Annotated in this window: 49 protein-coding genes and 1 riboswitch (2 of these 50 only partly in view); of the genes, 29 read left to right on the top strand and 20 right to left on the bottom strand. The window is 60.5% G+C overall.

From position 1 onward, the window contains the following. On the bottom strand, positions 1-312 hold the 5' end (the start) of the coding sequence (locus E8L22_RS00785; protein WP_136523400.1) for a B12-binding domain-containing radical SAM protein. 1,362 nt of this gene lie to the left of the window's left edge; 312 of the gene's 1,674 nt are visible here — the first part of the coding sequence; it begins with the start codon at positions 310-312; its stop codon lies beyond the left edge, outside the window. A 162-nt stretch (positions 313-474) separates the two neighbouring features. On the opposite strand from E8L22_RS00785, the gene E8L22_RS00780 reads away from it, so the two are divergent. After that, complete coding sequence (locus tag E8L22_RS00780) at positions 475-1,806, top strand: radical SAM protein (protein WP_136523399.1); 1,332 nt, start codon at positions 475-477, stop codon at positions 1,804-1,806. 82 nt (positions 1,807-1,888) lie between these two features. On the opposite strand, the gene E8L22_RS00775 is transcribed toward E8L22_RS00780, so the two are convergent. Genes E8L22_RS00775 through proC form a run of 3 tightly spaced genes read right to left on the bottom strand, consistent with a single transcriptional unit; the run spans position 1,889 to position 3,469 of the window. Then, the gene (locus E8L22_RS00775; protein ID WP_246044487.1) at positions 1,889-2,371 is read right to left on the bottom strand and encodes a DsbC family protein; all 483 of its coding nucleotides are present in this window, start codon (positions 2,369-2,371) and stop codon (positions 1,889-1,891) included. 16 nt (positions 2,372-2,387) lie between these two features. After that, a complete protein-coding gene (locus tag E8L22_RS00770; RefSeq protein ID WP_136523397.1) occupies positions 2,388-2,672 on the bottom strand; it encodes an acylphosphatase in 285 nt (94 codons plus the stop codon). Next, positions 2,669-3,469, bottom strand: coding sequence for a pyrroline-5-carboxylate reductase (gene proC / locus E8L22_RS00765; protein WP_136523396.1), 801 nt, complete (start codon positions 3,467-3,469; stop codon positions 2,669-2,671). Before proC ends, E8L22_RS00770 begins: the two co-directional genes overlap by 4 nt. A gap of 161 nt (positions 3,470-3,630) precedes the next feature. Here proC and E8L22_RS00760 point away from each other — a divergent pair, with 161 nt between their 5' ends. From E8L22_RS00760 to E8L22_RS00715, 10 genes are all read left to right on the top strand, one after another. Further along, positions 3,631-4,800 (top strand): MFS transporter, encoded by a 1,170-nt coding sequence (locus E8L22_RS00760; RefSeq protein WP_136523395.1) that lies wholly within the window; start codon positions 3,631-3,633, stop codon positions 4,798-4,800. Positions 4,801-5,690: 890 nt separating this feature from the next. Further along, positions 5,691-7,022 (top strand): hypothetical protein, encoded by a 1,332-nt coding sequence (locus E8L22_RS00755; protein WP_136523394.1) that lies wholly within the window; start codon positions 5,691-5,693, stop codon positions 7,020-7,022. Further along, entirely contained in the window at positions 7,012-7,449 is a 438-nt protein-coding gene (locus E8L22_RS00750; RefSeq protein ID WP_198419434.1) for a cytochrome C, read from the top strand. The genes E8L22_RS00755 and E8L22_RS00750 overlap by 11 nt, the downstream gene beginning before the upstream one ends. Beyond that, entirely contained in the window at positions 7,437-8,087 is a 651-nt protein-coding gene (locus E8L22_RS00745) for a hypothetical protein (RefSeq protein ID WP_136523393.1), read from the top strand. Before E8L22_RS00750 ends, E8L22_RS00745 begins: the two co-directional genes overlap by 13 nt. A 43-nt stretch (positions 8,088-8,130) precedes the next feature. Then, on the top strand, positions 8,131-9,624 hold the full coding sequence (locus E8L22_RS00740; protein WP_136523392.1) for a fibronectin type III domain-containing protein: 1,494 nt from the start codon (positions 8,131-8,133) through the stop codon (positions 9,622-9,624). A 94-nt stretch (positions 9,625-9,718) separates the two neighbouring features. After that, positions 9,719-12,826, top strand: coding sequence for an OmcA/MtrC family decaheme c-type cytochrome (locus E8L22_RS00735; RefSeq protein ID WP_136523391.1), 3,108 nt, complete (start codon positions 9,719-9,721; stop codon positions 12,824-12,826). A gap of 120 nt (positions 12,827-12,946) precedes the next feature. Further along, positions 12,947-13,564, top strand: a complete 618-nt coding sequence (locus E8L22_RS00730) for a hypothetical protein (protein ID WP_136523390.1) — start codon at positions 12,947-12,949, stop codon at positions 13,562-13,564. Positions 13,565-13,865: 301 nt separating this feature from the next. Then, on the top strand, positions 13,866-14,297 hold the full coding sequence (locus E8L22_RS00725) for a hypothetical protein (protein WP_136523389.1): 432 nt from the start codon (positions 13,866-13,868) through the stop codon (positions 14,295-14,297). Positions 14,298-14,312: 15 nt separating this feature from the next. Then, complete coding sequence (gene glpK / locus E8L22_RS00720; protein ID WP_136523388.1) at positions 14,313-15,794, top strand: glycerol kinase GlpK; 1,482 nt, start codon at positions 14,313-14,315, stop codon at positions 15,792-15,794. A gap of 198 nt (positions 15,795-15,992) precedes the next feature. After that, positions 15,993-17,606 carry a glycerol-3-phosphate dehydrogenase/oxidase gene (locus E8L22_RS00715; protein ID WP_136523387.1) on the top strand — a complete coding sequence of 538 codons (1,614 nt, stop codon included), beginning with the start codon at positions 15,993-15,995 and terminating at the stop codon, positions 17,604-17,606. Between the two features lie 84 nt (positions 17,607-17,690). Here E8L22_RS00715 and E8L22_RS00710 read toward each other — a convergent pair whose 3' ends face one another. The 4 genes from E8L22_RS00710 to E8L22_RS00695 form a co-directional block, all read right to left on the bottom strand. Next, on the bottom strand, positions 17,691-18,533 hold the full coding sequence (locus E8L22_RS00710) for a cytochrome C (RefSeq protein ID WP_136523386.1): 843 nt from the start codon (positions 18,531-18,533) through the stop codon (positions 17,691-17,693). Beyond that, positions 18,521-18,955 (bottom strand): cytochrome C, encoded by a 435-nt coding sequence (locus E8L22_RS00705; RefSeq protein WP_136523385.1) that lies wholly within the window; start codon positions 18,953-18,955, stop codon positions 18,521-18,523. The genes E8L22_RS00710 and E8L22_RS00705 overlap by 13 nt, the downstream gene beginning before the upstream one ends. Continuing rightward, positions 18,955-20,259: a porin gene (locus E8L22_RS00700; protein ID WP_246044485.1), complete on the bottom strand. Its 1,305-nt coding sequence runs from the start codon at positions 20,257-20,259 to the stop codon at positions 18,955-18,957. The genes E8L22_RS00705 and E8L22_RS00700 overlap by 1 nt, the downstream gene beginning before the upstream one ends. A gap of 94 nt (positions 20,260-20,353) precedes the next feature. After that, entirely contained in the window at positions 20,354-23,113 is a 2,760-nt protein-coding gene (locus E8L22_RS00695) for an OmcA/MtrC family decaheme c-type cytochrome (RefSeq protein WP_136523384.1), read from the bottom strand. 388 nt (positions 23,114-23,501) lie between these two features. Here E8L22_RS00695 and E8L22_RS00690 point away from each other — a divergent pair, with 388 nt between their 5' ends. Then, positions 23,502-23,717 (top strand): GSU3473 family protein, encoded by a 216-nt coding sequence (locus E8L22_RS00690; protein WP_136523383.1) that lies wholly within the window; start codon positions 23,502-23,504, stop codon positions 23,715-23,717. A gap of 2 nt (positions 23,718-23,719) precedes the next feature. On the opposite strand, the gene E8L22_RS00685 is transcribed toward E8L22_RS00690, so the two are convergent. Continuing rightward, a complete protein-coding gene (locus tag E8L22_RS00685; protein WP_136523382.1) occupies positions 23,720-25,834 on the bottom strand; it encodes a coiled-coil domain-containing protein in 2,115 nt (704 codons plus the stop codon). 66 nt (positions 25,835-25,900) lie between these two features. Beyond that, positions 25,901-25,977, bottom strand: a riboswitch (cyclic di-GMP riboswitch). A 348-nt stretch (positions 25,978-26,325) separates the two neighbouring features. Here E8L22_RS00685 and E8L22_RS00680 point away from each other — a divergent pair. After that, positions 26,326-26,532, top strand: a complete 207-nt coding sequence (locus E8L22_RS00680) for a hypothetical protein (RefSeq protein WP_136523381.1) — start codon at positions 26,326-26,328, stop codon at positions 26,530-26,532. 213 nt (positions 26,533-26,745) lie between these two features. After that, complete coding sequence (locus E8L22_RS00675) at positions 26,746-27,483, top strand: C40 family peptidase (protein ID WP_136523380.1); 738 nt, start codon at positions 26,746-26,748, stop codon at positions 27,481-27,483. A gap of 72 nt (positions 27,484-27,555) precedes the next feature. On the opposite strand, the gene E8L22_RS00670 is transcribed toward E8L22_RS00675, so the two are convergent. From E8L22_RS00670 to E8L22_RS00660, 3 genes are all read right to left on the bottom strand, one after another. Continuing rightward, positions 27,556-28,131, bottom strand: coding sequence for a hypothetical protein (locus E8L22_RS00670; RefSeq protein ID WP_246044483.1), 576 nt, complete (start codon positions 28,129-28,131; stop codon positions 27,556-27,558). A gap of 244 nt (positions 28,132-28,375) precedes the next feature. Beyond that, a complete protein-coding gene (locus E8L22_RS00665) occupies positions 28,376-28,708 on the bottom strand; it encodes a hypothetical protein (protein WP_136523379.1) in 333 nt (110 codons plus the stop codon). Positions 28,709-28,973: 265 nt separating this feature from the next. Then, on the bottom strand, positions 28,974-29,501 hold the full coding sequence (locus E8L22_RS00660) for an NADPH-dependent FMN reductase (RefSeq protein ID WP_246044481.1): 528 nt from the start codon (positions 29,499-29,501) through the stop codon (positions 28,974-28,976). Between the two features lie 239 nt (positions 29,502-29,740). Between E8L22_RS00660 and E8L22_RS00655 the strand changes: the two genes are divergently transcribed. The 3 genes from E8L22_RS00655 (at position 29,741) to E8L22_RS00645 (ending at position 32,122) form a co-directional block, all read left to right on the top strand. Further along, complete coding sequence (locus E8L22_RS00655) at positions 29,741-30,928, top strand: hypothetical protein (protein WP_136523377.1); 1,188 nt, start codon at positions 29,741-29,743, stop codon at positions 30,926-30,928. Positions 30,929-31,108: 180 nt separating this feature from the next. Further along, positions 31,109-31,609 (top strand): hypothetical protein, encoded by a 501-nt coding sequence (locus tag E8L22_RS00650; RefSeq protein WP_136523376.1) that lies wholly within the window; start codon positions 31,109-31,111, stop codon positions 31,607-31,609. A 108-nt stretch (positions 31,610-31,717) separates the two neighbouring features. Continuing rightward, the gene (locus tag E8L22_RS00645; RefSeq protein ID WP_136523375.1) at positions 31,718-32,122 is read left to right on the top strand and encodes a putative signal transducing protein; all 405 of its coding nucleotides are present in this window, start codon (positions 31,718-31,720) and stop codon (positions 32,120-32,122) included. A 121-nt stretch (positions 32,123-32,243) separates the two neighbouring features. On the opposite strand, the gene E8L22_RS00640 is transcribed toward E8L22_RS00645, so the two are convergent. Then, complete coding sequence (locus tag E8L22_RS00640) at positions 32,244-32,618, bottom strand: low affinity iron permease family protein (RefSeq protein WP_136523374.1); 375 nt, start codon at positions 32,616-32,618, stop codon at positions 32,244-32,246. Between the two features lie 375 nt (positions 32,619-32,993). Between E8L22_RS00640 and E8L22_RS00635 the strand changes: the two genes are divergently transcribed. The 6 genes from E8L22_RS00635 (at position 32,994) to E8L22_RS00610 (ending at position 40,857) form a co-directional block, all read left to right on the top strand. Next, a complete protein-coding gene (locus E8L22_RS00635) occupies positions 32,994-35,825 on the top strand; it encodes a DUF3160 domain-containing protein (protein ID WP_162604751.1) in 2,832 nt (943 codons plus the stop codon). Further along, positions 35,809-37,326, top strand: a complete 1,518-nt coding sequence (locus E8L22_RS00630) for a CapA family protein (protein ID WP_136523372.1) — start codon at positions 35,809-35,811, stop codon at positions 37,324-37,326. Before E8L22_RS00635 ends, E8L22_RS00630 begins: the two co-directional genes overlap by 17 nt. A 141-nt stretch (positions 37,327-37,467) precedes the next feature. After that, positions 37,468-38,049, top strand: coding sequence for an antibiotic biosynthesis monooxygenase (locus E8L22_RS00625; protein ID WP_136523371.1), 582 nt, complete (start codon positions 37,468-37,470; stop codon positions 38,047-38,049). Between the two features lie 63 nt (positions 38,050-38,112). Next, positions 38,113-39,057, top strand: coding sequence for a DUF2157 domain-containing protein (locus E8L22_RS00620; protein ID WP_136523370.1), 945 nt, complete (start codon positions 38,113-38,115; stop codon positions 39,055-39,057). Continuing rightward, on the top strand, positions 39,054-40,259 hold the full coding sequence (locus E8L22_RS00615; protein WP_136523369.1) for a hypothetical protein: 1,206 nt from the start codon (positions 39,054-39,056) through the stop codon (positions 40,257-40,259). The genes E8L22_RS00620 and E8L22_RS00615 overlap by 4 nt, the downstream gene beginning before the upstream one ends. A gap of 337 nt (positions 40,260-40,596) precedes the next feature. After that, on the top strand, positions 40,597-40,857 hold the full coding sequence (locus tag E8L22_RS00610; RefSeq protein ID WP_136523368.1) for a hypothetical protein: 261 nt from the start codon (positions 40,597-40,599) through the stop codon (positions 40,855-40,857). 138 nt (positions 40,858-40,995) lie between these two features. Here E8L22_RS00610 and hpnH read toward each other — a convergent pair whose 3' ends face one another. From hpnH to shc, 4 genes are all read right to left on the bottom strand, one after another. Next, positions 40,996-41,994, bottom strand: coding sequence for an adenosyl-hopene transferase HpnH (gene hpnH, locus E8L22_RS00605; RefSeq protein WP_136523367.1), 999 nt, complete (start codon positions 41,992-41,994; stop codon positions 40,996-40,998). 120 nt (positions 41,995-42,114) lie between these two features. Then, entirely contained in the window at positions 42,115-44,022 is a 1,908-nt protein-coding gene (gene dxs, locus E8L22_RS00600; protein ID WP_136523366.1) for a 1-deoxy-D-xylulose-5-phosphate synthase, read from the bottom strand. A gap of 127 nt (positions 44,023-44,149) precedes the next feature. Continuing rightward, complete coding sequence (gene hpnA / locus E8L22_RS00595) at positions 44,150-45,142, bottom strand: hopanoid-associated sugar epimerase (RefSeq protein ID WP_136523365.1); 993 nt, start codon at positions 45,140-45,142, stop codon at positions 44,150-44,152. Continuing rightward, positions 45,143-47,191, bottom strand: a complete 2,049-nt coding sequence (shc, locus tag E8L22_RS00590; RefSeq protein WP_136523364.1) for a squalene--hopene cyclase — start codon at positions 47,189-47,191, stop codon at positions 45,143-45,145. It abuts the gene before it with no gap. A 229-nt stretch (positions 47,192-47,420) separates the two neighbouring features. On the opposite strand from shc, the gene E8L22_RS00585 reads away from it, so the two are divergent. The 3 genes from E8L22_RS00585 to hpnI all read left to right on the top strand — a co-directional run bounded on the left by E8L22_RS00585 (position 47,421) and on the right by hpnI (position 52,144). Beyond that, positions 47,421-50,069 (top strand): MMPL family transporter, encoded by a 2,649-nt coding sequence (locus E8L22_RS00585; RefSeq protein WP_136523363.1) that lies wholly within the window; start codon positions 47,421-47,423, stop codon positions 50,067-50,069. A 327-nt stretch (positions 50,070-50,396) separates the two neighbouring features. Further along, on the top strand, positions 50,397-50,969 hold the full coding sequence (locus E8L22_RS00580) for a class I SAM-dependent methyltransferase (RefSeq protein WP_136523362.1): 573 nt from the start codon (positions 50,397-50,399) through the stop codon (positions 50,967-50,969). Beyond that, positions 50,969-52,144, top strand: a complete 1,176-nt coding sequence (hpnI, locus tag E8L22_RS00575; RefSeq protein ID WP_136523361.1) for a bacteriohopanetetrol glucosamine biosynthesis glycosyltransferase HpnI — start codon at positions 50,969-50,971, stop codon at positions 52,142-52,144. The genes E8L22_RS00580 and hpnI overlap by 1 nt, the downstream gene beginning before the upstream one ends. Here the strand turns inward: hpnI and E8L22_RS00570 are convergent. Genes E8L22_RS00570 through E8L22_RS00560 form a run of 3 tightly spaced genes read right to left on the bottom strand, consistent with a single transcriptional unit; the run spans position 52,112 to position 54,610 of the window. Continuing rightward, positions 52,112-52,324, bottom strand: coding sequence for a DUF2905 domain-containing protein (locus E8L22_RS00570; protein WP_136523360.1), 213 nt, complete (start codon positions 52,322-52,324; stop codon positions 52,112-52,114). The two genes, hpnI and E8L22_RS00570, sit on opposite strands and share 33 nt — an antisense overlap. A gap of 31 nt (positions 52,325-52,355) precedes the next feature. Then, positions 52,356-52,886, bottom strand: coding sequence for an epoxyqueuosine reductase QueH (locus E8L22_RS00565; protein WP_136523359.1), 531 nt, complete (start codon positions 52,884-52,886; stop codon positions 52,356-52,358). 8 nt (positions 52,887-52,894) lie between these two features. After that, complete coding sequence (locus E8L22_RS00560; protein WP_246044479.1) at positions 52,895-54,610, bottom strand: cytochrome C; 1,716 nt, start codon at positions 54,608-54,610, stop codon at positions 52,895-52,897. Positions 54,611-54,981: 371 nt separating this feature from the next. On the opposite strand from E8L22_RS00560, the gene E8L22_RS00555 reads away from it, so the two are divergent. From E8L22_RS00555 to E8L22_RS00545, 3 genes are all read left to right on the top strand, one after another. Further along, positions 54,982-56,280: a cytochrome C gene (locus E8L22_RS00555; protein WP_136523357.1), complete on the top strand. Its 1,299-nt coding sequence runs from the start codon at positions 54,982-54,984 to the stop codon at positions 56,278-56,280. 74 nt (positions 56,281-56,354) lie between these two features. After that, a complete protein-coding gene (locus tag E8L22_RS00550) occupies positions 56,355-56,714 on the top strand; it encodes a cytochrome C (protein ID WP_136523356.1) in 360 nt (119 codons plus the stop codon). 5 nt (positions 56,715-56,719) lie between these two features. Continuing rightward, on the top strand, positions 56,720-57,671 hold the 5' end (the start) of the coding sequence (locus tag E8L22_RS00545) for a methyl-accepting chemotaxis protein (protein WP_136523355.1). Its footprint extends 1,253 nt past the window's final position; the window shows 952 of its 2,205 coding nt (coding positions 1-952); it begins with the start codon at positions 56,720-56,722; the stop codon falls past the right edge of the window.

Genomic DNA, 57,671 nt, shown 5'->3' with positions numbered 1-57,671 from the left:
CACCATGAGGTCGAAGGCTCCGAAGGAGACCTCGGGTCCCCCAAGGGCGATGAAGGCGTGAGGCTGCAACTGTTTCAGGTCCGAGGCGAGCTTAAGCGTAAGTTCGGTATTCCAGATGTAGCAGGAGAAAAGAACGACGTCCGCCTGCTCCGCGTGGAGTTTCGCCAAAAGCACGTCCGGGTGCTCGTTTATGGTGAGCTCGAGGATGCGGTACTCGGCCCCGGAAAGCTGAGGGGCCGATACGGCGAGATACGGGAGGGCCAGGGAGGCGTGGACGTACTTGGCGTGCAGTGTGGTGAACAGTATCTTCATGGGCGGGGATTGTAGCCCATTTATGTGCGGTGGCGCCAGAAAAATGGTGGTGCCTTTTCTTGCCCGCCGCACGCTTTTTTGCTACTGTAAGCGGCTGTTGGCGGCGCCTGGTAACGGCCGCCCACGCGAGATCGAAACCGGGGAGCTACCCACAGGGAAGACATGAAAAGAAAGAGACTGCCGAAACTGCTCTACGCCGATAGCCAGGGCAACATCTACGACCACCCGTACCTCACCATGGCCGGCATGAGCGCCAACGAAGCCGTGCTCCCCGAGTCGGTGGAGCTGATTCCGCTCCCCGAGGACAGCCGCCTCTTCACCATACCCGACACCCCGCCCGTCGCCTGGGACGAGCGCGAGGGGCGCTTTCGCACCGTGAGCCACGTCAAGGAGGGGCGGCGCAGCATGAAGGTCCAGGCCGTTTCCGCCTTCATGGCCCCCGGGTACATGCGTACCCTGCTCCCCGCCTGCGAATACGCGAAGAAGAGGGTGCACCTGCCGCTTTGGTCCTACACCGCCGTGGGATGGGACGAGGAGACGGAGCGCTTCGTGGTGGCGGCGACCCGCGTGGACGCCAACGAGAACTGGCTGCCGAAAAACTACGATGACAGAAAGCTCGATCCCCTAGTGCGCAAGATGCTCGCCGAGTTCCCGAAGAACAGACTCATCGAGCAGCTCTCCCGCTGCGCCGTCGACTACCACTGCTTCGCGGCGAAGAACCTATTCTTCCGCAGGTGGGAAGCGCCCATCCCGACCTCGCCGGTCTGCAACTCGCGCTGCCTCGGGTGCATCAGCCTGCAGCCGTCCGATTGCTGCCCCTCGAACCACGAGCGCATCCCGTTCGTGCCGACACCGGAGGAGATCGTCGAGCTCATGCTGCCGCACCTTTTGCAGGCGCCGGAGCCGATCGTCTCTTACGGCCAGGGGTGCGAAGGGGATCCTATCATGCAGGCGGACACCGTTGCCGAGGCGACCAGAAGGCTCAAAGCCGGCAGCTCACGCGGCACGGTGAACTTCAACTCGAACGGCTCAATGCCGGACAGGATCCGCATGCTCTGCGACGCGGGCATGGACTCCATGCGCTTCTCCATGAACTCGGTGCAGGAGGGGTTCTACAACAACTACTACCGTCCCAAGGGGTACCGCTTCGCCGACGTGGTGGAGTCTGTGAAGACGGCCAAGGATCGCGGGCTCTTCACCATGATCAACTACCTCGTCTCGCCGGGCGTGACGGACAGCCCTTCCGAAGTCGAGGCGCTTCTCAAGTTCATCGACACGACCGGTGTGGACATGCTGCAGATGCGCAACCTCTCCATCGATCCCGCTTTCTACAACGAGAGGATGGGGATGGAAAAGAGGGGGATCGGGATGTACCGGATGTTGCAGGAGGTGAAGCGGGCGTTCCCGAAGATCCAGTATGGCTACTTCAACCGGACACGCGAGAACTTCTTCCCGGAGGGATATGAGAAAGGGTGGCCGATCAAAGGCAATTGACAGTCGACGATTGACAATTGACAATTGACAGTGAACGGCCTTTCCTACGTTGAATAACGACCGCTGATAGATTTAGTCGCGGCTATTTCAGCAACTGCTCCAGCTTCTTAAGGTCGAAGCCCTCGACGATCCTGCCGTAGATCAAGAAGGTGGGGGTGGCGTTCATCTTGTTCGCCTTCGCGATCTCTTCGTGCTCCTTCTGAAGCTTGATCCCGGCAGGGGTGATCTCGGAGAGCTTTCTCTTGTCGAAGGTGTCGGAAGCCGCCTCGTGGAACGCCTTCGCCTTGTCCTTCGCGGACAGGATGTACTGGACCTTATCCTTGGATTTCGGATGCGTTTTCAGCGGGATGAAGAAGACGTAGCGTGTAACGTCGGTCCGGTTCTGGAAATAGGCCTCCGCCTTGCGGCAGTAGGGGCAGTCCGGGTCGGTGAATTCGATCACAGTGGTCTTGCCATTACCGATCTTGACCGCCTTGTCCAGATCGAGGTTCTCCTTCGCCGCAAATGCCGATGCCGCGATGAGTAACGTGAGCAGGACCACAAGCAGCGTCATCCATCTATTCATTGCGTCTCTCCTGTGACTATTCATCGCCGTACCTGATGCTGAAACCGGCGCACTCACCGGCGTACTCACCCGCCTTCTCGATCAACTCGTCCACGCGTGCGGCTTCCGGACCCCGCCGGCACCACTGCACCATGGCCCGAACATCGTCTTCCTCCCCTTCGAAACACGCCTCGACGGAGCCGTCGGCCAGGTTGCGCACCCAGCCGGAGACGTTGTGCCGGGCCGCAGTCCGGGCGGTGTGGTGCCTGAAGGCGACCCCCTGCACCCGGCCGCGCACGAGTACCATCGTCCTTATTTTCACTTTTCCCCCAGCTCCTTGGAGCGCGCCACGCAGACGTCCACCGCGTTGATGGTGGCGGCGCGGAAGCCGTCGCGGTCAAGGGAGTGCATCGCGGCGATGGTGGTCCCCCCGGGGGAGGCGACGTTGCTTTTCAGGACGGCGGGGTGTTCGTGGCTCTCGAGGAGGAGCTTAGCGGTTCCGTAGACGGTCTGGGCGGCGAGGGCGGTCGCAACGTCCCGGGTGAGACCGTGCTTCACGCCGGCGTCGCTCAATGCCTCGATGAAGGTGAGCACGTAGGCCGGGCCGCTGCCGGAGACGCCGGTTACCGCGTCGAGTAGCTTCTCTTCCACGACGCAGGTGGTCCCGACCAGGTCGAAGATCCTGCGGGCGAGCACCAGGTCGTCCTCGGTCGCGTTGTAGCCGCGGGCGATCGCCGATGCCCCTTCGAGCACGAGCGCCGGCGTGTTGGGCATGACGCGCACCACGCGGACGCCGGCACCCAGCATCCCCTCGATGGCGGCGCTTTTCACCCCCGCCATTATAGATATGAAGAGCTTGTCCGGCGTCGCTTCAAGGTGGGAGAGCACCTGGGAGGCGACCTGCGGTTTCACGGCGAGGATCACGGTGTCGCTCATCCGGCAAAGGGCGACGTTGTCCGAAAGCACCTGCACGCCGTAACGCTCGGCGAGCTGCTTGCGGCGCGGCTCGGAGGGCTCGGAGACCGCCAGCTCGGCGGCAGGAACGCCACCCGCCAAAAGCCCCTTGATGATCGCCTCGGCCATGTTGCCGCCGCCGATGAAACCTGTTCTCTTCTCCATGCCTTGCCTCCCGCCTCAGTAAGGATTTAGTTCCAGTGATACGTAATAAATCCGACCCCAAATGTCAACAGAATTGATTAGATTTAATTATTGTTGATGAGGCGGCTGAGGCGGTTGTCACAGTGACCCGATAGGCTAGACTGAAACGAAGGAGGTGCGCCGTGTTCAAGGGCATTACCGGCAACGTTCTCATTCTGGGGCTTGTCAGTTTCTTTACCGACGTCTCAAGCGAGATGATCTACCCGCTTTTGCCGTTATTTCTTACCGGTGTGCTCGGAGCAGGTCCTGTATTCCTAGGGGCCATTGAGGGAGTGGCGGAATCCACCGCTTCGTTTCTGAAGCTTATCTCCGGCATCGTGTCTGACCGTGTGCGCAGCAGGAAAGGACTGGTACTTTCCGGGTACGCGATCTCCTCGCTGATGCGGCCTCTGATCGGGAGCGCCGGCACACCGCTCACCGTGCTGCTCATCCGGACCGGCGACCGGGTAGGGAAGGGGCTCCGCACCTCGCCGCGCGACGCCTTGATCGCCGATTCCGTAGAGCCTGCCATGCGCGGGAAGGCGTACGGGTTCCACAGGTCGATGGACCACGCCGGGGCTTTGGTCGGGCCTCTCATCGCGACCTTTCTGCTTGCCTATTTCATAAGCGACCTGCGGCAGCTCTTCTGGCTTGCCGGCATCCCGGGGATCGCGGCGGTCCTTCTCATCATCTGGAAGGTGCAGGAAACCCGACAGGTCCTCCAACCACGGCGGCGGTTGCACCTGACCGCGCTCCCCGCAGGTCCGCTCAGAAGATACCTGCTGATCCTCTTTCTTTTCACCCTCGGCAATTCCTCAGACGCCTTTCTCCTTTTGAAGGCAGGAGCGGTCGGGACTCCGGCATACCGCCTGCCGCTTCTGTGGGCCTTCTTTCACCTGGTGAAGATGCTCTCCACCATGCCCTTTGGCGCCCTCTCCGACCGTATCGGCAGACGGTCGGTGATCGTTGCCGGCTGGTGCGTCTATGCCCTGTCCTACCTGGGCTTCGGCCTCGCCGGAAGCGAGGTCGAGATCTGGCTCCTCTTCGCGCTCTACGGAATCTTCTTCGGCCTAACCGAAGGGGTGGAAAAGGCATTCGTGGCCGACCTGGCCAGGGAAGCGGAAGTCGGCGCCGCGTTCGGCTGGTTCCACTTCGCCGTAGGTGCGGGCGCGCTGCCGGCGAGCCTGCTGTTCGGAAGCATCTGGCAGCTTGAAGGGGGCGCCGCTCCCTTTCTCTTCGGCGCGTCCCTGTCCGCTGTGGCTGCCATTCTACTTGTCACCGTGGTCAAAGCACCGTCTCCGTCCCCGCACTGACTTTGTTCCACCCTTCTAAAGTAATTTTCCCTACAGCCAAAGTCATTGATTCCCCGTTGGAAACAACCAGCCCATGTGACTTTTCCTCTCGTGAGAGCAATTTTTCCCTAAAGCCAGTATAAGCATTGCCGATAATGTCTTTTGTGTCTGGAAGCCTACTCTTTATGTCAAAAAACAGACGATATAAGACGACTCTATGACTGTTTGCACCTGTTATTAGAGTGATTTCTTGGTGAGTTGACTTGTATTTCAGATGTTTATGCAATTGGTAAAGATCGTGCAAATTACTCAGTGTGCACGCTCCGATGCAAAGCGAAACTGGTTCAGTGGCGAAGACCAAAAAGCGGCAATTGCCGTGCAACTAAGGCTAGAAGCCGCTTGAATCAAGGCATAAGCATGACTGATGTTGGGCTGCCCCCCACAAAATGACAGACGCTTGTTGTGACAAAAAACTGACTTCTCTCATTGACCCTTTGTAGTTGCAGGATGATAGAGTTATGAAATTTAACTAATATTAGTTCTGCTGATGCCGGTGGCGAGCTGCCATTGTATGTCATATTTTTTAAATACATTTCATATAGGCGGTCAAAAATGTTTCCAATCCGGCTTGCACTACAAAAAAGCTGCAGTAACTTTAGCAGTGGTCTCAATTAGTCAAGCACATCCGCTACCATGATTCTAAGATTTTATTAATATAGAATAATGACTGGTGTGCCAGCACGCCTAAGAGTATTCCCGATTATTTCGTTTTTCTTATAAGCAGAAACTTTACAATTTGTGACAGTAATGGAGGGCGGCATCTCCGCTTGGAGAACCGGCTCCCTGTCGTTCGTTCACGCAGCAGCGGATTACTGGATAACGATTCACACTACGAAAAAGGAGGGGATGTCTTGATAAGCCACCAAGAAGAGAGTTCAGGACGCGGAAAAAGTGGTCTCCTGAGGACTGCATGGGTGGTGCTGGCGGCGTCTTCGGTGATGCTGGCCCAACCGGTCCTGGCAGCTGACTACACCATTACCGGCAGCTCCAACACCTACCTGCGCATGACCAGGACGATCAGCAAGGACGACCTCTACCCGCTCTACGAGTACCTGCGTTTCTCGGTATCCACGGCGGAGAAGGACGGCAGCTCGGTCTCGCTGCACCTCGGTGCGTGGGGGCGGCTCGACCTCGTCGACAAGTCCAGCGATCACTACACCGACGGCGATCTACAGTACGGCTTCCTGAGCTACCAGGGCGCGAAAAACAACCTGGTGGTTAACGTGGGACGCCAGTTCGTCACCGAAGGGGTGGCGAGCGAGAGGATCGACGGCCTCTACGCGAGAAGCGATTTCGCCGCCGGCTTCACGGGCGCAGCCTTCGTGGGGCAGCCCGTGGTCACCGACCCGAGCTACAAGGGAGGCGACTACATCTACGGCGGCCGCGTGGCCCAGGGCAAGACGGGGCTCTACACCATCGGGGTGAGCGCGCTCAGAAACGAGTCCGACGTCGCCCGCGACCGCGAGGAAGAGGGGATCGACGTCTGGCTTCATCCCGTGAAGCAGGTCGACCTGACCGGCCGTTCCAGCTACAACTCGATCACCTCGGGGTGGATGGAGCATGCCTACACCCTGTCCGTGGCCCCCATCGACGCAGTTACCTTGAGCGCCGACTTCTCGCGGATCAACTACAGCGACTACTTCTACAACGTGACCACCACCGCGTTTGCCCTCAAGAATAACGGCGGGGTGCTCGATCCCAACGAGCAGCTGACCACGTACGGCGCGAGCGCCGCCTGGACGCCTAAAAAGGACCTGACCGTCGCGGCTGAGTACAAAAAGTACGACTACGACATCCAGGGCTCCGGTGACTACGTGGGCGGGAAGGTGGCTTGGACCGCACCGGGAGCGCTCTCCCTCGGGGGCTCGGCGCACCGGATGATTGGGGATTCCGAGCGGCTGCGCTACTACGACTACCGGCTTTACGCGCTGAAAAAGGTCGGCCACGCCGAACTGGGACTCGACTTCTACAACGTAATCTTCGATCGCCCCATCGACGGCGTGAAGAGCAGCTTCGCCTTGACCGGCATCGCAGGTTACGAGGTCACCGAGAAACTGAAGGTCGGCGGGGACGTCGAGTACTCGCAGAGCCCGGATTTCGACAGGGAGTGGAGAGCGCTCGTCAAGGTCGCTTACGCTTTCGACATGAAAACCGGCGAAAAGGGGGGCAAGAGTGAAAAGTAAACTTCTGATTCTGCTGATGATGCCGCTTATGGCATGTGTTCTCTTTGCCTGTGCCAACACTAACAGCGGCGCGAGGATCCATCCGGAAGCGGTTACGGGAACCCCGAACTGTACCGAGTGCCACACCGACGCCTATGCCGCGATGAACCACCAGGCCGTCGACTTCTTCAAAAAACACAGCATCTTCGCCACCAACGCCAGACGCTCCTGCAATTCCTGCCATGCCGAGTCCTTCTGCAGCGACTGCCATGCGCACAAGGAAGAGCTCAAACCAAGCGTCAAGTACTCCGAGGCGGTGGAGCGCACCATGCCGCACCGCGGTGACTACATGAGCCAGCACAGGATCGACGGCAAGATGAATCCTGCCTCGTGCGCCAAGTGCCACGGACGTCAGAACAACGAGAGGTGCGTGACATGCCACAAATAACGACAAAAGTTCTGTCTTTTGCGGTTCTTGGTGCGCTGGCGCTGGCCCTGTCGGGCTGCGGGGATGCAAACCCCAAGGCCTCTTTTGATCCCGCGGTCGGGAAGCACCCGGCGAACTGGCTTCCGGCGGGGCACTCCGCTGCCGCCGAGGAGGACGTGAACGGCTGTGTCGAGTGCCACGGCGACGACCTCAATGGCGGTATCTCAAAGGTCACCTGTTTCGGTACGGCGGGGTGCCACCTCGGCGGGACCACTGCTATCCATCCTCTGGGGTGGGGGCAAGTGGCGTACCTGCGTCACCCGGCCTACATCGCCGCGAACGGTACCAGCAACTGTGCCACGGCGCTTTGCCACGGCACCGATCTGCTCGGCGTGACCGACAGCGGCCCTTCATGTCTCAGCTGCCACCAGGGCGGCACGGCGCAGGCCCCCACGATCCATCCGTGGGGTGCCAGCGGTGACACGGACCTCAGTAAGCACGCGACATGGCTTAAAGCCAACCTGTCCAACGGTAATTATGATTTCTCGACCTGCAAAAACGCAGTCTGCCATGGGACTGATCTGAGAGGTGCGTGGTTGAGTGGGCCGAGCTGCTACAACTGTCACAACAACGGTCCGCCGGCTAGCCCGCTGAACTAGGAACCTGGTGTTCATTTCCCTGATAGCAGAAGGAGAACATAATATGTGCATCCCCTGGAAAAAATACATTGCTGCCTTGCTGCTCCTCTGTCTGCCGTTGCTGTTCATCGGCTGCGGTGGTGGTGGCGGCGGTGGTGGCGCCACGAAGACGGTCACAGGCCTTGCCACGTTGTCGGGGCCTGTCGCCAAAGCGCACGTGGCGGTCTACCGGCTTTCCCTTGATGGGACTCCCGGCGAACTGCTCGGGTCGGGAACTACGGCCGACGACGGCAGTTATGCGGTGAAGATTCCCGCCTCAGTCACTGGCCCGGTGATCATCACCGTTACCGGCCAAACCGGTGCAACCTACTTGAGCGAGAGCACAGGGCAGGCGGTTCCCTTCACGACGGCAGATTCCTTCAGTGCCGTGGTGGCCAGCTTAAACACGGACGTTCCCGTCACGGTCAGTCCGCTGACCGAAATGGCGTACCAGAAACTGCCGGTAATTCTCGATCAAAAAACTGGTACCGTTACCACCCAGGTGCTGCAGGAGTCGGTGGTGGCCGCTAACGCTCAGGTAGGCGATCTCTTTAACGTTACCGACATCCTGGCTCCGCCGGCTGACAGCCCAACCTACCAAGCTGCTCTTTTGGTCATCGATCAGATGATCGTCGACTCACAGCTGTCCGACACGACCGCAGTGATGTCCATTTTGAGCGACGCCATCGCCGATGTCAGCACGAGCTCCGCTGCGTACCAGACCTTCGTCGACCTCTTCACCACCGCGGCCACCCAGGTGGCGACGGACAACCCGACCCTGGCTACCACGGTGAACAGCATCACACAGCAGATTACCACTCCGCCGCCCGAGCCGGACTTCAACGACGTTACGCCGCCTACCGTGGTCACCGGGCTTGCTGCGACCACCTACGCCCTCACCTCGTCGACCAGCTCCGTGGTTCTCGTGTGGGAGAACTCCACCGACGCGAACGGCGTGGCCGGCTATGACATCTATCGCAACGGCGTGAAGGTCGGGACCTCGACCTCGAACACCTTCACCGATCAGCCGGTGACCTCCAACGTCACCTACTCTTACACCGTGGTTGCCTTCGACGGTGCCGGGAACATGTCGGCTGCCAGCGCTCCGCTCTCCGTGAAACCGAACCAGGCTTCGCTGAACGTTATCGTGAGCGGTCAGCTGTCGAACGACCTGCTTTCGCAGCTCGACATCATCGCACCCACCGCGCCGACCGGTCTCGCCGCGGTGACCTCGGCGATCTCCGGCACCAACAGTTCGGTCGCACTCACCTGGAGTGCCGCGACCGATAACGTCGGCGTCACCGGGTACGAGATCTACAGGGACGGCGTGAAGGTCGGCACCTCGACCTCGACCAGCTACACCGACCAGTCGGTCACCTCCGCCGTTACCTATTCCTACACGGTGAAGGCATTCGACAAGGCCGGTAACCGCTCCGCAGCCAGCACCGCACTCGCTGTAACCCCGAACAAGGCGTCTCTCGGGGTAATAGTAAACGGCCAGGTTACAACCGGCCCGTGAAGAATATAGCTTTGTAACAAAGGGGGAAAATTCTGGAATCGTTAGCAGTTGACAACGCACTATCCGAGCAGGACACAACAAACAGGAGGAAACTATGATTGGCAGAAACTTAAGGTACCTCGTAGCACTCGTAGTATGTGTGCTGCTGCCTCTCGCAGGCTGCAGCGGAGGGGGGGCCACCACCAAGATCACCAGCAAGGGGACCGAGGTGACCGTCGGCGGCAAGGTCGACGTCTCCAAGGCCACCGCGAAGACCGCGTTCCTGTCAGCTACTTCGGCTACCGCGACGAACCATGTCTTCGTCTATGATGCCCAGGACGGCGCCCAACTCGGCACCGCCGTCATCGACAGCAACGGGAGCTTCAGCGGGCTTACTTTCACCCTCCCTGCAACCAAGACCGTCCTCGTCTTCAAGGCCGTCGTGGCTCAGGGTACCTTCCGCGCGCTGGTGCCGATCGATCTCAGCAATCCTCCTGCTCCGGGCGTAATCACCGGCGCTAGCCCGATCTCCATCCTGATCAGCCAGCAGTCCACCGACATCGCCAAAACCGTGTCGGCCATGCTCGGCCTTTCCGGTGTACTGGGTGACGCTAACCAGACCCTCAATTCCGTAGGCAAGACCTACACCGACTGTGCGACCCAGGTTACCAACGCAGGCGGCCAGATCCTCGCCTACACCACCAGCGGCCTCGCCCTGGCGGGTACCGTATCGAACACCGACATGCTGCCGGCGGCGGATGCCTCTACCCTTACCGTTGACGACCTGAACAACATCCAGCTCTCCGGCGCCGTAACCAGCGCCTTCATCCCGGGCAAGAAGCCGATCGTCAACTTCACTGTCACCAACAAGGCAACCGGCAAGGGTATCAAGGGCCTCAGGACCTTCGCCCTCCACGTAGCCAAACTGATTCCGGAGACCAACGGCTCCAACTCCTACTGGCAGAACTACATCAGCGCAGGCCTGCCGCTCTCCGCCATCCCGGCCAACGTTCCCAGGGGTAGCAGCACCCCGACCGCTCCGACCGTTCCGGGCGCAGACGCTTCCGACCTGTACGTGAACGGCGTGAAAACCCAAAGCGGCTACACCGTCATCGACCACGGCGACGGCAGCTACACCGTCACCTTCGGTGCCGACATCACCGCAAACACCAACGTTGCCTATGACGCCAATGCTACCCACCGTATCGGCATCTCGGTACGCTCCGTAGCAGTTCCGGGCGGCTACGCCGGCCCGATCAACCCGGCAACCAACGCAGTACAGGCCGTGTTCACCACCCCGAACACCACCAACATGTTCTACGACTTCACCCCGGCAACCGGTGCGGTTCTGGTCGACACCAACAACGCGCGTACCTACGCACGTGACATCGTCGCCACCAGCGCATGCGACAGCTGCCACTACAAGCTTGGCCTTGCTGCCGGCAACATGCTTTCCGGCCACACCGGCTCCAGGGTTGACACCAAGCTCTGCGTAATGTGCCACACCAACCAGTTCGACAGCGGCGAAGGCGAGTTCGTCACCTTCATCCACCGCATCCACATGGGCGAAACCTTCAACGAAGCCAACGATACCTGGACCGTTCCGACCGGCGTTCTCGTGACCTACGGCGAGCAGACCTATCCGCAGGATATGAGAAACTGCGTGTTCTGCCACAAAGGCAAAGATGTCAACAACTGGAAGTCCAAACCGACCCGTAAGGCCTGCGGCTCCTGCCACAACGCCTTCAACTTCGCAACCCACCAGGGCGGCCAGACCGACGACTCTTCCTGCGCAGGCTGCCACGCCGGCACCACCTCGACCGTAGAAGTCGCCACCGCTCACCTCGCGGTACAGGATCCGGACCCGGCTGCTCCTGAGCTTGGCGGCACCAACACCCACACCTATGCCGGCTACCTCCCGGCAGCAGGAATCACCGTTCCGGGCGCTGCAGTCGTCACCTGGGATGTGAAATCCGTAGGCCTTGATTCCAACCGTCACCCGTCCATCACCTTCCGTTTCATGAAGAACGGTACTGCGGTTGCATTCAACACCTACCAGGCAGGCGTAGTCACCGACATGATGACCGGCTTCACCGGCGCACCGAGCGTATACTTCGCATACTCGGTACCGCAGGACAACATTCCGTCCGCGACAGTGGCTCCGGCTGACTTCAACGCCTCGGCTAATGCATGGATCAAAGCGGTCTGGAACGGTACCAACACCAATGCGACCATGACCGGACCGGACAGCAACGGCTACTACACCATCGTGATCAACAACCAGACCATCCCGACCTCGGCGAAGATGCTGACCGGCGGCGTCGGCTACAGCTATGGCAGTGGCAGCACCCCGCTGACCCAGACCGACCTCAGCTCGCTTACCGTGCCGTCGTCGCTGAAGACCAAGTGGGCCTACAACGCCACCACCAACGTGGGCGGCCTAATCGTGGTGACTCCTAACGTCTGGAAAACCGCAACCGGCTTCACCGCGCGTCGTACCATCGTCAGCAACGCGAAGTGCAACGCCTGCCATGCCGCACTCGGCATCGCACCGACCTTCCACTCCGGCCAGAGAAACGATGCACCTACTTGCTCGTTCTGCCACACCGTGAACAAGACCAACACCGGTTGGGCCATTAACGCGAAGGATGCGATCCACGCGATCCACGGCGCCGCCAAACGCGTCAACAAGTTCTCCTGGGAAGCAGCGGCAGGAGACAAGTACTGGAACACCACCTATCCTGGCTACCTGCAGGATTGCGAGCAGTGCCACGTAGCCGGCACCTATGACTTCAGCGCAACTGCATCCGCCGCTGCCGTCACCAGCCTGCTGCCGAGCACCGCGGCAAACGGCACCATCAACGCCGCGGCCTACTCGATCCTCACCGGTTCAGAGAACGTTCTCTCCACCGACTACGTCAAGTCGCCGTTCGTCACTGCAGGTGCCTCCTACGGCGCCGCCTTCAGCTACAACGGCAATACCGGTGTCACCACCGCTGCAGCCGACACCACGCTGATCATCTCGCCGATCACCGCGGCCTGCTTCTCTTGCCACGACACCACCCAGGCGCAGGCACATATGAAGCAGTTCGGCGGCGCGATCTACGAGGCGCGCAGCACGGCACTTCTGAAGTCCGAGACCTGCCTCGTCTGCCACGGCACCGCTTCCAACGTGCTGAACGAAAGGGTCCCGACCATCAAGGCAGTACACCGCTGGTGGTAACAAGATGCATTCCTGAAGGGGGAAGGGCAACCTTCCCCCCGACGGGGCATCAAAGTAATCCGCAACACGATAACCCGAGGGTGGCGACGCCCTCGGGCTATTTTCTATCCAGGAGATGCCATGAGAGATGTAGTTCGGCTGATTGTTCTTTGTGTTTTGGTAGCGGCGTTGGCAGCATGCAATGGGAAACCGGTTGATCAGCCATCGAAAAAGGGGGATGCGAAGGTTACCGCTGAGGATAGCGCGGCCAACCAGCAACTTGCCGCCGCCTTTCTGGACGGCGTGAAAGCCGGCGACAAGGCCAAGATGCAGCAGGCGGCAAACCTGACCCCGGAAGAGATCAAGTCAAGTCTGGACAAGCTGGTTCACATCAAGCAGAACAAGATGACGGACGCACAGCGTGCGGAATGCGAGAGCGTGCTGAAGATCTCCGGAGACATCGAGTTCTTCGCCGACAAACTGCGCAAGGTGCTCCCCGCGTCCGCCACGATTAAAATCAGCGGAACCAGCCAGGAGCTGACGCCGGTCAAACACCTGGTGCATACCGTTAGCGTGATCTATCCCAAGGCGCAGGATGCCATCAAGGACAAGACCGGCAAGACGGTCAAGGAACTGAGGCTTCCCCTGCTGCAGGTGGATCACCAGTTCCAGGCAAAGCAGGTTCACGAATTCGCCTTTTCCAGCGAGGTGTTCGAGAAGATATCGAACAGGGACTTCGAAGTTATTTCCTACTTCTGACACGCCCAATTATCAAGCTGACAAAGGAACAAATTGCAAGCAAAAGCCCCGACCGGTTCGGGGCTTTTTTGTTGTTGCCGCAGGAGCAAATAGAGAGCATCTCCTCATCTTTTTTGCTACACTGTCGCACATGAGAGTCTTGAGGCTTTTCAGCATACTGCTATGCCTGATGGTTACATCTGCTGGTGCCGAGGATCTCGGTACACCCAGCCTCTCTCCTCCCATTACCGCTCTGCCCCTCCCTAAAACTGATGATACTGCGCGTTTCTTCAAGACCGACCGTTTCCTCACCAGCGCCGGTATGAGTTTCACCGCTGCGCCGGACCTGACGCTTGAACCTGAGCTGGGGATAAGCTATCGCGGCGCCGGACAGGAGCTGCACGGCGGCATCGAACAGTCGATGCACCGGCTGCACGCCCAGGCCGGCTGGCGCCTGTCGCTCTCGCAGGCCCTTTATTTATCGGCTGGGGCAAAGTTCTCCATGCTCTCCGTGGAAACCCGGGGACTCACCGCAGGCGAGGAGTTCGGCATCCGTCCCGAGTCGGGCTACCGAAACGTCTACGAGTTCACCCCGAACCGCACACCGAGGTGGACCGGCGAGCTCGGCCTGCACCTCACCCCGCGCACCGACCTCATGCTTTACTACGACCAGGAGCCGGTCACCGGGTGGTCCTACAGCGGCCAGCACCTGGAGGATAGGCTCGGCACCAGGTTCATCTTCAGGTTCAAATAGGGAAAAGGAGGACGTGTGGCATACCTGATTTCCATCGACCAGGGGACCACCAGCAGCCGGGCGACGCTGTACGGTCCGCAAGGTGAGGCGCTGGCTACCGCCTCGGCCCCGCTCACCCAGCACTACCCGGAGCCCGGCTGGGTCGAGCACGACCCGGAGGAGATCCTTGAGGGACAGCTCTCCTGTCTGCGCGAGGTCATGGGGTGCGCCGCGGAGCGAGGCGCTTCCGTCGCCGGAATCGGCATAACGAACCAGCGCGAGACGACGCTCATATGGGAGCGCGGGACCGGGCGTCCCCTGCACCGGGCCATCGTCTGGCAGGACCGCAGGACGGCGGACGTCACGCAGCGCATGAAGGGGGAGGGGCTGGAAGCCGAGGTCCGGGCGCGGACCGGCCTTCTGCTCGACCCCTACTTCTCCGCGACGAAGATCGCCTGGATCCTTGACGAGGCGGGCCTCAGGGAGCGCGCCGCGCGCGGCGAAATCTGCTTCGGCACCGTCGACTCATGGCTCATCTACCGCTTGACCGGCGGTAAATGCCACGTGACCGACATCACCAACGCAAGCCGCACCATGCTCTTCAACATCAAGACGCTCGAGTGGGACGACGAGCTCTTAAGGGTCTTCGGCGTGCCGCGCGCCATCCTCCCCGAGGTGCGCATGAGCGCGGGGAGCTTCGGGGAGACCTCCGCCGAACTCCTCGGGTCCCGTATCCCGATCACCGGGGTCGCCGGAGATCAGCAGGCGGCGCTCTTCGGCCAGGCCTGCTTCGCACCCGGTATGGCCAAGGCGACCTTCGGCACCGGCGCCTTCGTGGTGATGAATTGCGGCGAGCGACCGGGAAGCGGCGAGGGGGTGCTCTCCACCATCGCCTGGCAGTTACCGGGGGAGGCGGTGCAGTACGCCCTTGAAGGGTCGATCTTCATCGCCGGCGCCGCGGTGCAATGGCTCGAGGAGGGGCTTGGTTTGATCAGGGGAGCCGCCGAGGTCGAGGCTCTTGCCGGCAGCGTCGCCGACAGCGGCGGGGTCTACTTCGTCCCGGCCCTCTCGGGCCTCGGCACACCCTACTGGGACCCGTACGCCAGGGGCGTCATCGCCGGGCTCACCCGGGGAAGCGGCAAGGCGCATCTCGCCCGCGCCGCCCTCGACGCGATCGCCTTCCAGACCGTCGACGCGATCCGCGCCATGGAGCACGCGGGGGGAATTGCGCTTAGCGAGCTGCGGGTGGACGGCGGCGCGACCCGCAACAACCTCCTGCTGGAGATCCAGGCGGGCCTTCTTGGCGTCCCGGTGCTGAGGCCGCGCTGCACCGAGAGTACCTCGCTCGGGGCAGCGTTTCTCGCGGGGATCGGTGCCGGAGTCCTCGACAAGGAGCGGATCGGGAAGAGCTGGAGCCTCGACCGGCGCTTCGAGCCCTCCCTTTTGCCGGAGCGGCGCACGGAAATGTACCGGGGATGGCAAAAATGCGTGCAACTCTCGCTCGGTTGGGCTAAGTAAGAAAGGCAGACAAGCAAAGGAGCTAAAGACAAAGGCCTTAACGCAAAGACGCCAAGGCGCAAAGACGCGGAGCGATGTTCAGGCAGGGGAACAGCGAAACTGCCCTGGGTGACCTCGCCGGCAAGGCCCGACGATAAAGAGGTCGCACCTTGCGTCTTTGCGGCTTTGCGTTGAAGATTTTGGTTTTGGAGGCAATTAGTGACGGACAGGAACGCTAACCTTGATCTACTGAAAAGCGGCCGGACCTTCGACATACTGGTAATGGGAGGGGGCGCGACCGGCTGCGGCATCGCCGTCGATGCGGCCAACCGCGGACTTTCGGTAGCCCTCGTCGACCGGGGCGACTTCGGCGGCGGTACGAGCAGCAAGAGCACCAAGCTTCTCCATGGCGGCGTCCGCTACCTGGAGTCGGCGGTCATGCACATGGACCGGGTGCAGTTCAACCTGGTGCGCGACGGGCTGCACGAGCGCACCGTCCTTTTGAGGATCGCCCCGCACCTTTGCCACCGCCTCACCCTGGTGACGCCGCTGTACGGCCTGGGACAGGTTCCCTACGTCTGGTCCGGTCTGAAGCTCTACGATCTTCTGGCCGGCGACGCGGGGCTTGGACACAGCCGTTTCGTGTCCCGCGGGGAAATGCTGCGGCGCTTCCCGATGATCCGGGAGGAAGGGCTCAAGGGTGGGGTGCAGTACTACGACGGACAGTTCAACGACGTGCGCATGAACATCGCCCTCGCACGGACCGCGGCCAGGGAGGGGGCGGTGATCTGCAACTACGTGGAGGCGGTCGGCCTGGTCCGGGAGAAGGGGAGGGTGGCAGGTGCGGTCGTGCGCGATCCCATCAACGGGACTTCCTGGCAGATACGTGCCCGCTGCGTGGTCAACGCCTGCGGCTCCTCTGCGGACATGGTGCGCCGCATGGACGACCCGACCGCCGCTTCGCTGCTCAGGGTGAGCCGCGGCATCCACATCGTGCTTCCCGGTCGCTTTGCGCCCATGGAGGCGGGGGTGATGATACCGAAGACGGACGACGGCCGCGTACTCTTCATCCTCCCCTGGGAGGGGGCGTGCCTTGTCGGCACCACCGAGGAACCGGCCGAGGCGGACGAACTGCCGCTCGCACGGGAAAAGGACGTGGAATATCTGCTGCGCCACGTGAGACGCTACTTCAAGCTCGGGGCGAAGAGCCAGGACATCACGGCCTCCTGGGCCGGGCTCAGGCCTTTGGTGCATGATCCCTTCACCGCCGATACCGCCGAGCTTGCCCGTGACCATGTCATAAGTTGCTCTCCCACCGGGCTCATCACGATCGTCGGCGGCAAGTGGACGACCTACCGGAAGATGGCGCTGGACACGGTGGACTACGTGGTGAAAAACGTGGGACTTGCCGCCACCGGGCCATGTCGTACCGATCGCCTCGTGCTCGACGGTGGGGAAAACTTCAGGGACGGGAGCGCGGTGGAGCTTGCCCGGAACTTCGGTCTCGACCCGGACGTGGCCCTGCACCTGCACCGCTCCTACGGCGACCACGCCCTGGAGGTGGCACGGCTGTGCCAGGGGGGACTGGGCGAGAGGCTCGTTGCGGGGCACCCGTACCTGAAGGGGGAGGTCATTTACGCGGTGCGCCACGAGATGGCCCTGACCGTGCTCGATTTCGTCGAGCGGCGCGTCCCGCTCGCTCTCCTGGACCGTGCGGGGGCACGCTCCGCCGCAACCGCCGTGCACGAGCTGATGGCGTCCGAGCTCGGCTGGGACAGGGGGCGGCAGGTAAAGGAGCGCGAAGAGGTGCGTGAGCGGTTGGGGGGCAATTGATACCGTTCACGGTTTATCTGGAAAAGAAAAAAGAGGGGGGCGCTGCGACGGCAGGCCCCCCTTTGTTCTTTCCGGTACGACTTTTCAGAAGTGGCACGCCGCGCAGAGGCGTCCGGTATTGGTGACCACGACCTGGGTTCTCGCTGTGGTGAATCCGGTGAAGGCCGGGCCGTAGCTCTGGTAGTTCGGCGTCGTCGGGGTGGTGCCGGTGATCCGGGTACTGCCGATACCGACCGATATGGTCGGCGGGGTCCCGGTGCCGTGGCAGACCGGGATGGAGCACTCCGCCGCACCGTAGGTCTGCACGTAAGCGCCGTGGGCGGGGAGGATGGTCGGCGCGATGCCGGGGCTCGTCGTCAGCCTTGCCGGGAACCAGTCCAACGGGTGGAAGGAGAAGGCGTTCCCCGCGTGGCAGCTCGAATCGACGACGCCTGGCTGGTCGTCGAAACAGGAAGGGCCGGAACCGGGAGCGCCCCGGTAGTCGGCGCCGTGGCAGAACACGTTGGCGCATCTGGCGGTCGCGGTTTTCGCTTGGGAGGTAAAGGTGGTTCCAAGCGCGCCGGGGCCGAGGTCCACTGCAGGGATACCCATGGCGACCACGCGGTCTCTGATCCAGGCGCCATGCCGGGCGTAGTCGTATCCGCCCCATTCCAACGGATGTACGTCGGTCTCATTGCCCATGTGGCAACTCGTGCAGGCTACCTTGGCGATGCCCCCCTTCAGGTCCTCGCCGTGGCAGGGCGTGCAATCCTGCAGGCGGCCGATGGCGGCCACGGCGTGGCGGGCGGGGAGCCAGTCGTCGGGGTGTTCACCCTTGTCCGGGTCGTAACTTGCGTGGTTGTTGGTGTCCCCACAGCCGGCAAGCGACAGCAGCAGCAGGCACCAAAGCATCACGGTAGCTTGGGCTGGTCTGGTTACTTGTGGCATGATTTGCACCTCTCGTTGTTTTGCCGTCCGTGGCACTTAAGGCAGGAGGCCGGGTTGATGCACCCCTCGATCCTGTGCCGGCTCAGGTAGTCCCCCCGGTGCGGGAGCGCCAGCTCGGGCCTTTCCTTGTACTTGTCACTCGGGAGGATCTCTTCCTTGTGTGCGTGGCATTCGACGCAGAAGGACTCCTTGTGGCAGGCGCTGCAGGCTTCCCGCTGCTGGGCGGCGTAGAATTTGTGCTTCAGGTAGAAATCCTGTGCCTGGTGGTTCAGCGCCGCCCACTGACCGGTGTGGCACTCGGCGCACCTGGGAAGCCCCTTTACCTCCTCCGGATGCACGCGGGCGACGCTGGTCGTGTTGGCGCAGGCATAGAGCAGGGAGAGCATCAGGGGCATCAAGGCAAGCAAGGCTATCTTTTTCACTATTTCCCCTCCTTTCCGATGCCGAAGGCGTAGGTGACTTTCACCAGCCCGCGCAGTTCGTTGTCGAAATCGGCGCTCCGGATGTAGTCGAGGTCGGCGGCCACCCTAAGGTTCGGCGTGAGATCATATCCGGCCGCACCTGCCAGGGAAAAGGTGTTCTCCCTGCCGTTGATGCTCCTGTCGAAGTCGACGTCGAAGAAATCCAGGGCGACGTCGATGGGGCCGAACTTCTGGGCGGCCCATACCCGGTACTGGTTGTAGCGCAGACGGTTGGTGGAGCCGTCCATCCGGTGGTAGGAGACCCCGGCGGCAAGCCCCGCTGCGGTACCGAAGCTGCCGGTCGCCCCGTAGTAATCGGCGTTGCCGGCGATGTCGTACTCGTAATGGTTGTACTCGGCAGAAACGGCGATGCTCTTGGTAGCGTTGTAGCCGATGCTTCCACCTGCGTTCCACATCTCCTCACCGGGAAGGATGATGCCGTTGGTGAGGCTCAGTGCGCTCGTGGTGACGTGGTAGAAGTAGTCGTCGTAGTGCACGTTTTGCAGCGAGGCGCTGAAACGCAAGGAGTCCGTGGGCGTGACGCTCGCGGTATAGAAGTGTTCCATCCACCCGTCGCTGAGCGAGTTGTAGGTCGATCGGCCGCTTATGTCGACCATGGCGATGGGATGCAGCCACAGGTCGATCCCTTCCTCCTCGCGCACGGCGTCCGGGCTCGCTTCGTCTCTCAAGGCGCTGATGCCGATCGTGTAGTACTTGGGGACGGAGTGGGCGAGCCGGCCGCCGTAGATGAGGTCTCCGTCGTTGAAGTTGGGTTGCGTCACCACGGGCGAGCCGACAAAGGCGGCGGCGGTGAACCCTGCAGCCAGGTCGCTGCGCAGGGAGAGGCCGTCGATCCGCTCGGTGGCCACACCTTCGACCACCCACTGACGCCCGGCGTCCACCCTGAAGTTGTTGCGGTTCGCGCGGTAGCTCAAAAAGCCGTACTGGATGTCCCCCTCCTCGCGGTGCTCGAAGCTCCGATCGCCCAGATCGACCCGTCCCCAGCCGCCGATCTCCAGGGAGATCGCGCCGTTTTTCGTGGTATCGCTTGCGGAGAGGTGCAGGTATTCGTAAAGCGGGAAGAGGTTCTTGTCATCCATCCCCTCCCTCATGCGCAGGATGGTGGTGGAGTTCCCCGAGATCGAGGTTGCGCTCGCGCCCTGGTGGAGAAGGAGCACCAGGAAGCAGGACAAAAGCACGGTCCGCATGGGCTTTGAGGCAAAGGGAGGCGGATCTCCCGTCTTTTTCGCGGTTTTAATTTTCAAGACATTTCCTCCTTTCTTGATGCTGTCTCAGGTTGCGTGGGGAAATGCAAAGTGGAAAAAGCCGGGGGCGTAACGCCCCCGGCCGGTCGTGCTCTTACCAGTTCAACATCTTCTTGATGAGAGCTTTGGTCGCACTCGTGGTTGTGGTCGTGGGGGCAACGGAAACCACCGCCGGGCGGTTCGCCGCGTGCATGGTGATGACGTCGGCGACCTTCCCTTGGCCGTGACAGAGCACGCACTGCTCGGCGAGCGACGGCAGTGTTACACGTGCGACACCCATGTCGGTGTAGGACGGACCGGTCTCGGCTAGGCCCAGGCGGCCGCCATTCGCCACCATGTGGGCCTTGGCGAGCGGGGTGTCGTGGCAGCTCACGCAGGCGGCGGTGATCGGCGCCACCACCAGGTCCTCCGGGTTCGGGACCGTGGCACGCGCTGCCGTGATCGTGGTGGTGGTCGGTGTTTCCGCCGAAGCTGCACTTTGGGTGACCTGGGTCGAGGGGAGAGCTCTCGGCGCCAGTGCGCTCACCACATCCGGGGTGTAGCTCTGCTGGCTGATATGGCAGGCCTCGCAGTTGCCCAGCATGTTCGGGAAGGTGATCTCCTCACCGGCGATGAGCGTGATGCCGGCGCTCGGGCCGTTGCGCACGTCGCGGATCGGGTCGGTGCGGGTTGCACCGGCGTGGATGCCGTGGATCAGGTCCTTGAAGTTGTTCGAGAACTCGGGGAAGGTGAGGGCGTACCCGGCGGTCGTTTTGTTGAAGGCCGGATCCCAGGTCGTCAGGATGCTGAGCTGAACCGGCGTGAAGTTGAAGCCGGAGAGCTTGGTATTGCTGATGGTGCGCCCAGAGGTGGTCAGGTTCGGGTTGTGGCAGGTCACGCAGACCTGGGTCTGGTAGACGCGCTGCCCGCCGTGGGCTTCGAAGAACTCGTGGCAGTTCCTGCACTTGTCCGGATCGACTACGGTGCGGCGTACGGCGTCGCCGGAGACGGGAACGATCACCGCCCGCGTGTGGCGCCCGGCGATCGAGCTGTCGAACCCGGTCTGGGTGAAGTAGCTTTGCATCGCTACGGCGCGCATCTTGGCACCGGCCGGGAAGGCGGAGGCGGCGTTGATGGTCGCGGTGTAGTAGCCGCTGCCGTCCGGACCGGTGATGCTGCCTGTCGCGGCGTTGTTCGTATTGAGCAGGGTGGCGATGGATATCGCATCCGGCTGCGCCGCGACCTTCCCAAGGTTGTTGTAGTCAGCCGGGATCGCAGTGCCGGTCTCGAGCTGCGGCATGGCGTAAGCCAGAAGGAAGCTCGGGCCGCCGGTGAAGCCCGGAAGTGCCGCGGTGAGTCCTGCCGCCGGGGTCGCCAGGGTGATCGGCGTGTTGGTCGCCTGGTTGAGGATGCGGAACTTGATGGCGAGGTTGTTGCTCGCATCGACGGTGGCGCTGGCCAGATCGTAGGTGAAGCTGGTGAGCCCTGCCGGCGCTTCGGGGTTGAGCGGAGTCACGATGGCCTGCGCGTGCGATTCGGTGATCGCGGTCGGGGTGTGGCAGGCGTTGCAGCTCGCATCGTTCAACTGCACCGGATGTGTGATGGTGGTGGTGCCTTCAGTAATGGTGCCGGTGGAGAAGTGGACGTTGTCATGGCAGGCACCGCAGGCTTTTCTGCTCGGCATGGTGCGCCAGTTGTTGCCCTGCGGCGTCACCGCCTGCTCCTTCGCCGTGTCGGCACGGTGGCACTTGCGGCAAAGTGCTGCGCTCTGCGGGTAGGCTACCTCATTGAAGTGGACCCCTGCATAGCTGTAGCCGGTCAGGGTGAGGTTGCTGCCCATGTGGATCTTGTGGACCATGGTCACGAACTCGCCCAGGATCTGGGCCTCGTCCGTCGACGGGTCGGCAGTGCTCACGTCGGCGGTCACGTAGGTGTTGCCGGTGAAAGCGCCGCTTGTCGCGGTCGAGATCGCCCTTCCATAGGCGCGCTGGCTCGTATGGCAGATCGCGCAGTAGCGTGTGTCGACCCGGTCGGCGTGAGGCGTGGTGATACCTAAGCCCCACCCCCGCTCGTTGAGGTTATTCGGGTCGCCCGGGTTGCCGTGGCACTCGTTGCAGTACTTGGTGAGCACGATGTTGCGCTGCGCCGCGTTTGAGGTCGACGAGGTCACGCGGGTCCCGGTGGCCGGAACGAAGTCGTAGACGAGGTTGATGGCGTTTTTGTACGCCACGGCCGGACTAGTACCGGGGATGTTCCCGCCGTAGGCGACCACGAGGCGGTGCGTCTTGCTGGGATCGTAGGTGAGATCGCCCAGGTCGTTTCTGCGGTTGTTGCCGGTGAAGGTCATGGCGTTAACCTGGCCTTGGATCAGCTTTATGTCGCGGGCGAAGGTGTAGCGGTACTTGCCGTTGCCCAGATATTCGAGCTTCCCTTCACGGTCCGACGTCGGCCTGGAGGCGGCTACGGCGGCTCCGCCTGTGGGGACGGTGGTCACGATATAGTTCACCCAGTGCGAAGGCGTGCCGTTGGAGGCGGGTATCAGTTTTGCGAGCGAGAAACCGAGGTTGTTGAGCCGCCCCGAGGTATCCCTGCTCCCGATCCCTTCGACGGCCTGGCCGCTGGTCGTTTTCAAGGTGAAGGTGACTACGGGTGGGCTTTGGATGGTGACGCTGTCGACCGTGCTTGTGTCCTGGTCAAAGGTGATGTTTGCCAGTTGATCAGTGGTGGCGGTGCTCAGGTTAGTAAAGGCGCCGCCGGGTGCACCGGGCTCCCCTTTGGGACCCCTGTCCCCTTCGCAGCCGCCCAGGAAAAGTGCGGCTGCAGCGGTTGAGGCAATCAAAAAAGACGAGAATTTCCCTAAAACGTTGCGTTGCATAATTCCTCCTTGTCTCGGGTCTGGCCTGCATAACCGGATCAGAGCGTTCCGTGAGAGCGGGGGAGGGGGGGCTTATGAGCTGTCGTAGGCCGTCACGTTCATGTGAGCACCTCCTCAGTTTTGTTAGTGATTTCAAACACAGTGAAGAAACTTAGCAGTTGTTCATGAAATGGCAAGCGATTGGAGGCGGTTTTTTGGGAGGTCGAAAGGGGGGGAGTGAACTGCCGGATGTCGGAGATTATTTGGCTGGGCGATAGGTTGTATCGTTGAAGGCGATGTCTTGTTGAATAGATAGCCGGAGTAGGCTAGAATGACACTGGTCGATGAGAATGATTCATGAGGAAGGAGGCGGGAGGAGTTTCACCTGGAACAAAGGAGTGTGTTAGAGATGGGAATTACGGTGATTTTTGAAAACGGCGAAGAGAAGAATGTCCCTTCTTATATGCTGGACTACCTGATCAGGGAGAGGAAGATCGTCGCCTTTTTGAGGTCTTCGGGGTGGGTCGAAATCGGGCGTGACCCGATCAGAAAATCGCAGCAACCCCTTACCAGATCCGGAGAGCGGTGGAGCGACTTCCTGTTCAAGAGAAATCAGCAGTCCTAGCTTCAGGCAGATCCTACCAAACGCAGTGCCGGGCATCGCTTGAGACGCTCCATCTTCTTCGGGCCCTCAAGCGGTACCGGTTCCATCATCAAGCCGACTTCTTCGGCAAAACAGATAGCCCCCCTCACCGTTCTCGCATAGGAATCGTCGTCTTGCGGCTGCTCTTCAGGGAGGTAGACCCTGGTCAGCTTGCTCTGTGTTCCGTAGATCGCAGCGAAGACCTCTTTCTTCTCCCCTTTGCGCAAACCGCAGATATATCCCTGGCAGCTTTCCTGACCTCCGGTTCCTTCCGGTGACAGATAGGCGTTGTTGATCGAGTGGTGCAGTTCCAGCACGTCCTCTGTATTTTGCACCTCAATGGCCGAGAGGCCGCTTTCCAGCATGAATAGAATTGGCGCTCCGTCGTCCGCCCCGAAGTTGAACCCACCCCCTGCAAGGTCCCCCAAGGGGACGAAGAAAGGCTCCTCCTGACCGGGCGGCGGGGATGCGGCATCGGCGTCGGTCAAGGCGCCGCTTGGGGGAGGCGCTGCGGACCAGTCATGTTTCTGCTGTGGGACATCGAATTCCTCGAAGGGCGCTATTTCGCCAAAGGCCGGGTTCGGGGGGAGGGGGAGAGGAGACTGCCGCGACCCGTCGTCCTTTTGCTGCGCCTTGGAGGACTCGAGGTGCGGCCGGTAAGGCCAGTCTTCGGCGGGACTTTTCTCTGGCTGCGGTGCCGCCGCCGGTGGAACGGCCTGATCGCGTTCGGCCCGGACCTGCTCGAGTTCGCGGCGCAGATCGGCCAATTCGCCGCGCAGATCGGCTAGTTCGTGGTGAAGATCGGCCAGTTCGGCTTCGGCGGTGCCGAGTTTCTCGTCCGACGCTGCGGCGCGTCGTAGGGCGTCGTCCCTTTCTTCGCCGACCCGCCGGATTTCTCCGTGCAGATCGTCCGGTTCGCTCTCGGCGGTCGCTTGCTGCTCCTCCAGCCGGGCGCCGCGGTTTTGTGCGGCATCCTGCGCCGCTTGCGTTTCGGAAAGGCGACGGCGCAGTTCGGCAAGCTCCTGCTCCTGTTGCTCCTTCTCCTGCGTCACCGCGGTCAACCGCTGCGAAGCCTCCTCCCGCTCCCGCCTCAGCCGTTCTAGCCCCCGCTGCGCCTCTTCGAGCTTCGCGGCGGTCTCACGCTGCAGTTCCCCTGCTTTTCGTTCCGACTCGAGTGCCGCATCACGCTCTTCGGCAAGTTGTGCAAGATCCTGTCTTGCCTGGGCCAGGTTCTCCACCATGGCCTCGTGCTCCTGTTCCGTGTTGGCGTGCTGCCGCGTGAGCTCATCGAGCCGTGCCGCCAGCCCGCCCGCCTCGTCAAGCGCGCGGGCTGTCTGGGCTTCCTTTACCCGAAGCTCCTCCTCTGCCTGCCTCGCTTGCCCGAGGAATGTCTCCTTCTCCGCGGTAAGGACGGCACATGCCTCCCTTGCCGCGGACAATTCTTCCGCGTCTTGCTGGTGTTGAAGGGAGAGCTGTCGCAACTGGGCGGTCAGGGCGTCGCGCTCTGCCAGAAGGGCCTGGTGCGCCTTGCCGGTTTCGGCCTTCGACGGGCTGTCCGGCTCGGATGCTCCCTGACGGGGTGCCGGTGGAGCCGGGATGGAAGGAGAAAGGAGCTGGGTGGGGGCGGTCGTGGACGACGGGCCCTCCGTTACCTGCGCCTTCTGAGCGATTGGGAGGGTGGGCGCTCCGGCCTGGCCATGCTTTAACGCGGCGGCCCCCTTTGTCCCCGGGAGGCGCAGGATCTTCGAGTTGCGCACAACTACCTCGCGCATGGCGGGACTGTAGCTCATGTCTACGCGCTCGGGCGAGAACCCCATGGCCCGGGCACACTCCAGTGCCTCGTCCAGGTCACGGGAGTACTCGGCTTCACTTGTTCCCTTGCCGGGAGCGGTATAGACGAAGATCTTGCGGTCGTTGACGACAAAGGTGAGATAGACCTTTACCAGCGTCTTCTTTCTGATGGCGCACAGGTGCGCCTCCATCGATTCGGGGCGCGAACCGGGCGAGGAACTTCTAGTGACGGGTGCGGAGCGAAAGAGGTCGAGAACCTCGGATTCCGCGACTTCGATACAGCCGATGGTGCTATCCAGTGCCAGCATGAGACCTCCAGTACCCGTTTGAATCGGTTACCGAATAAAAAAACCGCGTCGCCTTATAAATGATATTTCGGCAACCCGGCTGTCTGCATGAGACCCAATGGGCTTTCCGCCCCACCCTCGCGGGTGGTTTAGTATTGTCGTGTATCGTCGGAGTGAGGATGCCCGCAGAAGGGGACCCTCTATGTAGAAGCCTGAATACATTACACTAATTGCATATGGTAAAGCAATGGCCTTTTGTCTACAGGAACGGGGTGTGAGCCGACGGGATGATCCGAAGCGGACAGGTACAAAATTCCCATCCTTTTTGAGCGGTGAAGTTGACTTTCGAGGGAGGACGCATAGAATCGTATACGGAAAAAGTTCTTCGCTTTTAATGGGACTTACCCGCATTGTCTCTAGTAATATGATTCATATACCAGACGGATAAATGCCGGCACGACAGTATCTCTTTTGTTTCTTCATTCTGTTGTGGTGGCAGGCTGGAGGAAGTCATGGCTGACATAGAGCACGACGATAGCGGGTTCACCTGCGAGTGCGGCCTGCGCAACGAGTATCCGGGTTATGTCCAGTCTCACTGGAGTGTGAAACTGTCATACTCATGCGCTTGCCACAGGCAGTACATACTGTACCGGGGCACCGTGATGAAGACCTCGCGCGAGTCCCAGGAGATATTCGACAGCGAAGCTTTCGGCGACTGACCCCCTTCACGATCCCCGCCAATCAGTAGCGCTCTTCCCCTACGCCAAGTTGGCTGCCAATTTGCAATACATGACGCGGAACCGGTCACTATCGCCGGAAAATCCGTCAATTATGGCTCCGAACGCCTTTTTCGGTGACGGAGCGTTGACTCCGCGTCAAAAACACCGGCTGCGCCCCCCCCCATGTGCGGGCCCGGCCGGATGGGAAAAACAATGGCAATAAACCCGCTGCAGACACAAGCCTTGCCCGCATCGCCGCGCGATGTCCGCGTACAGAAGAAGAATGCCTCCGTCACTACGGACTTCCAATCCCTGCTACATTCGATGAGCGCCCCTGAAGAGGCGAAGTCGGTATCGCCACAGACCGCGGCGGAACTGCTCCGTATCCGGATGATGCAAAGTACCCTCGCCCTGTCCTGTGATCGCCCAGACACTGCCTCTCAGGGACAACGGGCCATCGCCAGCCTCCTGCAGGGACTCGACCAGACACCCGCCAGGCAGATGCGGAGCACCGCGTCGCTGGAGACGGCGGAAGCGCAGGAGTGGGCGGCGTCGATGCCGTCTCCTTCCACGACACGGGGCGCCGAGGCCGATGGCATCAGCCAGACCGCCTCGGAATTCCTCGGCACGCCTTACCTTTTCGGCGGGGAAGGGCCGAGCGGCATCGACTGCTCGAGCTTCGTCCAGCAAGTCTTCCAGGCCCATCACATCAACCTCCCCAGGACGGCGCGCGAACAGATCGCCGTAGGCAGCGATGTCGCCCCGGGCGATCTCCAAAAGGGGGACTTGGTCTTTTTTCAGACCTACGCCTCCTATCCGTCCCACGTCGGCATCTACCTTGGCGACGGCAAGATGATCCACGCATCATCCGGGAGGGGAGAAGTCACCGTCTCCGACATGAACAGCGATTACTACAGCTCCCGGTACCTGGGGGCGAAACGCGTCATCTGATCCCGTGCAGGCCCGCACGTAACGGAAAGGCCATTACGCCCGTGCCCTGTCTCGCAAAGCCACGTTCCCCTTCTAGATGTCCGCAAGGTCGTAGAAGCGGTTGATGACTTCCTTTACCCTTCCCATGAGCGCCTTGAGGCGGCCCCTGGCTGTGTATTCACGCGCGGCGTCGTCGGGGGACCAGATCTGGCGCACCGTCGCTATATCCACGTTCTTGCGTGTGGTGATCTCGTCGTAGTTGTCGGTGATGCCGCAACAACGCGCCCTGTTCCACTCCTCCCGGTTCGCCGATCTCCACTTGGACCTGAACTCCTGGAAGGTCGGCTCGTCGCCGAAGTTCATTTCGCTCACATCTATCGATATCGGTTCGCCCTGTGTGTTGCGGTGCACCCTCTCCACATAAGCCACATGCCAGTAGCTCTTGATGGTGAAAATGGCGACGTCACCCTCGGTGATCTCGGTGACCTCCGCGTTCTTGAGGTCGGGCATGTCGTCACGCATCGGTACGGGAAAAGAGGGAATCCTCGACTTGACGTAATCGACGCAATATCCCCCCCGGTCCATCCAGTCCTCGCAGTTGCAGGCGGCATGAGAGGTCCGGACGCCGAAAGTCATCAGAAAAAGAAAGATCAAAATACTGCTTTTCATGCGGTTCTCCATAAGGCTTTGCCGTCTGGCGCGGGAGATGCGCAGACGAAGGCTCGGCAGCTACGGCAGGGGACGTAGCGGGAGCAGTACATCACGCAAAGGTGCGCCTGCGCGTCTCAACTGGCGCCCAAAGCGGTACGTCGCGGCGAGTCACTGTAGGACAACACTGTGCCGGGTGCCGCTGCGCGAGCCGGCATTTCCTTTACCGACGTCGGTCGGCGCAGGATGCGAATTTCAATGTGGATCAGCCTTGGAGTTGTTTGGGAGGGGCACGGCCGGAGTGGGGGATGATGGCGGGGGAGCGGCGCAGCGTCGGGGTTGCCTGGACAACGCTGCCGTAACTGGTGACGGCAACGGCCTCGACCACCTTCGGCAACACGGCGACCAGGTCGTGGTACTGCTTGAGCTGGCTGGAAATATTCTTCTGCTGGAGCTCGAAGGTGACGCGATGGAGCGGCTTGGGGCGATGGGGACGCGAGAGGTCGGGCACCCGTGCACCTGCACTGAGCAGGGACAGGACTACCAGGAAAATCACCAGGGCCTGGGGGCGGATATAGTGGACGCGGTCACTTCTCATAGGGGTTCTCGGCGCTCATTAATAGCATGTTTACCCGTAAAAGGGAACCTGCTAGTGGAGTCCGAGGCGTCGAGTCGCCCATTGCGAAGGGGGAGCCTGCCCCCCGTAGCACGCCTTTGCGAAGGGGGGGCAGGGGGGATTTGCTTTTACTCGCAAACCGCCCCCCCGGTCCCAAGAAGGTGAACTGGACCGTCGTCAACAAGAAGGCCCCCGGCTATGCGACGGGGGCCTTCTTGTCTGCGCCAAATTATTATTTGCGGAGGGCTTATTCCGCGTGCCGCTTCACCCACTGGACGTAGCGGTCCATCCACCCCTGCAGGAACTTCACCGTGTCGGGGCTCGAGATGTTCCCGTCCCCGTCGAAGAAGCCATCCTTCACCTGGATGAACACCTCAGGCTGCCCCATGGTCGGTGCATCGAGGTAGGCAAGCGTATTGCGCAGGTGCTGCTGTGCCATCGCGGAACCGATTTGTCCGATGGATGCCCCGAGAATACCGACCGGTTTGCCGGTCCAGGCACTCGTCCCGTAGGGGCGTGAGGCGTTGTCTAGCGCGTTTTTAAGTACACCCGGCATGGAGCGGTTGTATTCGGGAGTCACGAAGATGAGACCGGAGCATCCTTTTACTTCGCTCTTGAGTTGGACCACCGATTGGGCCTGTTTGTCATCGTCATCCTGGTTGTAGAGCGGCAGGTCACCTATTTCCAAAAACTTGAAAGAGAACTCGGCAGGGCCCAGCTTTACCAGTGCATTGGCAAGCTTTCTGTTAATGGAATCCCGACGTAGACTCCCCACGATTACTCCAATCTGGTATTGACCCATCTTTAATTCCTCCCGTGATTTTACGACATAAACCCGCAGGTATGACTATAGCACTTCGTCCCCTGTTTGCTTTGCTACATAAGTCTCAGTAGAGTTTGACGGGCCAAATTGGCTGGGGTTTATAACTGAATATACAGATATTCTTTGACAGGAAAATGAAAAAATATTAAAAGAATTGTAGGAAAAAGTCTGGCTCAGGAGGGAACCTTTTCATGATCCGGTTTAACCAGGAGCAGGCGACGACCGGGGATGCGGCGATACCACCAGCAAACGTCCGGGAGGTAGCCTTTTGCTGGTGGGGTGCCATCTTGTGGAATGCCATCGCGCAACCCACCGGCTTCATCTGTCTCAATGCGCTCATCAAAGGCGAGGCGTTGGCGGCACTCGGCCTGCTGTTACCTTTGGTAGGGCTCCGGCTTCTCTGGCAGGCGTTGAAGAAAAGGCGTCAGATGCGGGATCTGGGTGAAATCCGCCTGCACATGGACCCTTTACCAGCGTCGATCGGCGGTGAAGCTGGAGGGAGTATCGATCTCCCCGTCCGCTACAGCGCCGACAACGTCTTTCTGGTTTCCCTTCGCTGCGAGAGAGGCATCAAAAGGGATGATGACACCCACATGGAACTGATGTGGGATGAGCGAGGCTACGCCACATCGATGCCGGCTGGTGTTGGCACAAGAATCGCGTTTCGCTTTGCCGTTCCCGCCAACCAGTTGTCGAGCAGCAACGTGAATGTCTGGACAGTGCGGATCACTGCCGAGCTGCCCGGTCTGGAGCTCGACCGAAGCTTCATCATACCGGTGCTGAGGACCGGAAGGCCTAAGCGCTCCCAACTGACGGTTCCCCTGGCTTGCGAGCTCAAGCCCCCCATGGATCTCCCCTCCCGTACGGTCCGAATTCGACGTCACCCCGCAGGAGTGCAGTTGCTCTTTCCCTGTCGGCGCAACGCGAAGAGCGCCTTACTGTCCGCATTTTTCAGTGCGTGGTTTCTGGGGGGCGTCGTCATCATCGTGGTGAAGAACCCAGGGGCGGAAGCCGTCATGCTGCCGCTATTTGGGTTGATCGGTGGAGGCCTGCTGCTCTATTCCGTCTGGCTGTCGGGGAACTCCCTTGAAGTGAGCGCCGGTGCCGGCGAATTGAACGTCGTGCGCCGTTTCATGGGGCTTTCCCTCCCCGCGTCCCGCATTGCCGCAGTGGCGGTAAGGAGAGTCGAGCCGGTGAGAAGCGGCGCGTGCGGTACAGGCCCCTGTGCGCGGCTGTTGTACCGGATCACGGCCCAATGCAGTGACGGCACCGGCATCACCGTTGGAGATGGCGTGGAAGGAAGACGTGCGGCCGAGGAAGTTGCACGTCAGCTGCGTGAGGCCTGCGGCGTGTTGCCGACCACCGCGGAGGAACTCTAGGGCACGGCGTACTCACGATGTACCATTATCAGGGGCACGAACCCCATATGTTACGCATACACCCCGACTACCATCACCTTTTGAATCGATGGGAATCCCCACTGTCTCTTCCTGTCGTCCTAGGCGGCACATAGACGCTGCAGCAGGAGGCGTCGTCTCCACATTGGTGCAAAGGAAATGATGGCAACCCCGACCGTCTTAATTTGGATCGTACGCATTGTTGAATGGAGTGTCATCGGCTATTTGGGGCTTTTCCTGTATAAAGTATTCAAATTCCCCTCTTTGCCATGGGTAGGAGCTTATTTTCTAGCACATTGGGTTCCAAAAATACTGATGCCATTCATCATGGCAATATTCTTTAAAACCATGATGTTTCGCGATGATATACTCAACGCTTCAAATAATATAACGAAGGATTCTCTACCAAAAGCTCAAGCTGTGATACAAATAGCGGACTGGACTGCTTTGATAGGTACTACATCTTATTTGTTGCTTACCTTGTTGGTAATATCAGACATGATCCACATAATTCGATCAAAAACAAAGATACAAATTCCTAAACCCTTGGAACTGGTGTTGCCTATCCGAAAAAATGTTACGCTTGTAGGCACTTCAGTCGTATTAATCACCCTCTGTTCACATATTTTATCAACTGTAGCGCTTTATAAGATGTTTTTTTGAGAAACACATAGTTCAGTTTGAAGAGGAAGAACACTCCAACAAAGCGCGGAGCATGAGGAGCATGAAGGCAGGACTGATTCTTGACATGAAAAAGGATGAGGAAAAGAAATGGCTGGTAGACTTGTAACAATTGCCCAGTATCGAGATCTGCCGGAAGCAGGGCTAGCCAAGTCTAAACTTGAGGCGGCAGGAATCCTTTGCTTTCTCGACAACGAGTACACTGTCGGCGCCAACTGGCTATACTCAAACGCACTGGGTGGAGTTAAGCTGAATGTGCCGGAAGAAAATGCAGAAGAAGCAAAAGCAATCATTGAGGAAAACATAGAATACATTGAGCCGGAGGAATCAGAAGGACTGCTTTCCGACTCGGCATGTCCGGCTTGCGGCGCGACAGATATAGAAACAAAGAATTATACGAGAAAATTTGCAGCGATCTCCCTTCTTATTTCACTGCCGATGTTTCTATTCCGGAACAGATATTGCTGCAAGAGTTGTGGTCATCGATGGAAATGACAACACGTGCAGGATGAAATGGAGCAAGAGTAAAGACCTGACCCCATCTTTCGGCGGATGCAACAGCTAAAGCCAAAATCCCAAGGACGTCCCTAATCCACCTTGAACATCGATCTGGGAGTTATTTCTCAGGGGACTTTTTCTTTCTTATCCGTTCAAATTCGGCCTGGAGACGGTCTAATTCATGGTCGGACAAATCCTCCAGGTCTACAAGCGAGTTCCTTGCGCCTTTCTGTGCTTTGAGAAGCTCATCGAGCTTGAGATGAAGAGCCCGTGCGTCACGGTTCTGTGTGTTTTGGATAAGAAACACCATGAGAAACGTGACGATGGTAGTGGCTGTATTGATGATCAGTTGCCATGTATCTGAAAACCCGAAGATTGGCCCCATGCCCGCCCATACTAGTAAAATCGCGATAGCAATCGCGAACGCATAGGGCGAGCCGAGCGCCTCTGCCGACGAACGGGCAAAGGTATGAAAGGTATCTTTCAGTGGCATGTGACCTCCTCGACGAGCATTGATGCTGATCTTTATTATTACAGAAAATTTGGACTGTGGAATCTAGACGTCGAGAGCCGTTCCTGAGTCTTTCCTTCCAATTCATTTTAAAGCTGGTGAGGGGCGATGGGCTAAGCAAGTCATGCGGAATCTGTCTGCGAAAAGCTCGGATTCGAACCGACAATTCATGCGAGGGGACGTTCGAAAAAGGTGACTCCAGCCACGTTGGAGGAGCTACAACCAAGCTGGTGTGCCTGATGATCCTGTGTGGAAAGAGGGCGGGTGGATATGAAACTTAAACGAGGTCATTTGATAGCGGCCGTTTGTGCCGTCCTGGTAGGGGCTGCCGTCCTCGGTTTTCATTGGAGGGGAAAAATGGCCTTCCGCGGTGAAACGGCACGCCGTCCGCCCGCCTTGGAGAACGGCACTCCGGCGGCTAAGGTCTTTATCGACGTCTTTCCTGTGACGTTCCACCCAGTGAAGCGCCAGGAAATAGCAGTTGCCGATGGCGAAGTGTTGTTCCCTCGCGTTTCCCCCGACGGTTCACGCGTGGTGTTTGAATTGAGGCGTGGCGGCAAAGGAATGCTGGCGGTGGCCGATCTTGCTTCCGGGGTGATTTCAGTCCTGGAAGTGGGGCTCGATGATGTTGCTGACCCGGCCTGGAACGCCGACGGCTCCCAGGTGGTTTTCGCGGGTACGCGGCAGGGGGGCTCGGAAATCTACCTCTACCACCTGAACGCTAAGAAGCTGGTCCAGGTGACCCGCGACCCGGCCCGGAAAAAATCGTGGCCGCGCTGCTCTCCATACCGTTTCGATAAACAGTACCGTATTGCCTATACCTCGGATGAGAGGGGGCGCAAGGACATCTGGTGGGTTCGGGAGTCTGGCGAATACGATCAGCCGATAACGGTGTCGCCACAACGAAAGGCCCAGTTCCTGAAAGATCCTTATTGGCAAAAGGAGTCTTCTTTTGAAAGCGCTCCTGCTCCCATCACTGCTGGGGGAGAGTACCCGGAGTGGTCTCCCAGCGGCAACCTGCTCCTCTACCGGACCGGCGCGAACACCGCCGCAATGCTGGCTTATACCTACTACGACTGGTGGCACCCTGCGACAATCAAGGTCCCTGCGTCGTCAGGCATGCTCTCCTGGGCCCCGAACCAGTGCGGCTTCCTTGAGTACGACCCCGCACGGCACACGGCTGCAGTCATGCCGCGCCAATCACCCAAACGAAAACCTGTACTTGCCGGGAGAGTCCTGTCTTCCCCCCCGAGCTTCTTTCCCGACGGACAAGGCTTTGTCGCCGCTGTCGGCGGTGTAGGCGGGAAATCCGTCCTTGCCGTCGAGCCGTACAACGATCCGTTGGGAGACGTGGAAAATCTCTGGATGTTCACCTTTCCTCACAAAGACCGGGACAAACTGGCACGCAACCAGCTCATCTTCCAGGAGACCGGAAACGACCAGATTTACACGCTCTACGATTCCGAGGCGTACGGGGCCGGGACCCGGGATGAATTCGGTGATCATGACCGCCCCTACTTCGTCACGAGCGACGCGGTGCTCGAAACGTTCTACGCCTCCTTCTCAACCCTGTACGCCAACGCCGAGCGGACAGTGCTGGCGAAGGCACTGACAGAGTTTTGTTCAGCGGGCGCGGCTGTCAGCCGGCAGAAGAAATCAGCGCCGGACGTGGAGGCGCTGTTCGGCGTCGGGCTGGCGCTTTTAAAGCCCGAGACGCTCAAAGGCGCTTCGCCGACGGTGCGTGAAGAGGTTCAGCGTATCGAAGCGGCGAAGGGCTGGGCACCCTCGCTGTTCGGTGAGCAGTTAGGCTATGACAACTTTTTCATCCGCGGCAAATACGAACGGGACAAGGAACTGAAGGGATTTTTCCGAGCCCTAAAGTGGTTCCAGTCCTTCACGTTCGACCTGCAGAAGGAGCCGGGCCGTTCACACGCTGCCTCCATTCTCGCGGTTGCCCGCGATCCCAAGGTCTATCCTGCGCTGCAAAAGATGTTCTCCCTGTACGGCAGCATACTCGGGGAATCCCGGTACCGCAGCCCGCTCAATCTGAAGGAGATTGGTCAGGGCCCTCTCCCTGAATTCAAAAGCGACCTCCCCTGGCTCAAAGGACGGGACCTGTTCCGCCTGCTGCCGCCAGTCTACACGCTGGACGCGTTCATCTTCGACGAGCTGATCACCCACGAGGAGCGGCCCGAGACGGTCGGTACGCGGGAGAACCCACGCATGCTTCCGCGGGGGCTGGACATCATGGCGGTCCTGGGCGCCGCCGAGGCGCGGGAAATCCTTGTAAAAGAACTTAAAGAGGGACGCTATGCGAATTACGAACGGTACGTGGACCGGGTCTCGGCCCTGGTAAAGGGTTTCCCCCGGAGTGCCTGGGATGCAAGCCTCTATCAGAACTGGCTCGATCTGATGGCAAGTCTCACCCGGGAAACGGGACAGGCTCCAGCCTTCACGAAAACGGCAGCGTGGCGGAGGAAGCAACTGAACACGGCTTTGGGGAGCTGGGTTAACCTGCGCTACGAGACGATCGCCATGGTGGAACAGGTGGCAGCAGAAGCCGGCGAGGGCGGATATGAAACGCTCGAGGTGGGGCGGCCGAGAGGATACGTGGAGCCAAATCCGGAGTTTTTCCGGACCTTGGACAGGGCCTTCGCGCGGTTGGCCAAAGAGTTCGAGAAGTCGGTCCCCGATGCGGAACTGCGGCAGGAACTCGGCAAGCGCTTTTCGGAACATCGTACTCACCTGCAATCGCTGGAGACGATCGCGCGCAAGGAGCTGAAGGGGGAGGCGCTGAGCGATGCAGACTACGACGAAATCCTCTCCATCGGCAGGACCGTCGAGCATTTCATGCAGGTCATTGCCAGCGCAAGCGGCACCGACGGCGAACCGCTCTCCAATCCGGAGCCGATCCGAAAGATCGTTGATGTTCAGAAGGATGATCTGCACGGAGTACGGTTGTACGAGGCGCTTGGTCATGCGGCAGAGATGGACGTGGTAGTGCCTTACTTCGGGCGCAGGCAGATCGCCAAGGGCTCTGTTTATTCGTACTACGAGTTCACCGCCGAGGAGAGCCTGAACAGCGAGAAATGGCGGAAGATGAAGCAGCCCCGCCCGGCCTGGATCAGGGATTATTACGGCAGTACTACCGTCGCCCCGATGAAGACCCTCGATGCTAACGGCAGATAGGATGGGGCGTGGCTGTCTCGGGGCATCGCTCCACCCCTTGGGAGCCGCCCTGCTCAGCGTGACGGTGATGATGGCGGCGTTATGTGCACCGCTGCAGGCTCACGCGGCAGGGGTACGTTTTTACGGCGATGTCCTCCTTTCGCGCGGGGTGGAGAGGTTCGTCCAAGATGAGGGGGGGCAACCGGTGCGGCAGGCGCTTGCCCCGTTTCTCGCCCTCGACAGGGTCAACGTGGCAAACCTGGAAGGCTCGGTCGGAGCAGCTTGCTCCCCTGGAAGGCAGCCTTGCTTTCCCATCAGAGCCGGGATGCTTGACCTGCTGGATGGGTTTGACGTGCTGTCACTAGAGAATAATCATGCTCTTGATTCCGGGGCTAGCGGCATCGAACGGACGGCAGATGGCCTGCGCCGCAGAGGGATTGTGGCTTTGACGCGGAAAGCGAGCTCGGTGACGCTCGAGACAGGAACTGGCACCTTGGCTGTCGTCTCAGCGACGGACGTTGTAAATGTAGCCGGCGACTGGCAGCACCTTATGGCAGCCGACGACCCTGAGCTGCCGGCGGAGGTCCGTCGCCTGAAACGTACCGGGACGGCGGTTGCAGTCTACGTGCACTGGGGTCGTGAACTGATTGCCGCGCCGACGGAGCGGATGAGAGCACTGGCCCGGCGCTATGTCGCTGCGGGAGCAGATGTAGTGGTCGGAACCCATCCGCATGTGCCGGGGGCGGCGGCCTGTGTCGACGGAAAACCCGTTGTCTGGTCCCTTGGCAACTTCTTGTTCGATCAGAAATTCGACGCAACCAAGAAGGGGGCGCTGCTTGACTGTGAGATAAAGTCAGGGAAGCTCTCGTGCCGGCTCATCGGACACGAGACGCCCCGTGGATCTTACCTGCCAGTGACTGCCGTCGGTGACCCGTTTGCGGCGGAAAACGCGGTGCTGGCCGCCTGTGCGCCACCGGTCAATCCATCCTGGACCGGCCGCTTCGGCCGCTCGCCGAAGACGAAACGGCTCGTGCAAGTGCCAGAGGGTGGCGGTGGTGTCATGTCCCGGCTTGAGCTGTACGACCTGGAGACGGGCCGGCGAGAGGCGAGGACGCCGCCGATGCCTATTCGCAAGGTGCAGCCGGTGGATGTGAACGGCGACGGTATCAAGGAAGTGATGTTGATCCAGGAGGTTTTCTCCTCTCTGGACCGGGAGGTTGCCAAGAGGGTCTACCTCTACAGCTTTGACGGGGCATTCCATGCCCTGTGGCGGGGGAGCGCGCTGAGCCGGCCGCTCCTGGACGCCCAGTTCGTCAGCCGCCGGAAGAAAAAGCCGGTGCTGGTGGCGCTCCATCGGGACGAGGCGTTTCTGAAAAGAAGGCGGGGGACGGACCGTCGGACCGTCATGGAATACAGGTGGAACGGTTTCGGCTTTACCGGCAGTGCCGAAAAGGCAGCGCCATCGAAGGCAACCGGATTGCGTGAACGAAACGGTACCTTGAGCTTTGTCTGGGATCAGTAGGCCAAGCGTGAAATTGGACTAGGATCAGGGGGACACATATAATAAAGTTTGTTCTTTCGAATCTTATAAATTTATACGTTGCCCCTTACTTGGCACATCGTTACCTACGTTCCCTGGTGCTGGAAGAGAGGAAAAAACCGAATGAGCGCAGAGTTATCCACTGATAGGAAAACCGGTGAGGGCGCGACGGTTGTTATTACTCATCGGTTGCGCGAAAACAAGCAGGCGGAATACGAAAGGTGGCTTGAGGAGATTGCGCCTCTTTGCAAAGCTTCGCCAGGTCATTTGGACTGGCACATCGTTCGTCCAATACCGGGATTGACTGAAACTTATACGGTCATCATCCGTTTCGATACCGAAGAACACTTGCGAGAGTGGATGGAATCTCCGACTCGCGCTCGCTTGATAGAAAAGGTTCGGCCTCTGTTTGTGACCGATGACGATTTCTTTATCAGTAGCGGGCTGGATTTCTGGTTTACTCCCGCGGGGGCGAAGGCCAAGATACCGGTACGCTGGAAACAGTTTCTTGTTACATGGTCAGCCATCTATCCTCTAGCGTTAAGTATGCCGTTCGTAGTTAATCCAATTATGGATTACCTTGGGGCTCCCAATAACCGTTTTCTAGCTACATTGGCAGTAACTGGAGTTGTCGTCTTCCTTATGGTGTACGTTGTAATGCCTCGCTATACAAGACTTGTTCAGCGTTGGTTATTTGTAAGATAGGGGAGAAGGGGGACGCCATTGAAATTATGCGTTGCCCATCGAACAATATGAAGGGAGGCAAAAGTGCAAGAGGCACTGAATGATCTTGAGAGTAGCGAAATCCTGAGTCGGGAGCAGGCTGCGCTGCTACGCCGGATCTACGGTCGAGAGCTATTTTCTGTGCACTGGGAACTGCGGCTGCTCCTCTATGGCGGCATCCTGATCCTGACTACCGGACTCGGTCTGCTTGTCGCCGAACATTTTGCCTCCATCGGCCACCTCACCCTGCTCGCGGCGATAGCCCTGGGGTGCGTGGCCTGTTTTGCCTACTGCCTGCGCCACGGTGGCGGTTTCTCCCCCGAAAGTCTCGCGACGCCTGACGCGGCGTACGACTACGTCCTCCTGCTCGGCTGCCTCCTTCTCGGGACGCTACAGGGGTATCTGGAACTCCGCTACCAGTTCCTCGACCAATACTGGAACTGGTGGTTGTTGGCCTCCGCCCTGATCTATCTCCTCTGCGCCCATTACTTCGACAACCGCCTGGTCCTCTCCCTGGGACTCTCCACCCTTGGTGCCTGGCTCGGTGTGAAAACCAGCCACCTTGGCACTGGGTTGTGGGATGGCGCTTTGCGCGACAGCGCTCTCTTTTTTGGAGCCCTGGTCATTGCGGCGGGGACGGCCCAGACCCGACTTGGCTGGAAACGCCACTTCCTTCCCGTTCACCTGCACCTCGGGGTCAACGTACTCCTCACCGCCCTGGTCGCCGGGGTCGGCTCTCGCGCCGCCGGCTCGGCCTATCTTGCCGGATTGCTGCTGACCGGCAGCGGCAGCGCCTTCTACGCCCTTCGGGAGCGTAGCTTCGCCTTCCTCCTCTACGCCGTCCTTTACGGCTATGTCGGTATCACTATCTTCATGCTCGATCTGGGGCACTGGAGCAGTGAAGGGATCATATTCTACTTTTTGGTCAGCGCGGCGACGCTGCTTACGACCTTGGTAGCCTTGCATCGCCGCTTCGGGAGTGCTGAATGATCGACCTCTACGAGAAAGGTGAGCGCCGGGTGGCTGTGGTGGAGGAGGCCCGGCGCTGGAAGGAGGCCGGGATGATCACCGCGGAGCAGGCCGCTGCGGTGGCAGAGCGCTATCGTCCGGAATTGGTGCGGGTAAACCTCTTCATTCGCATCCTCCTCGCCGTGTTCACCGTGGTCGGAGTGGTGGCCCTCGTGGCGATGCCGGCCGTGACTCTAAAGGTTGAGGAAACCGGTCTCACCCTGTTGTGTCTGATATTCGCCCCACTCTGCGCCTGGGTCGCCGATCACGAACTCATTGCCGGTCGCCGCCTCTACCGCTGCGGCGCCGAGGAGGCGTTGCTGTTGCTGGCGGTCGGCATGCTCGCCCTGGCGGTCGCCATCCCTGCCCACGACTGGGGGCACGATACTGAACGTTTGGCCGCGCTGACGGCGCACATGATCTTCCTCGCCGGTGCGATTCTGCTGACGGTCCGCTACGGCTATGCCCTGATGGCGTTCGGGGCGATGCTTGCCCTTGCCGGCCTTCCCTTCCATCTTGCAGACATTCTCCATTGGCAGCAGCCGCACCTGACTCGCCTCGTCCTCCTGCTGATGCTCGGTGCAGCGGCGATCTGGTCGCAGCGGCGACTTGGCCGCCGTGACAGCCTGCACCGGGGATACGTCTGGTCTCTTGAGACTGTGCGCATCTCTGCCTTGGCTGGGATCTACCTTGACGTGAACCTTTTTGCTCACCGACTCCTCTGGCGGGAATGGCTCGGGTGGACGCCGGGAGAATCGCTATTTTCCTGGAGCGATGACATCTGCGCCCTGCTTACCGCCATCCTGCCGGTGGCTTCCCTGGCGATGGGAATCGGCCGCCGCGACCGGGCGCTGCTCTGGTTCGGCGTTGTCTCCGCCATCTTGTCGATCCTCACCCTGAAGTACTACGTACACCTCGGGCATCTTCCCGAAGAGTTGACAGCTGCAGGGCTCTTGGTGGTCGGCCTCGCCTTCGGCCTGCTGCGTTGGCTGCGCGCCGGTTCGAAGCGCTGCCGGGGCGCCTTTACCGCCGAACCGCTTCTCGAACCGCGTCTTTATGGTCTCGATGCCGAGGCGCTAGCGGCAATCCAGCCCCTCGCCCCGGAGCCCAGGATGTCGCAGCCCAAGGGATTCCAACCAGGCGGCGGTACCTTCGGAGGAGGCGGTGCATCCGGCGGCTATTAGTCATCAAAGAAGAGAAGGGATTAGGGGGCGCAGGTGACATTTTCCCATTGCCATAGCCTAGGACAAAACGCATTAAATCATGGCGCTCCTCTTTCTTACTTTCTTGCACGTGATGCTCGCGATTGAAGAGTCAAAGAAGGAAATAGTTTACACAATTTGCAACGTTCCTTGGTGCCACGATGGGAAGTATTACCATGTCGGCAACGAGAATGAACTTCGTGGAGTTCTGCGGATACGCACTGCTTATTTGTAGCTTCCTGTTGATAGTCGCGAACAAAATTTAGTTCATGTGCCGAGGTGGATGACGATTGCTGCGGCTGCTACTGCGGGAGGGCGCATGTTGAACCTTATTAACCAACTTGGTCTTGCAGGATACTTACTCTTGCTTCCGGTCATTGCTATGAGCTTCGATGCGCCTGGGTCGGGAAAACATTGGGCACACTGGTTCTTTGCGATCTCTGGTGTCATGGTCGGCCCGCTTTGCCTTATCGGTTGCAAAACTACTTATCGTTCAGCCGGCCTAATTGGAATAGCGTTGTTCGCTTTTTCCATCATGATCCTCGAAATAGTCTGCAAAGGTTCCTTCTCCTGCAAATAGTAGGTGAGCCTACGGTTCCTAAGTCTTCATTCAGTTGAAAAGCAGGGGCACAGAAGGCAATAAAAAGCCCGTTGATCCAGTTTGAGATCAGCGGGCTTCTGTCGTTGTAGCTAGGGGGGGCAGGAAAGGAACCTGACCCTAAGACAGGTTCCACAAAAACATTTCCCACATATCTTTCCAGCTCTTGCCGATCTCGGAGACGACGGTCGGCTCGAAACCGCAGTGCATCATGCACTGGGCACAACGCTGGTCCTTGCCTACGCCGTATTTGTCCCACTGGGTCTTCTCCATCATCTCGGCGAAACTGCCGTAGTGCTCGTCGGTGATCAGGTAGCAGGGGGCCTTCCAGCCGCGCGGGTTGCGGGTAGGGTTCCCCCACGGGGTGCACTCGAGATCTTTGTCGCCCTTCAAGAACCTCAGGTACATCGGCGTGGAGAAGAAACGGAAGCGCTTGCTCATCTCGTACACTTCCTCGAACTTCTTCTGGATCTCGCGGCGCTCCAAGAAGAGCTTCTCGCCTACAGCTTCGTAGCCGAAGCCAGGGGCGACGAGGAAGCCGTCAACGCCCGTGTCGCGCAGGTGCGAGAAGAGCATCTCGATCTCGATGAGGTTCGTCTCCTTGAAGATCGTGGTGTTGGTGCAGAGACGGAAGCCGAGGGCCTTGGCCTTCTTGATGGCGGACATGGCGATTTTGAAGGTGCCGGGACGCTCAAGGATGCGGTCGTGGGTCTCTTCCATGCCGTCCAGGTGGACGTTCAGCACGAAGTTCGGATGCGGCTTCAGTGTGTCGAGCGCCTTCTCCAAGAGCAGGGCGTTGGTACAAAGGTAGATGTGCTTGCCGCGCTCAAGGACTGCATCGATGAGCTCGAAGATGTGCGGGTAGAGGAAAGGCTCGCCGCCGGTTATCGTGACTACCGGTGCCGGGCACTGGTCCACCGAGTCAAGGCACTCTTGCAGGGTCATCATCTCCTGGATGGTGTCGGCGTACTCGCGGATCCTGCCGCAGCCGGAACAGGCGAGGTTGCAAAGATGGGTGGGCTCAAGCATGAGAACCAGGGGGTACTTCTCCACCTTGTTCATCTTGTTGCTCATGATGTAACGGGTCAGGTCGTAATTCAATCGCATCGGAAAACGCATCGTAGATTTATCCTTCTCGTCTCTGGTTTTTTTCTGCTTCTGACACGGCTGCGGGACAGGCCGAGGTTACTCTTCTTTCAGCCTGTCCCGCTCTAGTTGTCGGTCCGCTTCAAAGTTGCGTTACTTCACTACGGTAAGCTGGGGATGCGCGCTTCCCGCACCCTGCAGGAAGGCCTGGCAGGTGGCGGCGATGCCTGCGGCGTCGATGCCGAGGTCGGCTCTCAACTGCGCCTGGCTTCCCTGTTCGATGAACTTGTCGGGTATCCCGATCCTCTTCACGCGCACGGCGGTCATCCCTGCGTCGGCTACCGCCTCCAGTACGGCGCTGCCGAAGCCACCCATCAGTGCGTTCTCCTCGACGGTGACGACGCAGCCGGTACGGCCCGCCTGGGCGAGGATAAGGTCGCGGTCGAGCGGCTTTACGAAACGGGCGTTCACCACGGAGGCGAAGATCCCTTTCTGCTTCAACATGGATGCAGCTTCGAGGGCGGGGTAGACGGTGGAGCCTATGGCGACCAGTGTCAGATCGCTCCCCTCGACGAGGAGTTCGCCTTTGCCGACCTCGAGCCCCTTGGGATCCTTGTCCATGGTGACGCCGTATCCTGCGCCGCGCGGGTAGCGAAGCGAAATGGGACGGCCGTGGTAGATGGCGGTCTTCAGCATGTGCTGCAGCTCGTTCTCGTCCTTCGGGGCCATCACGGTGAGTTCGGGGAGGTGGCGCAGGTACGACATGTCGAAGGCACCGTGGTGCGTCGGGCCGTCGTCGCCGACGAGGCCGGCGCGGTCAAGGGCCAGAGTGACCGGGAGCTTCTGCAGACAGATGTCGTGGAACACCTGGTCGTAGGCCCGCTGGGTGAAGGTCGAATAGATCGCGGCGACCGGACGGAATCCCTCTACGGCGAGACCGGCCGCGAAGGTGAGCGCGTGCTGTTCGGCGATACCGACGTCGAAGAAGCGTTCAGGGAAGCGCTTCGCGAAGGGGGTGAGTCCGGTGCCGTCGGGCATGGCGGCGGTGATGGCGAGGATCTTGTCGTCCTTATCGCCGAGCTTCACCAGGGTGTCGCCGAAGACCTGGGTGTAGGAGGGGGGCGCCGGTTTGGCCGGGGCGGCGCTCGCGGGTTTCATGGGGGCCACGCCGTGGAACTTATCCGGCATGTCCTCGGCCGGCGCGTACCCTTTCCCCTTTTTGGTCATCACGTGCACGAGGATCGGCCCTTCGAGGCGTTTCACGTTTTCGAGGACGGCGAGCATGCTCTGGATGTCGTGCCCGGCGATGGGGCCGACATACTCGAAGCCGAGCGCCTCGAAAAGGGTCCCTGGGGTGAGGAACCCCTTGAGCGAGTTCTCCGCCTTCTTGGCGAAGTGCAGGATGTTGCAACCGATGGCCGGGATGCCGGCGAGGAGCCCCTCCATCTCCTTCTTCAGGTTCCGATAGTAGGTGCCGGTCATCTTGCGCGAGATGAAGGATGAGAGGGCGCCGACGTTCTTCGAGATGGACATCTCGTTGTCGTTCAAGACGACGATCAGGTTCTTTTTGAGGTGTCCTGCCTGGTTCAGCGCCTCGAGCGCCATGCCGCCGGTGAGCGAGCCGTCGCCGATGACGGCGATGCTGCGCGCGTCACCACCTTTGAGGGCGTTCGCGACCGCGAGGCCGAGCCCTGCGGAGATCGACGTGGAGGAGTGCCCCGCGCCGAAGGGGTCATGGGGGGACTCGGAGCGTTTAGGGAAGCCGCTGATCCCCTTGTAGCAGCGCTGGGTGTGGAAGCTGTCGCGCCGCCCGGTCAGGATCTTGTGGGTGTAGGCCTGATGGCCGACGTCCCAGACGATCTTGTCCTTTGGGGAATTGAAGCAGTAGTGCAGCGCGATGGAGAGTTCGACGACGCCCAGGTTCGAGGCGAGGTGCCCCCCCGTCTTGGCCACGTTTTCCATGAGGAAGCTGCGCACCTCGTCGGCGAGCGGCGTGAGCTCCTCGGCATCCAGCTTCTTCAGGTCATCGGGACCGTTTATCTTGCTTAGCAGTGTGTACATGGATCTCCTTGAGAACCCGTAACGGTTAAGAAGCGAAAAGCAAAACCATGCTAAAAGCAAATCAAAGCATTTGGCATTGTAGCCCGTAGCCCTTCAGGGCGAAGTGCAACTTGTACCCCGTAGCCTTTTAAGGCGAAGGTGCATAGCCGTTATCTTTGAACCACCGCACGGCGCGTTCGAGCGCGTCTTCCACCGGGGTTTGCGGCAACCCGAGCTCGGCTGTCGCCTTGCCGGAATCGAAGAACATGAACTTCCTGGCCATCTGCACGCCGGCGAGCGGGATGAGCGGCTCCCGCCCGGTGACGGCGGAGATGGCGTGGTTCGCGTAGGCCGCCATGAGGATCGGGTAGTAGGGGAGCTTCACTCGCGGCGCCTTGAGCCCCGTGATCGCCGAGAGCATCTCGAAGATCTCGGCGAGGGTGAGGTTGCGGTTCCCCAGGATGTACTTCTGCCCGATCCTACCTTTCTGCGCGGCGAGCAGGTGTCCGCGGGCGCAGGCCTCGACGTCGATCAGGTTGAGCCCGGTGTCGAGATAGGCCGGCATCTTTCCGTTCAGAAAATCTACGATGATCTTTCCCGTCGGCGTCGGCTTCACGTCCATCGGCCCGACCGGCGTGGACGGGTTCACGATGACGAGGGGCAATCCCTTGTCGAGGTACGATTCGGCGGCACGTTCGGCCAGGAACTTGCTCTTCTTGTAGTCCCCGACCATGTCGTCGAAGCCGACCGGCGTCCCCTCGTTTCCCGGGGTGCCGTCGCCCGGGTTCCCCAGGGTGCCGACGCTGCTCGTGTAGACCACCTTTCCCACCCCGGCGGCAAGCGCCGCGGAGAGGATGTTGCGGGTCCCGGTGACGTTCACGTCGTACATCGCCTGCGGCGTCCGGGTCCAGAGCCGGTAATCGGCGGCGGCGTGAAAGAGCGCGTCGCAGCCGGTAAGTGCCCTTACCAAAGGCTCCCGCTCGGAGAGGTCTCCCTCGTGCAGTTCGACGTCGAGCCCCTTGAGGTTGCGCCGGTCCGAGCCGGGGCGAACGAGCAGGCGCACCTGCCAGCCGTCCTTCAGCAGTTCACGCGCGATGCTCGCGCCGATGAAGCCGGTGGCTCCGGTGACGAAAGCCTTCATCTACTCCTCGGACAGTCCGCCGGTCAGGGTTCGGTAGGTGCCGAGCGCCATGAGCGGGAAGCAGTTGCGGTAGATGTGGTACTTGATCATGAAGTACTTCGGGAACCCGGTCCCGGTGTACTGCGTCTCGTCCCAGGTCCCGTCCGGGTTCTGCGTCGAGATGAGGTACTGGATGCCGCGCACCACGGTGGCGCAGTTCACCTCGCCCGCCGCCATGAGCCCAAGAAGGGCCCAGCTCGTCTGCGAAGCGGTGCTCTCGCCCATGCCCGCAAGGGAAGGATCGTGGTAAGACTCGCAGGTCTCGCCCCAGCCGCCGTCGATGTTCTGGCGCGACTTGATCCAGTTCACCGCCTTCCTAATGTAGGGGGCTTCCATGTCCTCGCCGATGGCGGAGAGCCCGCAAAGAACGCTCCAGGTGCCGTAAAGGTAGTTCACCCCCCAGCGGCCCCACCAGGGTCCTTCCGGCTCCTGGTTCTTCTTCAGGAAGTCGAGCCCCCTGACCGCCGCGGGGTAGCTCTTCGGGTAGCCGAAGCTCCCCATCAGCTCGAGCATGCGCCCGGTGAGGTCCGCGGTCGGCGGATCGATGAGCGCCTCGAGGTCGGCGAACGGGATCTTGTTGAGGAAGTGCTTCGTGTTGTCCTTGTCGAAGGCGCCCCAGCCGCCGTTTTTGCTCTGCATGCCGAGGCACCAGGCGATGCCGCGCTGCACCGACTCCTCGAGCGCCTTGGGATCTTTCACCTTGATATCCTTCAGGGCCATCATGACAAAGCCGGAGTCGTCCACGTCCGGGTACCAGTCGTTCTGGAACTCGAAGGCCCACCCTCCCGGCTCGAGCTCGGGAGATTTTATGCGCCAATCCCCCGGCCTTCTCACCTCGCGATCCAGAAGCCACTGGGCCCCTTTAACCAGGGAGGGGTGATCCGTCGGAACGCCCGCATCGACCAGCGCCTTCAGCGCGAGGGCCGTGTCCCACACCGGCGAGATGCACGACTGCAGCACGATTTGGTCGTCGTTCTCAATACAGAAGTTGTCCAGGGCCTTCAGCCCCTGCACCATGACCGGGTGGTCGTTCTCGTACCCCAGGGTGCTAAGCGCAAGGACCGCGTTCAGCATGGCCGGCTGGATGCCGCCCCAGTCCCCGGTTTCCTCCTGGTGCTCGAGTATCCACTCCTCCGCCTTCGCAATGCCCGCCTTCCTGAAGGGGCGGATCGGGCTTCTCTCGTAGACCTTCAGCACGTGGTCGAGCCCGATGAAGAAGTTCTTCAAGGTGAGGATCCCCTCCTCCTTGGTGAAGGAGTAATCGATGGCGCGCGGCGGCCGTACGAAAAGTTCCTGCACCCGCTGGGACGGGTCGATCCCGTGCACCGGGCGGTGGTGCATCAAGATGGAGAGCGGGATGATGGTCGCCCTCGCCCAGCTGGAGAACTCGTACATGTTTATGTAGGCCCAGTTGGGCAACATGTTGAGTTCCACCGGCATACTAGGGACGCCCAGCCAGTCGAACTCGCCGAAGAGGGCGAGGAAGATCTTGGTGAAGACGCGCGCCTTGATGATGCCGCCCTTCTCAAGGACGAAGGCGCGGGCCTTCTCCATGGCGGGGTGGTCGGCCGGGTAGCCGGCAAGTTTCAGCGCGAAGTACGCCTCGATGGTGGTGGAAAGATCCCCAGGTCCACCGAAGTAAATAGTCCATGAACCCCCCTCTGTCTGTTTGGAGAGGAGGTATGCACTCATCTTCCTTTCGCGCTCAAGGTCAACGAGCCCGAGGAAGTGGAACAGCATGATATATTCAGCCGTGATGGTGACATTGGATTCGAGCTCGGCCCACCAGTAACCTTTCGGGAGCTGTTCCCTAAAGAAGAAGTCACGGCATCCTTCAATCGCGACGTCGAGGGGACTCTTTGCCTTTCCCGGCTTACTCTTCCAGAGCGACGCGGGGAAGTGATGCACTGTTGCCCCTGCCCTTTGTTCGGTGGTCTGCTCCGGCTCACTAACGATGCCGTTAAATGAGGTGAGTGCATGTGATATGGGGTGTTTGAATGGTGCGTTCACCACATACTCCTTTGGTCCGGATTGGTCTAGATTAACTCAGTGTAGCTTCTTTGCAGATAGTTACAAGGATCGAAATCTATCATGGTTTTCCAGAAAAATACACTGTTTTTTCGGTGGTATAATTTTTTTTCTTAATGAAAACAATGGTTTGCTTCGGGGTGTTGATTGTGTTTGTCGTGTGTGCTAGGTTGCGGCGTCCTAACTTTCCCCACGCAAAGGCAACTGTCCCATGAAAGAAACGGCTAAAAGCAGCCTCCTCTTCTCCTTCGCAGCGCGGCGCCCCTGGCTGGTGCTCGCCATCGCACTCGTACTCTCCGTACTTTCGCTGTGGATCACCTCGCAGCGTATGGAGTTTCTGACCGGGCGGGATGACCTCATGCCCCGCAACACCGCTTTCAACCGGGACTACCAGGCCTTCCGCGCCGAGTTTGGCAGCATGGAAGACATCGTCGTGGTGATCGAGGGGCAGGACCCTGAGCGGGTGGGCGCCTTCGGAAACCGGTTGCACGACGTCCTCGCGAAGGACAAGGCGCATTTCTCGGACGTCTTCTACCCTTACGCGCTCCCGTTTTTCCGGGACAACGGCCTGCTGTTCATGCCGCTTGAGGACATAAAGGAGTTGCGTCGCAACCTGACCCTCGCCGCGCCGGTCCTGCGTGCGCTTTCCGCCTCGCCTTCGGTGCAGACCCTCTTCACCCATCTGACCGGGAGCATGGATCAGTACCTGGCCGGTGATGAGAAGAAACTCCCCGAGATAATGTTCATGCTGGACAAGCTGGGTGCCGGGTTCACGAGCTTCGGGACCGGGAAGGGGAGCGTCCCTTCCATGGAAAGCGTCTTCATGAACAAGGATTCGGCCTTCGCACGTGCGGGGCGCCAGCAGATCCTCACGGCGCTCCCGGTGCGCGACATGTCCGGCTTCGTCCCGGCCGGGGCGGCCATCGCCGTGGTGCGGGCCGAGGTGGCGCGGCTGAAGGCGCTTCCCGAGTTCAAAGGGGTAACCGCTGGGCTCACCGGAACGCCGGTACTGGAAAACGAGGAGATGGCGACGAGCGAGAAGGACATCACGCTCGCCACCGTGGTCTCCCTGGCGCTCACCACGGTGCTGCTTCTCTTCGCCTTCCGCGGGGTGCTGAACGTCGTCGCCGCCATGGTCTCGCTGCTCGTCGCCATCTCGGTTTCGTTCGGCTTCGCCACCGTGGCGGTCGGGCACCTGAACATACTTTCCATGGTCTTTGCCGTGATGTTGATCGGCATCGGCATCGAGTACGGCATCCAGGTGGTGCTGCGCTACCAGGAGGAGCTGCGCCGGGGCGCCCCCGAGCTTCCAGCCCTCGAGACCGGCCTCACCCGTAACGTCTGGGCCATCGTCATGGCAGCGGCCACCGTCGCCGCCGCCTTTCTGACCTTCGTCTTCACCGACTTCCGCGGCATCTCCGAACTTGGCATTATCGCCGCCGGTGGGGTCGTCATCTGCGTCCTGGTAACCTTCACGGTGCTTCCCGCCATGCTGGTACTCCTGGTGCGTTACCGCAAGAAGCCCTCCCCGGTGAAGGGATCCATCGAACTGGAGGACAGGCTCCTCTCCCGCATCGTCTTCGGCAACCCGAAGACCGTGATCGGACTTACCGCCCTTCTTTGCGTAGCCTCGCTCTACCCGCTCTCGCGCGTCTCCTTCGACTACAACCTGATGAACCTGCAGGCGAAGGGGCTCGAATCGGTCAACTACGCCTACAAGCTGATGAGGAGCAAGGAGAATAGCGGCTACTTCGCCGTAGTCATGGCGAAGGACGCCGAGGATGCGCGCGCGAAGACCGCGAGGCTGGAGGCGCTCCCGACCGTGGACCACGTGGTGAGCATAAATACGCTAGTGCCGGACCACCAGGCGGAGAAACTAGCGGAACTGGAAGCGGTACGCCGGGAGCTTGCCGACGTGAAGCCCGCCCCGTATGAGGAGGACCTCTCCCTGATGGAGCTCCCCCGCGTTTTCGAGGCCTTCCGAAACGCCTCCGTGGCGGTGAAGGAGCGCCTGGAGAAGGAACACCGTCCCGAGGCGAAGCAGGCTGCCGCCTTCGTGGCAACACTGGACGGTTTCTTCGCCGGTCTCGAGAAGGAGCGCGACAAAAACGCCGTCGGCATGCTGCAGGAATTCCAGGGGGGGATGTTCCGCGACCTCCCGGCGAAAATCGAAATGCTGAAGCAGAGCCTCGCCGCGAAACCGGTAACCGAGGCGGACGTCCCGAAGGAACTGCGCTCGCGCTTCGTCGGCAAGACCGGGAAGCTCATGCTACAGGTGGCGCCGAAAAAGGAGATCTTCAACCGCGAGCCGCTCGAGGCCTTCCTCAAGGATGTGCGCAGCGTCGACGCCCACGCGACCGGTGAGCCGGTTATGGTCTACGAGTCGATGACCATCATGCGCGACTCCTACCGCCTCGCCTTCATCTACGCCTTCGCCGCCATCGTGTGCATCTTGCTCATCGCCTTCAGGAGTATAAAGTTCGCGCTCATCGGGCTCGTCCCGCTCGTCGTCGGGCTCCTCTTCATGGTGAGCGGCATGTGGATCTTCGGCATCAGCTTCAACTCGGCCAACATCATCGTGATGCCCCTGGTGCTCGGTATCGCGGTCGATTCGGGTATCTACATCATCAACCGCTACCGGCGCGAGGAGGGGAGTGCGGGGAGCGTGATCCTAAGCTCCACCGGCGTCGGCGTCTTGCTTAACACCCTCACCATCATGGCGAGTTTCGGCGCGCTCATGGTGGCGAGGCACCAGGGGGTATTCAGCATCGGTGCCGTGATGTCGCTCGGCATGGTTGCCTGCCAGATTGCCTTCATGGTCACGCTGCCGGCGGTGCTGACGCTTGCCGCGAAGAAGTAGTTAAAAGCGAGGACTTTCAGCACCCCCCTTTGCGAAGGGGGGCTGGGGGGGATTTGCCCTTTGTTGGCACGTCCGAACAGCAGTTGCAGCATCTGCCATCTTATTGTGCGGTTTGCGGCGTGGGGCTCCTTCGTTCCATTCGGTAATCAATGCAAATCCCCCCTGTCCCCCCTTCGCAAAGGGGGGGACGCCGGGGCTCGTGCAGCGCTTCGTGGGATCAGTCTGGTCCTTGGGCACGAGGCTCCTTGCGGGATGCACCCTCACACTTGAGCCTCTCCCGGAGGCTAGGCGAAGTCTGGAGGTTGTGGAGATTTGGGCACGGTCGGGATGAAAAATGAAACGCTGCGGGGGGCGGTGCCCTTTTCGCATTACTTTCTGAGGGAGCGGGTGCGACCGGGGGACTTGGTCTTGGACGCGACCTGCGGCAACGGGCTCGATACCCTCCTTCTGGCCCGGCTGGTTGGGGAGTCCGGGACGGTCTGGGCCTTCGACGTGCAGCCATCCGCCATCGCCGCGACGCGCGAACTCCTCGAGCGGGAAGGGTGCCTGGACCGGGTGCGGCTCATCGAGGCGGGACACGAGCGGCTCGCCGAGTTCGTGCCGGAGGGAATTACGGCTGCCGTCTTCAACCTGGGCTACCTCCCAGGCGGGGACGCCGCCCTCATCACCGATCCTGCCAATACCGTGGCGGCTTTACAGCAGGCGGCTGAGCTCCTCGCACCGGGGGGGATCATCACCGTCGCCATCTATACCGGTCATGACGGCGGTCCCGAGGAGGGGCAAGCCGTGGAGAACTGGGCGGCCTCCCAACACCCCGGCCGCTTCAACGTCTGGCGGCACCGGCAGTTGAACCGCCCGGAAACCGCACCCTATCTCGTCTTCGTGGAAAGGATCCGCTGATGTTACGCGACGCCCTCCCGTTTCTCCTGGTCGCCCCTTCGCTCGCTTACGCCGCGATCACCCTGCACTGCGGGCGGAGTTTCTTCCGCGGCATAAAAGCGCTCCCCGAACATGCGCCGCCTGTCTCCATCCTGAAGCCGGTGCGCGGCGTCGACGGCGACAGCTTCGAGAATTTCTCCTCCTTCTGCGTGCAGGACTACCCCGAGTACCAGATCGTTTTCGCCGTCGCCTCGGACGATGACCCGGTAATCCCCATCATCCGCCGCCTCATCGCCTCCTTTCCCGAGCGGGACATCGAGCTCGTCGTCGATCCGTCCATACACGGCTCCAACTACAAGGTCTGCAACCTCATGCACGCCTACGCGAAGGCGAAACACCCGCTCATCGTCGTCTGCGACAGCGACATTAGGGTGGAGAAGGGGTACCTGCGCGCGGTCTGCGCCGCCTTCGCCGATCCAAAGGTCGGGCTTGTCACCTCGCTCTACCGCAGCACCGAGGTGCGGGGGCCGGGGTGCGCCATCGAGGCGCTAGGCTTTTGCTGCGAGATGATGCCCAACGTGATGACGGCGCTGAAGCTCGAGGGGCTTTCCTTCGCCCTCGGCGCGTCGATGGCGGTGCGGCGGGAGGCTTTGCAGAAAATCGGGGGCTTCGAGGCGCTGGTCGATTATCTGGCCGACGACTACCAACTTGGAAACATGATCTTCAAGGCGGGGTACCGGCTCGAGCTTTCGCCGTACTTCGTGGAGAGCATGATGCGCGGGGACGAGAAGCTCTCCGAACTCCTGTCGCGGCAGTTGCGCTGGGGGCGCACCATGCGCGTCTCCCGTCCCGGTGGCTATCTCGCCTCGGGGATCACCCTGCCTTTCCCGGGGGTGCTCCTCGCGTTGCTCGTTTCCGGCTTTTCCGCGGCGGGGTGGGGGGCGGCGGCGCTTCTCTACCTCGTGCGCTCCTTGGTATCGACGGCGTACAGCCGGACGCTTGTCAAGGACCGGCTTCTGCCGCGCTGGCTGTGGCTCGTGCCGCTGCGCGACGCGCTCTCGTTTGCCGTGTGGGGATTGTCGCTCGTCGGCAACCGGGTGCGCTGGCGCGGCGACCTTTTCGAACTGGAGAAGGGCGGGAAAATCGTGCCGCTGCGGTCCGTTTTACCTGCGGAAGAACCAGAGGATCAGGGATAGCAAGAGGGAGATGATGATGCTGGTGGCGAGCGGGAAGTAGAAGGTGAAGTTCTCCTTCTTCACGTAGATGTCGCCAGGGAGCCGACCAAGCCACGGGATCTTTCCGGCGAAGGTGAAGATGGCGCCGATGGCGGCGATGATGAGCCCCAAAATGATCAGTGATTTGCCGAAGGAGGGCATCTCGTAGTCCTGTGGTTTGCCCGGGAACGGCCTACTTCCTGACGTAGCGTTCCTTTTCGCTGTAGATGCAGCCGCAGTATTTCTGGCGGTAAAGACCCATCTCCTTGGAGAGGTTGATCCCTTCCTGCCAGCCGGTCCTGAAGTCCTCGTAGTGGAATTCCACCCCGTAACGCTCGCCAAGTTTGACACCCAGTTCGCGTATCATCTGCTGGTTCTGGTACCTGCTGTAGAGAAGGGTGGAGCTGAAACGGCCGAAGCCCAGCTCCGCCGCGGTTCTCGCCGCTTCTTCGAGCCTTGAGCGGTAGCAGTAGGCACAACGCCCCTGCGGCTCGCCCGCCACGTTGGAGAGGAACTCCTCCAGGAGGTACTCCTCCCGATAGATCACCTCTAGCTCCACCATCTGCGCGTAGCTCTTCAGCGCCTCCATACGGAGCTTGTACTCCGTGTAGGGGTGGATGTTGTGGTTGAAGAAGAGCCCCGTGACGTCAAGCCCGGCGGAGCGCAGCTCCTTGACCGGATAGATGGCGCAGGGGCCACAGCATATGTGCAGAAGTATCTTCATGGTCCGCCCTATGGACGCGCCCCCCCGGGCCCACCCAAGAGGTACTTTATGGCATCCGCCTTGACCTTGGCGAAGGCGTCTGCGTAGGCAGTGCCGGGAAGCTGTGCCGCGATGTAGTACCCGCCCACGATCGGGTTGCTGAGCGATACCTTGCCGGTGCCGCTGTTCACGGCAAGGGTGGCGTTGTTGATGGCGCTTTCCACGTCGTTGTCGAGGATGCCGTTGTTGAGCCAGTCGATGGAATCGTAGATGAGCCGCTTGGTGTAGATACGGTTGTGCGCGAAGGCGCCGGGGTCGTTTTGCAGCAGGCTCGAGTTGAAGAACGCACCCATGGTGTTCGCACCGCCGCCGGGGAACGCGGCGTTGTAGTCGGAGTTCTTGTTTGCCAGGGGACGCACCTTCGAGCGCGAGGGGTTGAGCGTGCTGGCCGGCAGGGACGGGTCGGTCTTCAGAACGTTCAGCATCGCGATGGCCGCGGCGTAGCCGTCCTTTTCGGACTGCAGGAACGCGGGGCTAAGCTCGTGCTCACCGATGTGGCAGTGGGCGCAGGTCTTGCTGGTGATGGCCGAGATGATGCCTGCGCTGTCCTCTTCCACCGGGAGGAAGGTGTGCGTGGCGTCGTTGTTCATGTGACAGGTCACGCAGGGGCCTCTGTTGCCGGTGCCGTGCTCGTTCGCTACCCCGATGAACCTGTGCAGGAAATAGTCCGGAACGTAGTTGCGGCCGGGGAACTCGTACCCCCCGGTGCGGAACACCAGGGCTGCCGCGGCGCGGTCGTGGGCTCCCGGTGTGTTGGTGTTGCTGAAGTCCATCCCGGCGGCAACCGCGTCATATATCATCGAGCCGATACCGCGGCCGGAGTGGCAGGGGACGCAGATGTTGGATGCGGTGACGTCGGGGTAGGTCGTTGCCTTGTTGTTCAGTTTCACCGTCGGGGAGCTGTTGGCCGACGAGAAGTTGTAATAGATGACGGCAGGGGCAACGGTGCGTGCCACCCAGCTGTAGGCGCGTCCCTTGCCGTTGTCGTGGCATACGTCGCAGCCGGTGACTTCCTTGCTCTTGTCCGGCGACGGGGCGTCCGCAGGCTGTGCCGCACCGGGAGCCACCTTCTGGGGGTAGTTCTGCACCACTTGGTAGCCCGGACCGGCAAAAGGTTTCTGGACCTTGAAGCCGCTGGTCACGAAGTTGATATAGCCGGTGGAGGTGTGGCAGCGAACGCAGTAGTACTGGAAGGTGGTGGCGGCCGGTTCGTAGGTGCCGCGGGTCTTGAAGTCGTAGTTGGCCCTGGCCTTGGTCACGTTGCCGTGCCCGGAGTCGGCCCAGTCCCTGTTCACGTTGATGGCCGCGGTCGGGTTGTGCGGGTTATGACACTTGCGGCAGTTGCCGACGTAGTTTGAGCTCACATACGAGGCGCGGTACTTGCTGTCGGAGAAGCTGGTCGTCATGTTGCCGAAATGCTGCGGGGCAAGCCTGACCATGAGATCGTTCGGGAAGGCGAGGCCGTGGCACTTGCCGCATTTGCCCGAGGCGTCCGGATTCTGGAGCGCCACACCACTGCCGCCGCCGTGGCACTTGGAGCAGGAGCTCGGGTGCCCGGGGTGGGGCTCGTGGCAGTCGGCGCATCCTGCCGCGTTGGCGGTGTTGTGGGAAGAGGCAAGCCATTCCTGCACGATGAGTTTGCCGGTGCCAGGGGAGACCGAGCCGGCATGACAGCTCGTGTCCATGCACTTCTGGGATTGGGCGAGCTTGGAAACACTCCCCGATGTGTCAGTGTTGCTGCCCCCGCACGCGGCAAGGAGGAGAGGAATAAAGATTGTGAATACAATATTTCTTAGCAACATAGCATGCCCTCCCGGATTTTCAGACGCTACCTTATAGCATTATCCACAGCAAAAAAGTAGAGAAAAATGAGTGTTAGCTCACAGGGGGCGCGCTTTTCTGTTTAGTCCTTTTTGTTAAGTTGACTTCACTTCGCCAATATTGTAATAATCATCCGTCCAATTGCGCCAAGTATGCATCTGGCGGGGAATTCAGCCGGGCAAGTGCCATTAGTTGTATTTAATTTTCAGTGCTGATTGCAATGCAGGAGTCCATCATGTTTCTCAGAAAGCATACTTCCGCAGTCATGTTCTTTCTCGGCATCTCCCTCGCTCCCCTGCTGGTCCCGGACCACGCCGATGCCATCCCCGCCTTCAGTCGGCAGCACAAGACCGAATGTTCCACCTGCCATACCATCTATCCCGAACTGAACGAGTTCGGCGACGCCTTCCTGAAAAACGGCTACGTCTGGCCCCACAAGAAGGGCGAGGCGGCAAAGGGCACCGAGCCGGCGGGCAACGAGTGGGCCGCCATTTCCGGGTTGCCGCAGCAGATCCCGATCTCGCTCACCGCAAGCGCCGATCTCGCCTATGACGAGGACGCCGCGGACGGCAACAAGCTGGACCTCTCGGCAAGATCCGTCACGCTGCAGGCGGGTGGCTCCTTCCGCGACCTGGTCGGCTTCTTCGTGACCTACAACCTCTACTCCCAGGGGATGCAGCGCGCATCGGCTCTCTCCACCCCCGCAGAGAACACCAACGTGCCTCCCGGCAACAGCCCGGACCTCGACGAATTGTTCCTGGTCTGGCGCCAGGCCGCCGGCACGCCTGTCAACGTGAAGGTGGGGCGCTTCGAGCCGAAACTCTCCCTCTGGAAGAAGAGTAACCGCATCCTGCCGGTACCATCGTATGCCTCGACCACCTACCGCGTCGGTCTGTCCCCCTTCAGCAGCGACGCCACCGAGGACGGGGTCGAACTGAATGCGCTTCTCGGTAACCGACTCTTCGTTGCGGGGGGCGTCGTGGATCGAAACGGAGGGGACCGCAAGGACGGCTATGGGCACATCTCCTACAAGATCGGGGGGACCGACCTGAAGGGGCAGGAGCCCGAGGTGGACCTGGAGCATGACAGCGTCTGGGACTTTCTGAGCGTGACCCTTGGCGGCTTCGGTTACTGGGGACAAAACGGGGAGTTCGACGCTAACGGCATCGCGCAGAACGTCAACAACTTCCGCCGCATCGGCGCCGAGGCCGACATCCTCTACAAACGTCTGCACCTTAAGGGAAGCGGCAGCTTCGGCAGGGATTCCAACCCCGACTTCTCCGTCCTGGCGACGAGCGTCGACAGCCGCGCCTACACCCTGGAAGGTGAGTACTACCTCGGGGCGCCGGTCAACCTGGTACCGCTTTTCCGCTACGAATACCTGAACGCCGGCTACGGCGCGATCAAACGTTTCACCCCGGCCCTGGCCTATGCCCCGTTGCAGAACCTGCGGCTGTCGCTTGAGTACACCCACAGCATTGCCCCGGAGGGGACGGGCAACATCGCCTTCGCCTCCATCGCCTTCAGCCTCTAGCTCAAGGCAACGGAAATGCTCAGCACGACGACTTCTGCCGTCGTAGATAATGTCTCGGAGGTTTCAGCACCCCTATGAAAAAGCTCCTCGTTACAATGCTCCTCGTCGCAGCTACCGCAACCTCTGCCCACGCCGGTCTCAAAGTCATCGGCAGGGGTGACGCCATGCGTCTTGATCCTTCCTCCTTTCCCCCGGCCATGAAGGCGAACTACGAGATCGTCCGGGTGAAATGTGTCAAATGTCACACCCTCGAGCGCACCATCGTCGCCATCCAGACCGGTGTCGCCCCTATCTCCGGCCAGCCTTTCGACCGCAGCGCCACCAAGGCGTACGGGGTCAAGATGCTTAGAAAGCCCGACTCCAACATGAACAAGGCCGAAGTGAAGGCCTCTGTCGACCTGATGAACTACCTCCTCTCTGAATCGGAGAAGTAACCAAGATGAAAGACCTGACCCTGCGCAGCCGCCTGATCGGGTCGTTCCTGATCATGGCCGTTCTGGTCGCCTTCACCGGCGGTTTCGGTGCCCTCAACATCAAGCGGGTCGGCGGCCAGATCCAGAACATCCTCGAGCAGCTCTCAAAGCAGCAGAAACTGGTACTCCTCATGGGGGTGACCCAGAAGTACTGCCACGTGAGCCTCATGCAGGCGGCCCTGGTTCACAACGACCCGGAGAAGCTGCAGGAGTACATCGACGACTACCAGATGAAGCGGGACACCCTGCTGAGTCAGGCCCAGATCATCCTCGAGGGGAACAAGAAGCTCGGCATGCTCCCGGCGGAGAAGGGGAGCGTGGTCGAGAAGCGCACCCGGCAGTTCCTGGCGAGCTGGGCCGAGTTCGAGAAGGTCGCTGACGAACTGGTCGCGCGCAAACAGGCGCTTTTGAAGAACGTTCCCCCGGGGGTGATCAGCCAGGCGGCCAAGGATGCCCTTGCCGATGCGCGTCTCAACAAGCTCGCCAACGAGGAGATCGCCGCCGCCAACGATAAGGCGAAGGAGGATCTGGACGACATCCTCGTCGAGGTCGGCAACCGGATGACCGCGGCGAACAAGCAGGTGACCGAGATCCAGCGCTCGGCGGGCTTCACCTTCGCGGCGGTCATCGTGGTCGCCGTGGCCCTGGCCGTTCTTCTCGGGCTCCTCATCACCCGCAACATCGTCTCCCGCGTGAGGACGATGGCCTCCGCAGTGAACCGCGGCGCCGAGGGTGATCTCACCGCCGTGATCGAGGCCGGGAATCAGGACGAGATCGGCAAGCTCGGCAGCGATTTCAACGAGATGGTCGGCAGGCTCTCCGGGATGATCGGCAAGGTCTCCCGCTCCTCGAGCGAACTCGCGGTCATCTCCGACACCATGGCCAAGGCCTCCCACACCGTGGTGCAGTCGGCGAAGA

It is taken from the genome of Geomonas ferrireducens, assembly GCF_004917065.1.
Lineage (GTDB): Bacteria > Desulfobacterota > Desulfuromonadia > Geobacterales > Geobacteraceae > Geomonas > Geomonas ferrireducens.
Note: the sequence above shows the minus strand (reverse complement) of the source record. Positions and strands in the feature narration are given on the sequence as shown.

Excerpts from the sequence above, each read along its gene's own strand:
- E8L22_RS00780 (WP_136523399.1), top strand. The coding sequence starts at position 475 with ATGAAAAGAAAGAGACTGCCGAAACTGCTCTACGCCGATAGCCAGGGC.
- E8L22_RS00775 (WP_246044487.1), bottom strand. The coding sequence starts at position 2,371 with ATGAATAGATGGATGACGCTGCTTGTGGTCCTGCTCACGTTACTCATC.
- proC (WP_136523396.1), bottom strand. The coding sequence starts at position 3,469 with ATGGAGAAGAGAACAGGTTTCATCGGCGGCGGCAACATGGCCGAGGCG.
- E8L22_RS00745 (WP_136523393.1), top strand. The coding sequence starts at position 7,437 with ATGCCACAAATAACGACAAAAGTTCTGTCTTTTGCGGTTCTTGGTGCG.
- E8L22_RS00740 (WP_136523392.1), top strand. The coding sequence starts at position 8,131 with ATGTGCATCCCCTGGAAAAAATACATTGCTGCCTTGCTGCTCCTCTGT.
- E8L22_RS00735 (WP_136523391.1), top strand. The coding sequence starts at position 9,719 with ATGATTGGCAGAAACTTAAGGTACCTCGTAGCACTCGTAGTATGTGTG.
- E8L22_RS00730 (WP_136523390.1), top strand. The coding sequence starts at position 12,947 with ATGAGAGATGTAGTTCGGCTGATTGTTCTTTGTGTTTTGGTAGCGGCG.
- E8L22_RS00725 (WP_136523389.1), top strand. The coding sequence starts at position 13,866 with ATGAGTTTCACCGCTGCGCCGGACCTGACGCTTGAACCTGAGCTGGGG.
- E8L22_RS00710 (WP_136523386.1), bottom strand. The coding sequence starts at position 18,533 with ATGCCACAAGTAACCAGACCAGCCCAAGCTACCGTGATGCTTTGGTGC.
- E8L22_RS00695 (WP_136523384.1), bottom strand. The coding sequence starts at position 23,113 with ATGCAACGCAACGTTTTAGGGAAATTCTCGTCTTTTTTGATTGCCTCA.
- E8L22_RS00690 (WP_136523383.1), top strand. The coding sequence starts at position 23,502 with ATGGGAATTACGGTGATTTTTGAAAACGGCGAAGAGAAGAATGTCCCT.
- E8L22_RS00685 (WP_136523382.1), bottom strand. The coding sequence starts at position 25,834 with ATGCTGGCACTGGATAGCACCATCGGCTGTATCGAAGTCGCGGAATCC.
- E8L22_RS00680 (WP_136523381.1), top strand. The coding sequence starts at position 26,326 with ATGGCTGACATAGAGCACGACGATAGCGGGTTCACCTGCGAGTGCGGC.
- E8L22_RS00675 (WP_136523380.1), top strand. The coding sequence starts at position 26,746 with ATGGCAATAAACCCGCTGCAGACACAAGCCTTGCCCGCATCGCCGCGC.
- E8L22_RS00670 (WP_246044483.1), bottom strand. The coding sequence starts at position 28,131 with ATGAAAAGCAGTATTTTGATCTTTCTTTTTCTGATGACTTTCGGCGTC.
- E8L22_RS00665 (WP_136523379.1), bottom strand. The coding sequence starts at position 28,708 with ATGAGAAGTGACCGCGTCCACTATATCCGCCCCCAGGCCCTGGTGATT.
- E8L22_RS00655 (WP_136523377.1), top strand. The coding sequence starts at position 29,741 with ATGATCCGGTTTAACCAGGAGCAGGCGACGACCGGGGATGCGGCGATA.
- E8L22_RS00650 (WP_136523376.1), top strand. The coding sequence starts at position 31,109 with ATGGCAACCCCGACCGTCTTAATTTGGATCGTACGCATTGTTGAATGG.
- E8L22_RS00645 (WP_136523375.1), top strand. The coding sequence starts at position 31,718 with ATGGCTGGTAGACTTGTAACAATTGCCCAGTATCGAGATCTGCCGGAA.
- E8L22_RS00640 (WP_136523374.1), bottom strand. The coding sequence starts at position 32,618 with ATGCCACTGAAAGATACCTTTCATACCTTTGCCCGTTCGTCGGCAGAG.
- E8L22_RS00635 (WP_162604751.1), top strand. The coding sequence starts at position 32,994 with ATGGCCTTCCGCGGTGAAACGGCACGCCGTCCGCCCGCCTTGGAGAAC.
- E8L22_RS00630 (WP_136523372.1), top strand. The coding sequence starts at position 35,809 with ATGCTAACGGCAGATAGGATGGGGCGTGGCTGTCTCGGGGCATCGCTC.
- E8L22_RS00625 (WP_136523371.1), top strand. The coding sequence starts at position 37,468 with ATGAGCGCAGAGTTATCCACTGATAGGAAAACCGGTGAGGGCGCGACG.
- E8L22_RS00615 (WP_136523369.1), top strand. The coding sequence starts at position 39,054 with ATGATCGACCTCTACGAGAAAGGTGAGCGCCGGGTGGCTGTGGTGGAG.
- E8L22_RS00610 (WP_136523368.1), top strand. The coding sequence starts at position 40,597 with ATGTTGAACCTTATTAACCAACTTGGTCTTGCAGGATACTTACTCTTG.
- hpnH (WP_136523367.1), bottom strand. The coding sequence starts at position 41,994 with ATGCGTTTTCCGATGCGATTGAATTACGACCTGACCCGTTACATCATG.
- dxs (WP_136523366.1), bottom strand. The coding sequence starts at position 44,022 with ATGTACACACTGCTAAGCAAGATAAACGGTCCCGATGACCTGAAGAAG.
- hpnA (WP_136523365.1), bottom strand. The coding sequence starts at position 45,142 with ATGAAGGCTTTCGTCACCGGAGCCACCGGCTTCATCGGCGCGAGCATC.
- E8L22_RS00585 (WP_136523363.1), top strand. The coding sequence starts at position 47,421 with ATGAAAGAAACGGCTAAAAGCAGCCTCCTCTTCTCCTTCGCAGCGCGG.
- E8L22_RS00580 (WP_136523362.1), top strand. The coding sequence starts at position 50,397 with ATGAAAAATGAAACGCTGCGGGGGGCGGTGCCCTTTTCGCATTACTTT.
- hpnI (WP_136523361.1), top strand. The coding sequence starts at position 50,969 with ATGTTACGCGACGCCCTCCCGTTTCTCCTGGTCGCCCCTTCGCTCGCT.
- E8L22_RS00570 (WP_136523360.1), bottom strand. The coding sequence starts at position 52,324 with ATGCCCTCCTTCGGCAAATCACTGATCATTTTGGGGCTCATCATCGCC.
- E8L22_RS00565 (WP_136523359.1), bottom strand. The coding sequence starts at position 52,886 with ATGAAGATACTTCTGCACATATGCTGTGGCCCCTGCGCCATCTATCCG.
- E8L22_RS00560 (WP_246044479.1), bottom strand. The coding sequence starts at position 54,610 with ATGGACACGAGCTGTCATGCCGGCTCGGTCTCCCCTGGCACCGGCAAA.
- E8L22_RS00555 (WP_136523357.1), top strand. The coding sequence starts at position 54,982 with ATGTTTCTCAGAAAGCATACTTCCGCAGTCATGTTCTTTCTCGGCATC.
- E8L22_RS00550 (WP_136523356.1), top strand. The coding sequence starts at position 56,355 with ATGAAAAAGCTCCTCGTTACAATGCTCCTCGTCGCAGCTACCGCAACC.